The organism is Spiroplasma endosymbiont of Cantharis lateralis (genome assembly GCF_964030855.1).
Lineage (GTDB): Bacteria > Bacillota_I > Bacilli_A > Mycoplasmatales > Mycoplasmataceae > Spiroplasma_A.
On the sequence record NZ_CAXIQF010000006.1, the window covers coordinates 1 to 52,278 of the forward strand.

A 52,278-nucleotide genomic window follows, 5' to 3' on the forward strand; every position below is an offset into this window, starting at 1 on the left:
TTTATTTTCATAATGGTATTTATTATAATGCTTTTAACAAAAAGGATATGATAGATCTTCAATCAAAAATGCATAAAGGATACTACTATGATGCATTTAAAACAAAATATGATGCAGATGGCTTAATGTATGAAGAAAAAAATGGTCCATTAAAAAATACTATGAATCAAAGTCCTTTGGAAGATTCTTTCAGATATAAGGAAGACTATTTTAATGATTATTTTTATGATAATTTCTGGTCTTATTTTTCTAGTAATATAAATAATATTATCTCAAATCAATTTAAATATAAAATTACTCTAACTGCTCCAAGTGGTCAATGATTTGAACTAATTCAAAATACTCTTAAAGGAATAGACATTAAAGTATTAAACTCAGGAAAAAAATTAGAAATTAATGTTAGTGATGAAGGAAGGGGCCAAATAGTACTTACAGAATTTATAAATAGTTTAAAGACTAGAGGAAGTTGAAGTGAGCATTTGGTGTCTGATTATTGTAGTTTAGTTAAAAATAATAGAAGAAAATGACATGATTTTAAATATTATGACTCGTTAGATGGTAACAATTATCTTATGCTTAGACTTGACACAAATAATGATCGATGTGCACAGAGGGGGTTTAATGATACAAACCCAGAAAAAATAATAGTTGATGAAAGTGAAATAAGTCAAAAAAATTATGAAATTAAATTTTTAAGTAATCAATTTATTAATAAACTTGATGATGTTTTTAATATTAAAGGCAATTTATTTAATGTAAATGAAATTATTGAGACTATAGCAAATAAAAATGGTAATTCAGTTGAAGAAATTCTACAAAAAATTGCAAATTTTACTAAATTTTCACAATTTAATGAAGTTCAAAAAAAAGTAATATTCAATTCTATTTATGATGAACTTTTTAAAAATTTATATAATACAGATATAAAAAACTCTCCAATATATGAAGATTGATTGTATGGAAAAACTTTAGATAATAAAAAAACAAAGTATCAATTCTCTTTCCATGAAAGTCAGGTATTTTTTCAAAGTGAAATATTAAAGAATGTACAAAATAAAAATAGCAAGAATGTGACTTTGGATATTGGAGATATAGAATTTACTACAACTTTTGAAAATTGAAAGAATAATTTTTATTATTTAGACAATGATAAAAATAATAATGGAATAAGAATTAAAAGAATGTATTATGTTGACAATAACGATAAAAAAGATATATCTGATTTTTCAGATCAATTAAATGAGAATATAGCATCAAATCCTAATGCGGCAAAAGAAATAATGTTTCAAAATTCATTACAAATTTTAAGAAAGGCTTATGAAATTTATGATATAAATGGAAAAGTCTACTTTTCAAGAAAAAATGAAGAAGAGGTCATTATAGAATTACAAAAACAAATAGAATTGAGTTATAAGTATATTCATAAAAATGAGTCAGTTAATTTAAAAGATCAAGAAAAAGATTGAGAAAATATTATTAGTGCTGGTAAATATACTGTCTTTAAATTTAAACTTAATACTGGGAAATGAGTTTATTATAAGGACTATCAAAGTGCCTTGGAATTATATAAAAATCAATTATCAATTATCAATTCAATATCTGAAGAGTTTATTATTTATAAAATGTATTCAACCATTATAAATAATAAATTAGTAACTTATGAGTGGAATTCTAAAACAAATACTGGAAATCTAGCAGAAAATATTTATAATGATATTATAAGAAATGGAGAAAATTAAAAATGAAAAAATTATTAGCAGTACTTGGTTCAATAACATTGGTAACTTCAAGTTCGTTTACAGTAGTATCTTGTTTTGGAGGGACAACTGACCCAGAAAAAGAGAAAACTAAGTGATCAGATGAAGAAATTTTAGAAAGATTTGGTTCATTAGAAATTAATGAATTAGATAATGGTGACTTACAGTTATTATCAAAAGATGATCACTTCAAGATTTGATCAGGTTCAAGTAATGGAAATAAGTATGAAAGAATTGTTAAAAAAAATGATATAGATAATAATAATGTTAATTTTTTATATGATAGTTTACTTCCAATGGATGCAAGTTTAGAAAAACCATTTGGAATGGAATTGATGTCAGGGTTTTATGTTGGTAAAAGTGAAGATGAAGTAAGAAAAGCTTTTTCAAATGTTTATAATAATATTCAAATTGAATTTGGCTCAGAAATGACAAATGATAATCATTGGAATCTAAAAAAGAAAAATGCATTCTCAATATTTTTGGGATCAGGACATATATCAGGTAATACATTTTCATGTACAAGGATATGAGAGGATGTACTAAAAATCAAAACAGATCAAGGAGAAGATATTTATATTGGTTTAATTTCATTATATGTAGATTACTTTGTGGGGTATGTTGCAAATAATTTAAGCACTTGAATGAAAGAATTTTTTGAAGAATATAGTAGCCAACTTGATTCTCCAAATTTGGAAATTGAAGAAGTCGTAAATGAAAAAGATAAGATTATTGCAAATAGCAATAATCAACATTTAAAATTAATATTTAGAAATGCCGATTTTACATTTAGTCAAAAAATTAATTATAAGCGTGATGAAGAATCAAATGTGGAAAATATAAAAATACAAGAAGCTTTGGATTCATATATAACAAATAAAGTTTGATCTCATACATCTGCTTTTAATTATAAGTATGAAAACTCAAATTATAAAGATTTTAAATTTACTTATAAATTTGATTTAGATGACTCTAATAAAGATAAAGAAAAACATTATAATAGTGGATGTAGTGTAACCTTTTTTCGGACACATTTTAAAAATACTTTATATATTGATATAAAATATTTGTGAACGAAGAGAGGTTTTATTTTGACTAAGTATTCAATCGATCAAAAAATTGAATTAGTATTAAATTTTTATAAATCAAATTTGTTATTATCACAATATTCAAAAGCAGTAGGAATTGATAAATCAAGATTAAAAAACTGAATAAAAACCTATGATGAAAATGGAAGAAGTGGCTTCAAAAAGTCCTTTAAAGCAAATAATGAGGAGATTATAAATTTAAAAAAAGGGCTTAAAAAATCAAAAAGAGAAAGTGAAGATTTAAAATTAAGAGATGAAATGTTTAAAGAATTAAGAGAATTGATTGATAGAAAGAAGTAAATAAGTGAGAGTTAAACACATTTAAATCAAAAGTAGTTTATAACTTTGCAATTAAAAACCCAAATATTGCAATTAGAAGACTTTGTAGACTAATTGATCTAGCAAAAAGTACTTACTATGATTGAATATCAAAAGGTAAACCAAAAATTAAGGCTATTAATTGAGATTTGGTTTTGAGAATTAATGATGTTTATAAAAATGAAGTTAAAATCTATGGATCTAGAAGATTATTGAAGTATTTAAATTTAAATTGTAGTCATAAAAAAGTTCTGCGAATAATGAAGTTTCTAAAGTTAAAACCTAATAACTATAAAATACAAAAGAATAAATCAGTTACTCCAGAAAAAATTGGTAAGTATCCTAGATTATTTAAATATCAAACAGATTTGAAAAATTATGGAGATATTTTCTCTGTAGATATTACAGAGAAAATAATAGCAGGATGCAAACTATATACTTGCGCTTTTTATCATGTAAACACTAAAAAAGTTTATGGTTTGGTAACTAAAAATATTAAAGGTATGAAATTAGTATTAGAGTCATTTTTTAATATGGTTAATGAGTTTGGAACATTTAAACCAAACTCAATTATTCACTCTGATAACGGTTCAGAATTTAAATCTTATCAATATCGTTTAGCTACAATGTGATTTGATTTTGGTTTAAGTATGTCTAGAATAGGCAGATCAACGGACAATGGATATATTGAAGGTTTTTGAAGCACTCTTAAAAGAGAAGCAATCAAGGAAGGTTATAAATACAATGTTGTAAATGAATATATTTATAATTTGAAAATGTATCAATATTTTTATAATACTAATAGAGTTAGTTATAAAATATAGGTGTCCGAAAAAAAGGAACAGTACACATTATAATAGTGGACTTGAAATATGAGGACCAAATAGAAAAAGATGAGATTATAACAGTATAATATATACAAAAATAGATATTTTATAGTTAATTCAATAAAGAGGGATAAAAATGAAAAAATTATTAGCAGTACTTGGTTCAATAACATTGGTAACTTCAAGTTCATTTACAGTGGTATCTTGTTTTGGAGGAAAAACTGATCCAGAAGAAGAGAAGACTAACTGATGAGATGAAGAAATTTTAGAAAGATTTGGTTCATTAGAAATTAATGAATTAGAAAATGGTGACTTAGAGTTATCATCAAAAGATGATCATTTTAAGATTTGATCAGGTTCAAGTAATGGAAATAAATATGAAAGAATCGTTAAAAAAGATGATGTAGAAAATAATAATGTTAATTTTTTATATGATAGTTTACTTCCAACGGATGCAAGTTTAGAAAAACCTTTTGGTATGGAATTGATGTCAGGGTTTTATGTAGGTAAAAGTGAAGATGAAATAAAAAAAGCTTTTTTACCTGGCCATAATAAAATTGTTTTGGAATTTGGTTCAGAAATGACAAATGATAATCATTGAAATATAAAAAAGAAAAATGCGTTTTCAATATTTTTGGGATCAGAGATTAGACCAATATCAAGTAATACATTTTCATGTACTAGATTATGAAAAAATATACTAAAAGTAAAAACAAATCAAGGAGAAGATATTTATATTGGTTTAATTTCATTATATGTAGATTATTTTGTGGGGTATGTAACAAATAATTTAAGCACTTGAATGAAAGAATTTTTTGAAGAATACAGTAGTCAACTAAATTCTCCAGATTTGGAAATTGAAGAAGTGGTAAATGAAAAAGATAAGATTATTGCAAATAGCAAAAATCAGCATTTAAATTTAAAATTATATAATGCTAATTTTAAATTTGACGATGAAATCGAATATACTATTGAGGGAGAAATTCAAAAAGGAAAAATCTCATATGAACTTAATTCATTTATTTATAAAAAAATTACGACTCATTATAAGGAGTTTAACAGTAAATATGAAAATTCAATTTATAATAATTTTATATTTGGCGAAACTTATGACTCTGATGACACAATAAAAGATAGGAAAAACCATTATAATAAAGGTTTTGAAATATGAGGACCAGATAAAAAAAGATGAGATTATAACAGTATAATATATACAAAAATAGATATTATAAATAGTTAATTTATTTAAAAATATTAGATATAATTTTATTATTAACTTCAACTATTAAAAGTTGAAGTTTTTTATTTTTAAATTAAATTCTCTTATATAATTGTCATTAGTATAAAGCAATTAAATAGATAATTATTGAAACTTTTTTATATTAATGGACTTTTTTGTTAGATAATTAAATAAATAAGGAGAACTATAAAATGACAGAAGTACAAGCAAATAGTATAAGTGAATATATTGATAATTTACCAGATGAAATAGCAGATAAGATGTTTGAAGAATTAATAGCTGGAATGAGTTTATATTTTGCTATTGTTTTATTTGGAGAAGAAATTGAAAAAAATTATGAACCATTAAAATTAGATGGAAAACCCCTTGAAGAAATAGCAAGAGTTGTTAAAGAAAATGAAATAGGTGAAGAAGAGGTTTATTCTGCTCTAATGGGTTCATTGCAAGAGGAATCAGATGCTGAATTATTTGCAGAAGATTGTGTACAATCAATTGCTTTTAGTCCTGATTTTCCTAAAGAAGTTTTAGAAAAATTAAAAGAATTAGATATTGAATTAAATGACTTTTCAATGAACTTAATTGTTACTTTAAAGGATGAATTTATTGACTTTTTTGTTAATGATTTAGATATTCAAGAGTGAAAAAATGATATTATTGACGCTTTAGTGGCAAGTTGAGACTAAAAAAAATGATAAAACTAGATTAAAAAAATCTAGTTTTTTTAATAAATATGTTATTATAATTAAGATTGTAGATAGGGTAATTTACAGTTGGGCTAAAAAGGTGATTGTTATGAAAACACTATTAATGAGTAAAACAAATTTTAAAGTATTAGACTTTAGTCTTCCTTTATGAGTTGTATTGCTAGTTTTTACAATAATTGCATCTATTTCTTTCACTATATATTTTTTAATACTTTTTAGAAAAAATTCAAAATTTTACTTTGAAAAAGAACAAGTATCAGCAGATGAATTTAAAAGACTTGAAAAATTTGAAAATCAAAGAAATAATTTTGAGCTAGAAATAGCTAAAATTAAAAAAATTCAAAGAGATAGAAGAAAAAAATAAAACCTTTTTATGCTCATAAAAAAAGGGGCGTTTTTTTATGAGTGGATTAGTAAATCCAATTAAAAATGAAGAATTAAATGAAAATCAAAACCAACAAACTGTTGGAACTTTTGCGTTAAATTCAAACCCTCAAAATAATCCTAATTACTTTAACGAAACAGCAATATATCAAAAAAATTTAATTGAAAATAAGAACTCTGGGTATATAAGACCAAGACAATTAAATTTTGATAATAGTTATCAACAAAATAGAATGCCTGATTATAAGAGAAGTGAAGTAAGAGATCCAAATGAAAAATTCTATCTTCAAAATAATCAAAGAGATTTAATTCAATATCAACAACCAAGATATCAACCAACTCAAATGCAGTCATATGTAAATTATCAAAATCAATATAGTAATAATTTAAAACAAGAGCGTTTAGATTTTGAAAATATGTCAAGAATTAATTATGGAAATTATAGAGATGAAAATCAATATAATAGAATGGTTTATCCTCCAAACAATCAAATCAATAATCTTCAAAGAAATGAAATTTATAATAATAAGCCTTTATATGAAAATTATCATATGCCAAATAATAATATGCAATATGGCTATAATGATTTCTCTAATAATAATCAATTTTATAATCCAAATCCAAATTTTGGATATAATCCAGAAGTTGACTATGCACCAGTTAGTTCAAATAATTATAATCCTTATGAGCATAATTCATATGGAGAAAGAATGAAAAAGGCAAATATCATTCCAAAAGAAATAGCTAAAGAAATAAGAAGTGAAAAATTAAGAATATTTTTAATTTTCTTAATAGGAGTAGTTGGTATAATTACGACTTCAATTATGTTAGCAATTTATTATAAAGCTGGAGATAATGGAACTTACATGGGAGTAGAAAGAGCAAAAGTAATGTATCCTTTCTTCTCAATAACATTATTAATTGTATCAGCAGGATTTTTTATAACTAGTTTAACTGACTTTGCCTTTATTTATTCAAATGTCAAAAAATATGAAAAGGATCTTTTATTTGGAAAAGAGCTCGTACCTTATTTTATTACTAGAAATTATAGAACTTTAATATCAAGAGGAGTTTATTTAAACTGAGTATCATTTTGTATTTATATTTTTGGAGCAATTTCATTAGCAATAATGTATGGTTTACAAAGTAAATATTTAAATGGAAATCCAGATATTTATTTCTTATTTTGAAAAGTTGGGAGTCTGAAATCACTAGATTCAGAAATTAAAACAAATATAGTTATTTTATTTATTACTTTAATAGTTCACGTATTAAACATAGTAACAACTAGAACAAGAAAAAATAATTTAATTGGGTATTATGGATATGAAATAATACCACAACAAGAAATAAAAGAAATTAGAAAAAAAGCAAATAAAGTTTGTATGATTATATTCTTTACTTCAATGGCAATTCTTTTATTTTTAATTGTTATACCTTGATTAATTATTAGAAAAAAAAGAGGTCTTTCACTAAAACCATGAGGAGTAATAAATCAATAGATAGAAAAATTAATAGTTTATATGTTCACATTCCATTTTGTGAACATATTTGTTTTTATTGTGATTTTGTAAAAGTAAAAAAACCACAAGATCCAAAAATAATTGAAAAGTATTTAGACAAAATTGAGCTTGAATTAGAGGGCTATGAAAATAGATTAGAAGATATTCAAAGTATTTATATTGGGGGAGGAACTCCAAGTTGTTTAAACGAAGAGCAAACAAGAAGGATGTGCAATATTCTTTTAAAGTTTACTAATAAACCAAACTTTGAATATTCAATAGAGTTAAACCCTGAATCAGTTACACTAGAAAAATTAAATATTTATAAGGAGTTTAATATTAATAGAGTTAGTATGGGAATTCAAACTTTTGACAATGAATTATTAAAAAAAATTGGAAGAATTCACGATAATTCATTAGCAATAAAAGCTTTCAAACTAATTCGAAAAGCGGGATTTAAAAATGTAAGTATAGATTTAATGTATAACTTATATGATCAAACTAAAGAAAATATTGCAACAGATTTAAAGTATCTTAAGGAATTAAAACCAGATCATATTTCATGATATTCATTAATAATGAAAGAAAAATCAATTTGGGGAAGAAAAAATATGAAACTACCCGAAAATGACGAGTTATTTGATGAAATAGTTAATCAAGGTCTTAAAGATTTAGGTTATATTAGATATGAAATATCAAATTATGCTTTAGGAGAAAATAATAAATCATTTCATAATATTAGTTATTGAAATAATTCCACATTTGCTGGTGTAGGTATTGGTGCTACAGGATTTGAACAAATTGATAATAAATATTATCTGACTAAAAATGAAGGTAATATTTTAAATTATAAAAAAGAGTTTGAGTTGCTTTCACAAGAAGATTATTATTTTCAAATTATAATGATGGGTTTAAGAATGGTAGAAGGAATTGATGTGTCTTTAGAAAAAAATAAAGAGATAGTTACTTTTTATCAACAAAAAATTGAACAAAAAATTGAACAAAATTTATTAGAAATAGTTAATAATAATCTTAGATGTACAGAAAGGGGATTTAATATCTTAAATGAGATATTAATAGATTTTTTATAATATGAAAAAAGCTTTAATTGTAGTAGATTATCAATATGATTTTGCAAATCCTTTGGGAAAACTTTATGTGCCTCAGGGTGAATTAATTCAAAAGAAAATTGAAAATAAAATTAGTGAATATAAAAAGAATGGAAATTATGTTATTTTTTCCGGAGATTTTCATCCCCAAAATCACATTTCTTTTATTGAATGACCAGAACATTGCGTAGTTAATTCACAAGGTGCAGAGTTTCTTATTGATTCATCAAATGCTGACTTAATAATAAGAAAAGGAACTAAATTAGATTATGATAGTTATTCTGCTTTTTATATTTCTAAAGATAAAGAAAATGAGAAGTTAAATGTTGAATCTGAATTAGACTTTTGATTAAAAACTAAAAAAGTAGAGGATTTAGAGATATGTGGCTTAGCTTTAGAAGTTTGTGTGCAAGCTACATATGATGATGCTATTAAAAAAGGATATAATTCTGTAATTAATTATGATCTTTCTAAAAAAATAAATTAAAAAGAGCGATTAATTGTTTGGAGGAACACATGCTTAAACAATTAAAAACTATTGATAATAACAATTTATCTTTTTTAAAAGTAACTAATGATGATAATTTTATAGATTTTAAAGATATTATATATAACTTTTCAAATCAACCTCAGGTAAAAATAGAGCAAAAGTACGATATACTTTTTTCTGAGGCAATTAAAAGTAATTCTTTCATAAAAATAGTAAAAGAGTTGGAAAGAGAATTTAATAAGACTTATATTTTGTGAAAACTAACAGAGAATATATCTTATTGAACAACAATGTTTTTTTCTAGTAAGTTTACAATTGGCAATGGATTTAAAATATTGCAAAGAGTATTTATTTTAAAACAAATCTTTTTAACTCAATTAAGATATAACTCAAATATTTGATTGAAGTTAACTAAAAAACAAACTGAAAAAATTAAAAACTCTAAGGATTCAAATGCTATTAATTATAAGTTAATTTTACTATTTTATGATTTTAATGAAAATGAAGATTTAAAAAGTCTAATTAATGAAGAACAAAAACTGCTTTTAAATTTAGTTTTGAGATCAGATAAAACTGAAGATTTTATTGAGCTAAATAAAAATATAAATTTGGATGTATTTAAATATTTGCCAATAAATATGAAACTCTTTCAAGGAGAAGTAATTAGGTCGACTTCAAATTTAAATTTAAAAGAAAAGGCAAAATTAGCTTATTCCACTTTTATGCAACTATATTGTATTTTTATTGAGGAAAATTATTCTAATAAAATTTAATACTTAAAAGCACTGGTCTAAACTAGTGCTTTTAATTTGTGTTTTTATTTTTAGTTGGGATGTATATTTACTAGATAGATTTCTAATTGATAAGTAAGCAATTAACACCTTATTCTTAAATTCAAATTATTTTATAAAAATTTCAAAAAATTAGCACTTAAACATTGACATTGCTAAAACAAAATGTAATATATTATTGATTAGCAATTAGACACATAGAGTGCTAATCAAGAGGAGGAATGTTTATGGATTTTACACAAAAACCAGATCCTTTAAATGATCCAGAAATCCTAAATAAATATACAAGGGATTTAACAAAGGATGCAAAAGAAGGAAAAATTGATCCAATCATTGGAAGAGATGATGAGATTATGAGAGTAATTAGAATATTAAGTAGAAAGACTAAAAATAATCCGGTTTTAATTGGTGAGCCTGGTGTTGGTAAAACAGCTATTGCAGAAGGTTTAGCTCAACGAATAAATAAAGGTGATGTTCCAAGTGTTTTAAAAGATAAAAAAATTCTAGAGTTAGACATGGGAAGTGTTATGGCTGGAGCTAGTTTTTTAGGAGATTATGAAGCAAGAATCAAGGGAATTGTAAATGCAATTCAAAAAGAAAATGGTCAAATAATATTATTTATTGATGAATTACATTTAATTGTGGGAGCAGGTAAAACTGGAAACGGGGGAGGAATGGATGTTTCAAACCTATTAAAACCTTCTCTTGCTAGAGGTGGTATTAAAGTTATTGGAGCAACAACTCTAAAAGAATACAGAGAATATATAGAAAAAGATGCGGCACTTGAAAGAAGATTTCAAAAAGTTATTGTAAGTGAACCCACTATTGAAGAAACAATTTCAATTTTAAGAGGATTAAAGGAGCGTTTTGAAACATACCATGGAGTAAGAATTCATGATAATGCTTTAGTTGCAGCTGCACAATTAAGTGATAGATATATCTCCGATAGATTTTTACCAGATAAGGCAATTGACTTGGTAGACGAGGCAAGTGCAACAATTAAAACAGAGTTAGCATCAGTTCCTACAGAGTTATATCAAATTGATAGAAAAGTTATGCAATTAGAAATTGAAAAAGCAGCACTTTCTAAGGAGCAAGATGAAAAATCTAAAGATAGATTACAACAAGCAGAAAAAGAACTAAAAAATTTAAAAACAAAACAAGCCGAATTTAATAATAAATGAAATTCTGAAAAAAAAGCATTAGAAAAAATTAATCAGTTTAGGTCTACTATTGATAGTTTAAAAATTGAACTAGAGCAAGTTCAAGCACAAGCTAATTATCAAAGAGCTGGAGAAATTCAATATTCATTATTACCAGCCTTAGAAAAACAATTAAGTTCTGCACTTGATAATAATAAGGAAAAATTAATTTCAGAGGAGGTTACTGAAATTGAAATTGCTTCAATTGTATCTAAATGAACTGGAATAGAAATGGAAAATCTAATTGAAAGTGAGAAACAAAAACTTTTAGGTTTAAGTACAACACTTAAAAAAATGGTAAAAGGTCAAAATCAAGCATTAGAACTTGTATCTGATGCAATTATTCGAAGTAGAAGTGGAATTAAAGACCCAAATAAGCCAATAGGTAGTTTCTTATTTTTAGGTCCAACTGGTGTTGGTAAAACAGAAGTTGCAAAATCACTTGCAAAAAATTTATTTGGAAGTGAGAAAAAAATGCTTAGATTTGATATGTCTGAATATATGGAAAAACATTCAGTATCTAAATTATTAGGTTCTCCTCCTGGTTATGTTGGTTATGAAGAGGGAGGTAAACTTACTGAGGCTGTAAGAAGAGCCCCATATTCAATACTATTATTTGATGAAGTAGAAAAAGCTCATCCAGATGTTTTTAATATATTTTTACAAATTTTAGATGATGGTAGAGTTACTGATTCTCTTGGAAAGACAATTGATTTTAAAAATACAATCATAATTATGACTTCAAATATTGGTTCTGAATATCTAATTTCAACACCACCAGAGTTAATTGACCAAGATGTTCTAAATGAGAATTTAAGAAAATTCTTTAGACCTGAATTTTTAAATAGAATTGATAATATTGTGACTTTCAATGCTTTATCTAAAGATGTTATTAAAGAAGTTATTATAAAAACTTTAGATGAATTAAAAGAGAGAGTTTTATTATCAAATGAATATATTATAAATTTTACAGATTCATCTATAAAAAAAATTTTAGAAGAAGGTTATGATCAACAATATGGTGCTCGACCAATTAAAAGATATATTGAAAGAAATATTGAGACTTTAATTGCAAGGGCAATAGTTTCGAGTGAGATAGAACCTAAGAGAAATTATGTAATTGATGTTAATAATAACAATTTTGTACTATCAACTTCAAATAAATTAAATTAGCACTTGATTATTAAGAGTGCTATTGATAAACTAGAAATGTATTGTTATGGAGGTGTTTTTAATTGTTAACAAAACGTCAAAACCTAATTTTAAAATCCATCATAGAAGAATATATTAAAACTGCATTACCAGTTGGTTCTAAAAGGATTCAAGAGGTATTAACAATGGAAGTATCATCTGCAACAATTAGAAATGAATCAGCATTTCTAGAGGAACAAGGCTTTTTAGAAAAAGCTCATACTTCTTCTGGAAAAGTTCCTTCAACAAAAGGTTATAGATACTATGTTGATAATCTTATGGAATCGAATAACATTGAAGATATCAAAGTTCAGATTAATGAGATCTTTAAAAAAAGAGGAGCCACTATTGATGAGATTTTAGAAAAAACTTCATCAATCTTAAGCGAAATGACAAAATTAGCAACAGTTGTTGCGACTTCAGAAGTAAATGGTGAATTACTCTTATCAAAAATTGAATTAATACCTATTTCAAATAAATCTGCAGTTGTAATATTTGTTCTTTCAAATGGAGCAATTGAAAATAAAAATATAAATCTTGATTCAATAACTTTAGAAGAACTAAGATTATCAATTGATTTATTTAATGAAAGATTAGTAAATTCTAAAATTTCTGAAATTGAAACAAAATCACAAGCAATGATTCCTGTATTAAGACAGCAAGTTAAAAAATATGAGTTTGTATTACAAACTTTAATAGGAGCTTTAATACATACAGATTCAAATAAATCAAGAACAAGTGGTGTTAAATATTTATTAGAAAACCCAGAGTTTAATGATGCAAATAAGATAAAAGATATTATTCAATTTATTGAAAATGCTTCTCCCTTTGTTTGATTTAATTACCAAAGTAAAACAAACAAAACTACTGTAGCTATTGGTTTAGAAACAGGTAATGAAAATGATGATATTGCAGTTATTGGGACAAACTTTCCCACAAAAGGTGGGGGCAAAGGTGCTTTAGCTCTAGTTGGGCCTAAAAGAATTGAATATGATAAAGTGTCAAAACTTTTAGAATGAATAAGCAATAAAATTGAAGAAAAGTTTTTGTTGGAAGGAGAATAAAAATGGAAAAAGAAAAAATGAAAAAAATTTTGGATCTATTTGAAAATATTAAAAAAGAATTAAATATAAATCCAAAAGTAAAAGAAATTAAAGATGAAAAATCTGATAAAGATCATAAAGATATAAAAACTGATGACAAAAAAAATAAGGAAGTTAAAGTTGAAGAACTTTCTAATATTGAAAAATTGGAATTAGAGTTTGTAGCTTTGAATGATGAAATTGCAAAACTAGAAGAAGCAAAATTAATTGCGGTAGCTGATAATCAAAATACAGTTAGAAGATTTCAAAATGAAAGTGTTTTGGTTAGAAAGTATGGCGGTGAAAAATTAGCTTCAGAGCTGATTCCAGCAATAGATATGTTTAGAGGAGTTTTAAAATCAACTCCTGATAATGCTGAAATTAAAAATTATTTAATGGGATTTGAAATGATTATTAATCAAATTGACCAAGCATTAACAAATGCTGGTGTAGCAATGGTTGTTGTAAAACCAGGAGATGATTTCAATCCAGAATTGCATTCTGCAATTGAGCAAGTAAAAAGTGAAGAATTTAAATCAGGGAAAATAGCAATCGTTGTTTCGAATGGTTATAAATTACATGATAGAGTTATTAAACATGCAGCTGTAAAAGTTGCAGAGTAATTTAGAAAAATATTAAAGGAGAGATTAATTATGGCAAAAGAAAGAATTATAGGAATAGACTTAGGTACAACAAATTCATGTGTAGCTATTATGGAGGGTGGACAACCAATGGTTCTTGAAAACCCTGAAGGTCAAAGAACAACACCATCTGTTGTTGCATTTAAAAATAGTGACATTATTATTGGGGGAGCTGCAAAAAGACAAGCAGTAACAAACCCAAATACAGCAATATCAATTAAACGTGATATGGGAACAAATAAAAAAAGAAATTTAGAAGGAAAAGATTATTCTCCAGAACAAATTTCTGCAGAAATTTTAAGATATTTAAAAAAATATGCTGAAGATAAAATTGGTACAAAAGTTACAAAAGCTGTTATTACAGTACCAGCTTACTTCAATGATGCTCAAAGAAAAGCTACAAAAGATGCAGGGAAAATTGCAGGTTTAGATGTTGAAAGAATTATTAATGAACCTACTGCAGCTGCATTGGCATATGGAATTGACAAACAAGATAAAGAAATGAAAGTTTTAGTTTATGACTTGGGTGGAGGAACATTTGACGTTTCATTATTAGAATTAGCAGAAGGAACATATGATGTTTTATCAACTTCAGGAGATAATGAATTGGGTGGAGATGACTTCGACCAAAAAATTATGGATTGAATCGGTCAAGAAATTAAAAAAGAACACAATATTGATTTATCAAAAGATAAAATGGCTTTACAAAGATTTAAAGATGAAGCGGAAAAAGCAAAAATTAACTTATCAAGTCAAGTTGAAACAGAAATTAACTTACCATTTATTGCAATGAATGAAAGTGGACCAGTTAACTTTTCAACTAAATTATCAAGAGCAGAGTTTCAAAAAATGTCAAAAGATTTAGTTGAAAGAACTAGAAAACCAGTTGAAGATGCTTTAAAAGAAGCAAAATTAAAAGCTAGTGATATTGATCAAGTTCTTTTAGTTGGTGGATCAACAAGAATTCCAGCAGTTCAAGAATTAGTAAAATCATTACTTGGAAAAGAACCAAATAGAACTATTAATCCAGATGAAGTTGTTGCTATGGGTGCAGCTATTCAAGGTGGAGTTTTAGCTGGGGACGTAACTGATGTTCTTTTATTAGATGTTACTCCTCTAACATTAGGGATTGAAACAATGGGTGGAGTTATGACACCTTTAATTCAAAGAAATACAACAATTCCTACTGAAAAATCACAAGTATTCTCAACGGCAGTTGATAATCAACCAGCAGTTGATATTAATGTATTACAAGGTGAAAGACCAATGGCTGGAGATAATAAATCATTAGGACAATTCCAATTAACAGGAATAAAACCAGCTCCAAAAGGAACTCCTCAAATTGAAGTTACATTTAAAATTGACGTAAATGGTATTGTATCTGTAACTGCAAAAGATAAAGCTACTAATGAAGAAAAAACTATTACAATCTCAAACTCAGGTAGTTTATCTGATAAAGAAATTGAGAGAATGGTTAAAGAAGCTGAAGAAAATCAAGAGTCAGATAATAAAAAACGTAAAAATATTGAACTAAAAAATAAGGCTGAAAGTTACTTGAATATAATTGAATCTTCAATTAGTGAAACTGGAGATCAAGTAAATGAAGAGCAAAAAAAACAATCTGAAGAAATGGCAAAAGAAATTCGTGAATTAATTTCAAAAGAAGATTATGAAACTTTAGAGAAAAAAATGAATGACTTAGAGCAAGCAATGAAAATGGCTTCAGAAATGGCAGCTCAACAAACACAAGCTGGTGCAACTGAACAACCAAAAGAAGATATTGAAGATAAAAAAGACAAAAAAGATAAAAAAGACAAAAGTAAAGATGAAGAATCTAAATAATTTTAAAAAACAACTAATTTGTAGTTGTTTTTTAAAGATAAGAAAGAAGGTATATTATGGCTAAAAGAGATTACTATGAAATTTTGGGTATTGCCAAATCTTCATCTGAAGATGATATCAAAAAAGCATATCGTAAGTTAGCTAAAAAATACCACCCAGATATTTGTAAAGAACCAGATGCGGAAGAAAAGTTTAAAGAAGCTACAGAAGCAGCTGAAGTACTATTGGATGCAAATAAACGTCAAGCTTATGATCAGTTTGGTCACGATGGATTAAGTGGAATGGGTTCTGACTTTGGTGGTGGATTTGGACAAGGATTCGGAGACTTCTTCTCAAATATGGGAGGAGCAGGAGACTTTTTCTCAGACATCTTTTCTAATTTTTTTGGAGGAAGAGGTAATTCTTCTTCAAGAGCAAGATCTTCAAGAGGAAAAGATGTTGTAATAGATGTTAATTTAACTCTAAAAGAATTATTATTTGGAGTTGACAAAGAAATTAAAATGGATTTAATTTCAAAATGTGATGATTGTGATGGAACTGGTGCAAAATCAAAATCAGATATTGTTGAGTGTGAAGTATGTAATGGACATGGTGTTGTTACTGTACTTCAAGATATGGGTATTGCTAAATTTCAAACACAACAATCTTGTCCAAAATGTAAGGGAAATGGAAAAGAAAATAAGAATCCATGTAAAACTTGTAGAGGAAATGCAACTGTTCTTAAAAAGGAAACTGTCATGATGCCAATACCAAAAGGCTTAGTTCCAGGTCAGCAAATTGTTTTAAGAAATGCAGGAAACTATTCTCCAAATGGTGGAGAACGTGGGCATTTATATGCAGATATACATCTGAATGGTTCTAAAAAATTAGCAATAGTAAATGAGTTTGATATTAAATTTAAATTTGATATTAGTTATCTAGATGCTATTCTTGCAAATGAAATTTCTATAAAAACATTAGATGGAAATATTAATGTAAAAATACCAAAAGGTATTAAAAATGGAGATATTATTACTGTTAAAAATTATGGACTATATAGAGGTGTTAAATCATCTCACAGAGGTAATTTATTATTAGAAGTTAATTTTGTAATTCCAAAAGATCTTGAAAAAAACGAGAGAGAAAAATTGCAAAGTATATTAAATTCAACTGATTTTAAAGTTACAAATAATTTAGAAGAATAACCTATAAGGTTATTTTTTTTACATAAAGTATTATTTTTCAAAGCCACTAATTATTGTATAATTAGTTAGTGAGGTTTATTATGTCTGATAAAATAAAAGTTTTAAAAATTAATAAAAATTTAACAAATACCTTTGATGAAAACTCAGGGGATTTTTATACAAATAAACTATGATTTGATGAAAACTCTGGAGAGACAATTTTAACAGAATTGGATAAAACAATGGAATTTAAAACAAAAAACATATCAAAAATTGATCTTGTTCAAAATGCTAATTCTCATTTTTTTGCTCCAGAAAATTCAAATAATTTGGCTTTTCAAAAAACTGATATTGGTAATAAAACATATGAGTCAATTAATTTAGTTGATAAGATGATTATGCCAAGAAGATCTGATATAAGAAAAGAAATTATTGATTTAAGAGTTAGAAGTTATGAAAATGAACAAAATGATAAAGATTATCTTCTTAATAAATTAAATATTGATTTAAAACCAAATAATAAATTTAAAAACTATAATTTAGCTAGAAATGAGAAGTTAGTGCCTAAAACAAATTCTTATCAACAAGAACTAAAAGAGTTAGAAGTTTCATTAAATAAAAAAATTGATGAGATTAAAAAAACTGTGGAAATGACTTCAGAACAAATAACTGATATTTTTAATAATAAAGAAGAAGTTGTAAAGAACAAAGAAAATAATGAAAAAGATATTGTTTTAGTTCAAAAATCAAATGAAGTAAATTTAGATAAAAATGAGAATGAAAATGTATTTTTTTCTAAAATTATTAAAGAAGAAGAGAAAAATGATATTAAAAATGATGTAAAAGATAAAATAAATTTTGATAATAAAAAAGAATTCTTTGAAAATCAGTTAGATGATGAAAAATTATTATCTGCAAATATGTTATTAGTAGAAAATAAGTTGTTAACAGAAAATAAAAGATTAATGGAAGAAAAATTATTAGTAGAAAATAAACTTTTAGCTGAAAAAAAATTAATTGAAGTAGAATTAGAAGAAGAAAATAGATTAGCAGAAATAAAACTATTAGAAGAAAAAAGAAAAATGACAGAAGAACAATGATTAACTAATAGAAAATTAATAATTCAAAAAAAACTAGTAGAAAAAAGACTGCTTGATGAACAATCAAAAGCACTTGAAGAGCAGAAAAAAGGAATTGAAGAACAAAATCTTAAAGAACAAAAAAATTTTCAAGATCTGCAAGAAATTGAAGATGACAAAAAACTTCAAAAAATGGAAATTAAAAGAGATGAAATGAACGTCAAACAAAATTTAGAAACTAAAGCCGTTGCTGAACAAAAAATAGATAAAATTGTGCATGTTAATTTTGAAGATGAAAATGTGAAAAAGAATAATGATAAATCTTTAAACATTAGTAATACACTTCCAAGTGCTGATTTAGATACAAAGGAGTTAAATTTATTCTTTAAAGAGGATAATAATTACTCATTGCCGGTAATAAATAATTCTGATTACACTATTGCAAATACAGTTGATGATCTACAAAAAGCTTTTAATAGTCTTGAAAATAGAAATAAAAAAAATAAGGTGAAAACTGATTTTTTTGAAAAAGATGGTGGCACAACTCAACTTGTAGAAAGACTACAAGTAAAATCAAAATTAACTAAGAATCAAAACTTAAATTCTTTTAATTTTGATTCATTTGAGGATTGATATAATGACTCAAAAGTAGATAAAAAAATTAGTAAACTATCAAAAAAGGAACAGAAAAAAAAGAAATAAAATAAGGCGAAAATTATGGAAAAAAAGAAAGTTATTGTTGGTCTAAGTGGAGGTGTAGATTCCTCTGTTACTGCAGCAATATTATTAGAACAAGGTTATGAAGTTGAAGCTCTTTTTATGAGAAATTGAGATAGTAACTTAAATAATGATATTCTTGGAAATAAATTAGATGAAGAAGTATGCCCACAAGAAAAGGATTACTTAGATGCTTTAGAAGTAGCTAAAAAATTGAATATAAAAATTCATAGAGTTGATTTCATTAAAGAATATTGAGACTATGTTTTTGAGCATTTTGTAAGTGAATACAAAAAGGGAAGAACACCAAATCCAGATATTCTTTGTAATAAATACATTAAGTTTGATAAGTTTTTAGATTATGCAATCAATGATCTTAAAGCAGACTATATTGCAATGGGTCATTATGCAGGAGTAAGATTTGATAAAGATAAAAATACTTATGAATTAATAAGAGGACTTGATAAGGAAAAAGACCAAAGCTATTTTCTTTGTCAGTTAAATCAAAAACAGTTATCAAAAACGCTTTTTCCACTTCAAAAATTTCAAAAGAGTGAAATTAGAAAAATTGCAAAAAAATATGATTTAATAACAGCTGAAAAAAAAGATTCTACAGGTATTTGTTTTATTGGAGAGAGAGATTTTACTAATTTTTTACAAAATTATATTTCAAATCAACCAGGAGATATTATAGATATAAAATCTAATAAAAAAATAGGAACACATATTGGTGTAATGTATTATACAATTGGCCAAAGAAAAGGACTAAATCTTGGTGGTCAAAAAGAACCATATTATGTTGCTAAAAAGGATATTATAAATAAAATTATTTATGTAGCTCCAGCAAGCGACGAAACTTTTTTAGAATCAAAAAGTTGCATAGTTGAGGAATTTAATTTTATATCTAATTACGAAATATATTTTAAATCAAATAAGTTTCAATGTAGTGCAAAATTTAGATATAGACAAAAAGACATTAAAGTAGAAGTAGAAGTAATCTCAAATAATAAAATTAAAATTACTTATCAAGAACCAGTTAGGGCTGTTACAGAGGGTCAAGAAGCAGTATTATATATTAATGAGATTTGTCTTGGTGGTGGAGTTATTGATAAAGTTTTAAAAATTTAAAAAAATGAGTTAAAATAAAAAAGAATTAGAAGAAGGTGTAGAGTTACATGTTATTAAGCAGTTCAACAAGTACTATTGTAATTGGAGTTGTTGTTTTAGTTGTTTTAATATTTGTTATAGTTTCATCAATAACAAGTAAAAAGGCTCAAAAAGTTGAACAACAAAAAAGAAAAAAAGTAGTTAAAGAAGAAATTAAAAACTATCTGGCAAAAACACAAAATATTAAAAACATTAAAGTTGAATATGAAAAGGTTTATGCTAGAAAAGGCGTAGAGTACAAATATAGAGATGTTTTTGATGTTGTTGTTCAAATGTTTGAACCAAAAACAAATAAGTTAATTTCAACTAATGCATATGAAGTAGAAGGAATTACTACAAAATCAGGAAAAAATAACTATGTAACTGCTTGACAAGTTAATGGTGAAATTGACCTTGAAAATACAAAAAGAAGGATAGCTATTGCAGAAAAAAAAGTTAAATTAACAAAACAAGAAAAAGTTGTACTTAAAAAAGAAGAAAAATTAAAAACTATTGAACATAAAACTCAAGTTAAAGAGGAACTTAAAAATATTAAAGTTGAGAAAAAAACTCAAAAAAGTAATAAAGATATTTCTCTTCAAATGGATAAAGCTATTAAAGCAACAACAGTTAAATTTATACCAAGAAGAAATAAGTAACATATTTTATAATATGTTTTTTGTTTAGGGGATTATAAGATGAAAGTAGTTACAAAAGAAGATTTTAAAAGATATATGGGTGTATGCCCAAAAATAGCTTGAATTTTTCACAATTTAGAAAATTTTAAAACAATTATTAATTTGAAAAAAAATAAGATTCTTGAAACTCATTACAAAGTTGAAATGAACACGGAAGATGATTTTAATTCTTCTTCTGGATTTAATGCAATTGATTTATATTCTGATTTATTAACAAAAGAAGAAAGTCTTTTATCAAAAGAGGAGCTGAATCAAAAAGAATTATTAATTAAACAATTAAATGATCTTAATGGTTTTGAAATATCAGGTCTTCCTGCAGAAACAATTGTTGATGGATTGGCAGTTGGTGAAGCTGCTAGGGAGTATTTTATTGAAAAATTATATGAAGAGAATTCAGTGGAGAAAACAAATTTTGAATATTTTGATTTTCAGGAAATGGAATATAGTCAAACAATTCAAAAAACACGTGAGATTTTAGATAATAATAATATAAAGTATTTGTTTGAGCCCACTTTTGAAGCTAATGACTCTATGTTAAGAGTTAGATGTGATGTTTTAATTAACAATGGTAATAAGCACGTTACTATTGTTGAATTTAAGGCATCAACCTCTTCAAAGACTGAGCATTTTTTTGATATTATGTATCAAAAAAAAGTTTTAGAAAAAAATGGTTACATTGTTGATGATGTAAAAATAGGTCTAATAAATAGAGACTATATTAGAGGAATTGGTATTAAAGAAGAAAGACGAGATTTTGAAGTATCAGATCTATATGATATAGATTATGAAAAGGACGTAAAACCTAAAACTAAGGATTTAAAACTTCCAATTAGTGGCGAATCTGATTTAATATATTCACAATTAATAAGAGTTACAGATAAATTGGAGAATTCAATAAAGCTTCCAAAAATTAATAGTTTAATTGAAGGAATGGAAGCAAATGATTTCTATTTTGATGGTTGTATAGCGGAAATATCAGCTTTTTTTGAAACAAAAGAGAATTTATTTAATGAAAAGTGTAAAAAAATTAAATTAGAATATGCAAAATTAAGCTATAAACTTGATGAAAAATATTGTCAACATGTTGTTCCATATTATGATAAAAGTAAATTTAATCTTTACGAATTATCAGGTTTTAAAGCTTCTGCAGCAGTTATACATTCCTTATTTCCAAAAGATATTTATATTGAAAATATCAAGGACTTAGATGATAATAAATATATTTATAATTCTAAAAATTTGTTTAAGCAAGATCAAAAAAGAGTAATTAATGTTGTTTCCAATTTTATAAAAAATAATAAAATTACATCCAATGATATTATCAAAGCTGGTTCATATGAAACAATCTTAAAAGATTTAAAACAATATTATGATTATCCAGTTTATATGTACGACTTTGAAACAGTAAAATGAGCAATTCCTAAGTATGATAATTCTTGAGCTTACCAACAAATTCCATTTCAATATTCAATTCATGTTATTGATAATCCAAATTATGATTTTAATGACCCAATAAATACAATGAAACATTTAAACTTTATTGCAAGTAATCAAGATGATCCAAGACCAGAATTTTTATTAAATTTTATTAGAGATTGTTTTAAATATGGTCCAGGCATTTATGTGGCATATAATAAATCTTTTGAAAAGGGAGTTTTAAAAAATCTTATTTATTGTTATCCTCAATTCACAATTCCTTTAACTTACATTTATATGAATACTATTGACTTAATGGAATTTTTCAGAAAAAGAGGAGACAATTGATTAATTTATCATCCAGAGTTTAGAGGTTCATATTCAATTAAAAAAACTCAACCTGCTTTGGATAGTAGTTTGAGTTACAAGGACCTAAAAATTAATAAAGGTGATAAAGCAAGCCAAACTTTCAGACAATTTTTAGATAATGTAATCAGTCAAGAAGAATATGAAGTAATTTTAAAAGAAGATATGCTTAAATATTGTGACAGAGATACATTAGCCATGATTGTAGTTTTACAAAAAGTTGTAGATATTGTTAAGGAATATAATCCTAATTTTTTAAAAGATCTTATGAAATTAAGAGAGGATGAGAAATAATGTTTAAAGTAATATTTTGTGGTACTCCTGATATATCTGTTGAGATTTTAAAAGGTATAGAAAAAACTGGTCTAACAATTGTTGGTGTTATTACTCAACCTGACAAACAAATTGGTAGAAAAAAAGAGATTAAGTTTTCACCAGTAAAAGAATATAGTCTAAGTAAAAATTATAGGTTATTTCAACCTTTTAAGATTTCAAAAATTTATGATGAATTAAAAAGTTTAAAAGCAGATTTTATGATTACTTGCGCTTATGGTCAATTTATTACTCAATCAATTTTAGATCTCTTTAAAAATTGTATTAATGTTCATGCAAGTCTTTTACCAAAATACAGAGGTGGAAGCCCGATACAATATGCAATTATGAATGGAGAAAGTAAAACTGGTATTTCATTAATGAAAATGATTAAAAAGATGGATGCTGGTGATGTGTATTGCCAAGCAGAAATTTTAATTACACAAGAAGATAATGCTGATTCAGTTTTTAAAAAAATGGCTGTTTTAGGTAAAAAAATGATAGAAGAAAGTCTATTACAAATATTAAAAGGGCAATTAATTGGAGTTCAACAAGATGAATCTAAAGTTAGTTTTGCATATAATTTAAAAAATGAAGAAGAAAAAATAGATTGAAATAAATCAGCTGAGCAAATTTGCAATTTTATTAGAGCTTTGAGTCCTCAGCCAATTGCTTTTACATATATTGACAAAGAAAGAATTAAAATAAAATCAGCAAGAGTTATAAAAGATGAAGAGAAATTAATGACATTAGATAAATTATTTGCTAATGGAGAAATAATTGCCATTGATAAAGAGGGAATAATTGTAAATACAACTAATGGATTTTTAAAAATTATTGAACTTCAAAGAGAAGGAAAAAAAATGGTTAGTGCATCTACTTTTAAAGATCCAAATTCACCTATAAAAGTTGGTTTAATTTTTAACTAATTTTTAACTAATTTTTATTTATAAATAATTCCTTTCAAATTAGCACAAGAGAGGATTTTTTATATATAATTTAATTAGATACATTAAAGGGAGATTATTTTATGTCAGTAAACGATTTAAGACCTGGAAGTACATTCTTATATGATGGGAATATTTTTGTTGTTTTGGAAAACTCATTTTCTAAAACAGGTAGACAACAGGGAAAAGTTACAGTTAAAGTTAAAAACTTGAGAACTGCAGCAAGAGTTGAAATTACTTTTACAGGGGGAGAAAAAGTAGATAAGGCTTTAATTGAGAAAAAGGATATGCAATTTTTATATAATGATGGTTCAAATTGTGTTTTAATGAATACTGAAACTTATGAACAAGTGGAAATTGCTTCAGCAAAATTAGAATGAGAATTAAAATTTATAACAGATGGTATTATGGTAAAAATGACAGAGTATGATGGTGAAATTCTGGGAATAACTATTCCTGAAAAAATAGAATTAACAATAGTTGAAGCTGAACCTGCTGTTAAAGGTGATACAACTAGTGGAGCTCAAAAAAAGGCAAAAGTTGAAACAGGGTTAGAAATAACTGTTCCTTTATTTATTAAAGAAGGAGAAAAAGTGTTAATTAATACTACTGATGGAAAATATGCAGGAAGAGCAAACTAAAAGAAATTAGAGGTGAATAATATGTACATATCTATTGAAAGAAACTCTAGAGGTAATCTAGAAATAGATGAAAAAATACTAAGTAAAATAATTGAATTTGATGTTACTTCAATTGCAGTTGGCTATAAAAGTATAAATGTAAGTGTAACTATTCATCAGGAAACTGATCTATTTATTTTGGTAAGAGTATATGCACTTGGCAAAGGAAAATTTTTTATGGATGGAATTAAAGCAACATCAGTTATTAACGATTCTATTTATAAAACTTTAAAAGTAAAACCAAAAAAATATATCTTTTGCATTTATTAAATAGATGCTTGTCTATTTAATTTTTATTTTATAAACTAAAAATTATTTATCTTTTATTATAACTGTTCTAGGCAAGATAACCTTTAAAAATAGGGTTAAATAGTGTATAATAAATCTATATTTAAATGGAGGAACTAGGCATGGCGGCTAATAATAAATCATTAGGAAAAAAAATAAGTACTACAAGGACAAAAACAGTTATTGTAAAGAAGCCTGGCTCAAATGAATATTTATATCAAAAGTTTGGTCCCAAAGCATTAGCTTTAATTAATAAATATAATCTACAAATTGATGAAAGTTATAAAAAATTAATTTCTTCATATGAAAGAATAAACTCATTACCTAAGAATGACCCAAGAAGACCTAATTTAATTGACTTATGAGAAGGTGAATTTAATAGGATTTTTAAACATTTTTGAGAAAATTTTGCTAATGGACAAAATTCTACTAATGAAAGAGCGATTTCTGGTTGAAAAGATAGATTAGATGTTAAACCAGTATCAGTATTACCAGATGAAAAAAGAAAAGATTTAATATCAAGACTTTCTCCTACTGCATCAAGCTTTAAAGGTAGCAAGACAACTAAGGAAGAAATTTTATCTAGAGCTGGTTATTCAAATCAAATTAAAGCAGAAAAATTTAATTTTACTGCAACAGCTAAAACTGGACAAAGCTTATTTGAAATTGAAAACTTATTAAGTGCGGCAGAAGAAAAGGGAGTTGGAGAACCAGAAAGCATTCTAAAAAATAGCTTTGCAGCTCTTCAATCTAGTGAAAATGAAGTTGCTTCAACTAAATCAGTTATTAGAATAGACGAAGAAACTGAATTGATGACTTCATCTGCAGTTCCAGATCCTAATTTGTTAGATTTTATTAATGATGGAAATGTTTCAAATAATTTAATTAAAGAGGAAAATGTCAATGTTGCAGATCAAGAGTTAACAAAAGAAACTAAAATTTCTGAAAGTGAATCTCAAGAAAATAATTCAGAAAGTATTGGATATATTGCAAGAGAAAATATGTCTAGAGAGGATTTTAATAAAACAAACAATATTGAAGTACAAGAAAGTAACTTAGTAAAAGAAGATGAAAATCTTGCAGCTTTAGAATTAGGAACAGAATTTTTCCAAAAACACTTAACTGAAGAATTTGACATCAATACTAATATTTATGTTACAGATAAAATGGGTAAAATTGAATATAGTATAAAAGATGAAATGATAATTCCAGAAAAAAGAAATATCCTTTCAAAAGAAGGATTTGAAATTAATTTAAATCCTGAAAAAACTAACTTATTAATCACAAACAATGAAAGAACTGAAAAAAAAGAGCAATCAAAACCTTATCATGAAGAAAGACCAGTAGGATACTATCCAATAAATTATGATGCTGCAAAAAGACCAATGATTCATGATTTAATTGCTTCAAATGAAAGAGAAAGTTTAGCACTTGATGAAATGACTCATAAAGTTGAGTATTTGAGACAATTAAGAAATGATCGTCGTCATAGAGTTAATATGATGAAAATCGAAAGAGCTAACAGTTATATTGTTACTCGTGCAAGAAGATTGGCCGAATCACGTGAATTAAGAAGACTTAAAAGACGTGAGGATGTAAACTTAAAAGCAATCGAAAAAGCAGAGAGATTAAGAAGATTACATGAAAGACAAAAATTAATTGAATTAATGAAAGAACGTCAATTAAAAAGAACTGAAGAAAAACGTGTTGCTTCAGTTTTAAGACTTGAACGTGAGAGACGTTATGAAAGAGATGCTAAATATAGAGCTGAAATAGCAACTATTGACGCACAAATTAGACAAGAGCAAGAATTAATAAAAGGTACTGAATTAAAAATGAAAGCATACTTTACAAAAGTTAATGATAATGAAATGTTTGATGAGTCATTAAAAGTTGCTAAAGAAATAGTTCCAAATTACAAAGCAATTCAACAAAAAGCAGAAACTATTCAACAATTAGAAGAACAAAAACGTAAGGATAGAGTTGAAAAAATTAGTAGAAAATTTATAAAAAATATTAAATAATAAAAAGACAGTTTTTATGATAAAAATGTCTTTTTTTATTTTTTAATGATATTTAAAAAACTATTTTAAATTGAATAATATACTTTATTTTGTAAATAAAATATGATATTTATAGTAAAATATTTTTAACTAGTAAAAGTTTGCTTAAATTGTTTAAACAAACTATAGTAATCAATTTGATATTTATTTTTAATTGTTTCAAACAATTAAAAAAAGAAAAAGAGGTAATAAATAACAATGGCAGTTAAGAACAAAAGTAGAGTAAGAACAGAAAGTGATTTTTCATTACTATCTGGAAAAGTTAGAGCTAGAGTTAAAAATTTAATTGAAAAGAGACTTAATAGTAAAACAATAGTATTATTTGCTCAAGAATATGAAGCATATGATATAAATTTTCGTATTCAATTAATTGACTATATTAATTATTTAATGGAAATTGAGAATTCAAATTTACCTGCTTATTTAAGCAACAGAAACCAAGCAGCTAATGAAGCTGTTTATCAAAGTTTAAAAAAAACTATTTTTAAAGATAAGGAACTTGATAAAAAAAATTTTAAATTCCAATTAAATGACTCTAAAGCAGCAACTAGTCAAAAATTAGTTAATAGTTCTATTCAAGCAGATCCAAGAAAAAAAGCTAAGGAAAATGATGTTCCTAAACTAAATTCTATTAATAGAAATTCAATTGAAAAATTATTATTGGAAGCAAAACAAAGAGAAGAACAAGAAACTAAACTTAGAGATGCAAAATTAAAAGAACAACAAAGATTAATTGAGCAACAAAAAAGAGAATTAGAAGAAAAAATGGCCTTAGAAAGAAAAAGAACTGAGGAACTAGCAGCTAAATTAAAAGAAGAAAAAAGAATACTTGAAGAGAAAAGACTTGCAGAAGAAAGAAAAAGAGAATTAGAAGAACAAAAAATTCTTGATAAAAAATTAAAAGAGGAAAAAGCAGCTAGATTAAGAGAAGAAAAAAGAATAGCTGAAGAACAAAGAATTGCTGAAGAAAAAAGAAAAGAATTAGAAAAACAAAAAGCTATTGAGAAGAAATTAAGACAAGAGAAAGCAGCTAAATTGCGAGAAGAGAAAAGAATAGCTGAGCAACAGAGAGCCGAAAAACAAAGATTAGAAGAGGAAAAAAGAGCAGCTGAACAAAAAAAACTAGCTGAAGAGCAAAGAATTGTTGCAGAAAAAAGAATAGCTGAAGAACAGAGAATTGCTGAAGAAAAAATAAAAGAATTAGAAAAACAAAAAGCTATTGAGAAGAAACTAAGACAAGAGAAAGCAGCTAAACTTAAAGCAGAGAAAGCTGAAAGAGAAGCAAAAATAAGTGAAGAAAATAAACTAGCTGAGAAAAAGCGCTTGGCTGAGCAAAGACAAATTGCTGAAGAAAAACGTATTGAAGAAGAACAGAAACGTTTAGAAGAAGAGAAAGCAGCTAGGGAAGAAGAAATGGTTTCTGTTGAAAGAGTTATTGAGACTAGATCTGTAAAAGAGAGAGATTACTTTAGAGAGCAAGCAGAAAAAGAAAAACTTTGAATGCAATTATATGGTAGATCAAGAGAAGATGCACAAAAATATAGACAGAGTCAAGAAGAGAAAAAAGTATCTAAAATTAGTGAACATAATAAAAAGGTATATATTGATTCTTCAATTGAAGCTCAAAAAACTTTTACTATTCTTGGATATGAGTTCTCAATGTCTGAAACGATAGACCCAAAAAGCAAGTTCTTTAGTTTTTGATATGATTTAAAAAAGAAATTAAACACTTCAAATATCTCTGTTTGATTAAATATTCACCCAGAAAAACAAAAATCAATACTTAAAAAAAGATTAAAACTTGAAGCAGGACTTTGAGAAAAAATAAGATATATATTTACAAGTGAACCAATTCAGAAAAAAAATCCACCAAAAAAAACTAAAAAAAATAAATAATAGCAATATAAATAGATTAAATAATAAATATTTTAATCTAGTATTTATCTTCCAAATAAAAAAATAATTTAGTTGCAATATATTAATTTAAATTACTGATGGGAGAGAAAATTATGAAATGTTGTGATTGTAAAAATAAAATAGATAATTGCAGTTGTTCAATAATTGAATGTAATTGCAATGAAATCATTAATTGTTTGTGCTGTTTATTTAAGTTTTGGGAAGAAAGAGATAAACAATTAAGTATTCATGAAACTTTTATAAATTTTTGAAAAGAGACAATAAAAATTAAAACCATCCCTAGTGTTATAAAAAAAGATATTGAAAGTAGTTTTAAGAAACTTTCAAAAGTAGAAAATTGTTTAAATAAGCTAAATAAGGCCAATTATATAAAATATCTTGATTTAAAATATGATCCAGAATATATTGCAAAATTAATGCAGAAAAATAATATGTCTAAATTAAGTTATTTTATTACTAAACTTGAATCATATATTGAATTTTCTAATATTTTAATAGATGTAAGTGAATATTTAAATTCTAAAAATATTTACTTAAAATTAAATGTAAATATTAATGAAATAGTTAAATTACTGCCTATAATTGTTGAAATATTTGTTTGTTTTGAACCATCAATTGAGAATTCTCTAGAGTATGAAACTTTAAAAGAAAAAATGTATATTTTTGACTCAAATTTAATTAATTTAGAAAATAAGTTAGATATTAAAATTACTTTATAATAGTCAAATATTTGTTATAATAAAAAAAGTTATGTATAAAAGAGGAGAAATTTATATGAAATTTAGTACAAAAAAAATTGCACAAAAAGGACAAGGAATTTGGATAGTTACAATTGAAGGTAAAGAATGAGAAGAAGCAGTAAAAAAAGGTAAATCAAAAGCAGCAGCTAACATTGAAATACCAGGTTTTAGAAAAGGTAAAGCGCCAAAAGAAAAAATTGAACAATATTTAACACCAGTTAAATATTTAAATGCAGCAGTTCAATCAATTATGGATAAAGCTTGGACTTTTGCAAGAGATCAAAAGTCTGATATTGAACCATTTACTTCACCAGTACCAACGCCTGTTAAAATTAGTGAAAAAGAATGTGAGTTACACTTTATTTTTGATTTAAAACCAGAAATAAAAATTGGAACTTACAAAGGACTAAAAGATAAAGAGTTATTGAAAGAAGAGTTAAAAGTTACAAAAGAGGAATTGGATAAAGCAATTGATCAATATAGAGAAAGATTTGTAATGGAAAAACTAAAAGAAAAAGGTGCTAAAATTGCTAAGGGCGATTCAGTATCATTTGATTTTGAAGGATTTATTGATGGTAAATCTTTCAAAGGTGGAAAAGGACTAGATTTCAAATTAATTATTGGAAGTGGCCAAATGATTCCTGGTTTTGAAGATGCAATGATTGGTAAAGGACTAGGAGAATCTTCAATTAATGTAGAGTTTCCCAAAGACTATACTGAGGAATTAAAAGGTAAAAAAGCTGAGTTTAAATTAGATGTAAAAGAAATTAAAGAGAGAATTTTACCTGCAAAAGATGATGAATTAGTAAAGGATTTAAATCTACCGGGAATTACTACTTTTAAAGAGTTAGAAAGTAGTTTAAAAACTCAAATTTTAGATCAAAAAACATTACAATCAAAAAACATTTTTGTAAACAAAGTGATAGATTTAATTAGATTGAACTCAACTATAGAAATTCCAAAATCAGCTATTAATAAAGAAATTGAAACTTTATACAAAGAATTTGAAGCAAAGGTTCAAAGTCAAAAAATAACAATCAAAGATTATAAAAAACAAACAGGGTTAACTGATAGTGATATTAGAAACGAACTATTTGGTGATGCAAAAAAACGTATTGAAAGTTATTTAATAACAGATCAAGTTAGAAATACTGAAAAATTTGAAGTATCAAAAGATGAATTGAAACAAAAGTATGAAACTTTAGCTAAAACATTTGGTGTAGAAATTGACTTTATTAAGAATTCTTTCTTACCAGAAGCACAGATAAAAGAAGAAATAATTAAAGAAAAAATCGTTGATTTCTTATATACAAATAACGGTTAAAAATGCAAAATTTCTTGTATTTTTTTTTTTTTTTTAGCACTTAACACTTGCAAGTGCTAATAATTATGATATTATATTTTTGTACCTAAGGAGGAATATTATGAATAAAAAATTACCTATGTTAATTACTCGTGGTAGTTATATTTACCCAACTTTTGAACAAGTTTTAGAAATTGGTAGAGATAAAACAACACTTGCAGTTAAAGAAGCTGTTGAGAAATATGAGGGAAAAATTCTAATGGTTTCACAAAAAAAACCATTAGAAGATGATCCAAAATTAAATGATTTATTCACATTTGGTGTATTGGCTGAAGTAAAAATTAAAAAAGAATGAAAAGATGGTACATTAACTGTAAATATAAAATCAATATCACGTATAGAAATTAGTGATATTGAGTTGAAAGAATTTTATATTGCAAATTATAAAGTAAAAGATAGCTTAAAGAGCTCAAATAAAGAAGCATTAGATAAGATAACAAAATATATTAAGGCAATGATAAGTTCACAAGATGAATTCCCATCAGAAGTTGGTGATATTATTAAAACTTCTGCTGCAAATGTTGACCCTAATTTTATTGTAGATAGTGCTGCTAATTTGATGCCGTTTATGCCAATTGAAAAGAAACAAGCAATGCTTGAAGAATTAGATCCTGTTAAAAGAATTGAAATAATTAATGACTTTTTAGATGAAAAACGTCAATCAGCAGATATTGAATCATCAATTAGTAAAAAAATTAAATCAAGAGTTGATGAACAACAAAGAGAATTTTATTTAAGAGAAAAATTAAAAGCTATTAAAGAAGAATTAGGGGATATGGATGGAGAAGGAGATGATTTGGCTAAATATAAAAAACGCCTTGAATCAGAACCTTTCCCAGAAAACATAAAAAAAAGAATTTTATCAGAAATTGATAAATGTGAGGGAATGCCTGCTTCTTCTTCAGAGGCAAATATTACAAGAACATATATTGATTGAATGATGCAAACACCATGATGACAAAAAACTGAGGAAAAAACAAATCTAACTTTTGCAAAAAATGTTTTAGATAAGCATCACTATGGATTAGAAAAAGTTAAAGAAAGAATTATTGAGTATTTAGCTGTCAAACAAAATACTAACAAAGTGAAAGGGCAAATAATTACATTAGTAGGTCCTCCAGGAGTTGGTAAAACAAGTTTAGCAAAATCAATTGCTGAATCAATGGGAAGAGAATTTGTAAAAATGGCTCTTGGTGGTGTTAAAGATGAATCAGAAATTAGAGGTCATAGAAAAACTTATATAGGAGCAATGCCAGGTAGAGTGATTCAAGGAATGAAGAAGGCAGCAGTTAAAAACCCAGTTTTCTTACTTGATGAAATTGATAAAATGGCAAGTGACTATAGAGGAGATCCAGCTTCAGCAATGTTAGAAGTATTAGATCCAGAACAAAACTCAAAATTCTCAGATCATTATTTAGAAGAAGAATATGATTTAAGCGATGTTGTATTTATTGCAACTGCAAATTATCCTGAAAATATTCCAGAAGCTTTATATGATAGAATGGAAATTATTGAATTATCAAGTTATACTGAAATCGAAAAAATGAAAATTGCAGAAGAGTATTTAATTCCTAAAGTTTTAGATGATCATGCTGTTACTAAAGAACAAGTAATCTTTAAAAAAGAAGCAATCAATGAAATTATCAAACACTATACTAGAGAAGCTGGTGTAAGACAATTAGAAAGATGAATTGCTTCAATCACAAGAAAATTTGTTGTAAAAATGTTAAAAAAAGAAATTGAAACATTAACAGTTACTCCTAAAGTAGTTAATGAATTACTTAAAAAAAGAATTTTTGAACATACTGAAAAAGAGAATGAAGCTCAAGTTGGAGTTGTTACAGGACTTGCTTATACTCAATTCGGGGGAGATATTTTACCAATTGAAGTTAACCACTTTCCTGGTAAAGGGGGATTAATTCTTACTGGTAAACTTGGAGATGTTATGAAAGAATCAGCAACTATTGCTTATGACTTTGTTAAATCAAATTATAAAGCGTTTGGTATTCCTAAAGAAGTATTCAATGAAAATGATATTCATATCCATGTTCCTGAAGGAGCTGTTCCCAAAGATGGTCCCAGTGCTGGTGTAACAATTACTACAGCAATTGTTTCAGCATTAACAAATAAACCTGTACCAAAAGAAATAGGTATGACAGGTGAAATTACATTAAGAGGATTAGTATTCCCAATTGGTGGATTAAGAGAAAAATCAATTTCTGCCCATAGAAGTGGTTTGAAAAAAATATTAATTCCTTTTAAAAATACTAAAGATATCGAAGACATTCCTGAAGAGGTAAGAAAAGAATTGGAAGTAGTTCCTGTTCAAAAATATTCAGAAGTTTATGAAAATGTATTTGGTATTAAATTAAATGATCTTGTTAGAGAATTGCCAATTGCAACTTCATCGAAAGAAGAAGGCAAAAAAACTCATTAAAATATAAAAACAACTTTCTAATAGTTAAGCATATTATGTCAAGTATAGAATAGCTTTTTTATTCTATTTAGAACACCATGTTTCTCATGGTGTTTTTTCATGCTTTACCATTATTCTTTTGAAATTATAAAATTGAATATACTCCAAAACATTATTGTATACTTCTTGAAAAGAGTTCAAGTTCTTTTGATATCACTCTGTTTTTAAAGAAGAAAAAAAAGTTTCACAAGCAGCATTATCTAGTGAGTTTCCAGGTCTACTTAAAGATATAGAGATTTTATTCATCTTACAATACATCTGACTAAAAATTGATGTATATTGAAAGCCATTATCTGAGTGAATTATTAAGTTCTTATTTTTTAGCATATAGCCTTCAGCCATTTTCAATGTTCTAAAATAAATTTTATTATCATTTCTCATAGATATATCATATCCAACTATAAAGCCAGTATTAACATCTTTCATAATACTCAAATATGCAAACTTATTATAACCATAAGGCAAATATGTAACGTCCGTTACAAATAATTCACCTTTATCAAAACTATTTCATTGCCTATTAACAATATTAGGGTATTTAGAATTTCTAACTTTGATCTCTTTTGGTTTTATATTTCTCTTTATTCTAATTTTTGATCTTATTCCCAAAAGTTTCATATATTTATAAACTAATTTATTTGAAACATTGATATTATAAAAGCGCTTTAAAACTATATTGATTCTAGGATAACCATAAATATGATTATAATAATTAAATATCTCTAAAATATAATCGGCTAAAACCTCATCAAACTTATAATTAAATGAGGGCCTTTCTTTTTTTACTCACCTGTAATAACTTGATTGTGTTGTTTTAAGTGCTTTACATAAAAAAATAATTGATCAATCAGATTTATTTTTCTCAATATAGTTATACTTTAATTGTTGTTTTTTTCTCAATCCTCCAGGAACTGATTGAACTTTTTTAGTATCTCATTCTCCATTTCTAAAAGTTTATTTTTCTTTTTAAGTTCCAGAATCTCTTTTCTAAATGGGTTATTTTTTAGCTCTATATCAATTTTTTTAATTCCTGCGGTTTGTCCCTTTCTTGAAGAAATCTTCTTGAGATATTCAATTCCATATTCTTCATATCCTAAAGCTCATTTTCTTGCAGCAGAATATGAAACATTATGTTTTTTTGCTAATTTCTTTCAACTTTGTTGATTAATTGCTCAATCCTTTGCAACTTCTATTTTAGTTTCCAAAGATACCATATTTGATTTATTTCCTTTAAAATTTGCCATATAAAAAATCCTCTTCTATATAGATTATATTAGAATTTTTTTATTCTAACTCTATACATAGAGGATTATATTCAACTTTCTAATAGTTGTTTTTATATTTTTATGATAATATATCAACAATATAAAATAGAGGGGAAAATTTATATGGATAATTCATATAATGCAACAAGTAATCCAATTGGAGATGCAATTGTTGCTGATAATAGAGAAGAATCTAAAAAATATATTCCAGATGATAAGGTTTATAAATTAGTTAAAGAAAAAAATAAACTTAAATTTTCATGAATAGTATTAATTTATGGATGAAAATATAAGGCATTGTTTTTAAACGTAGTTTTTGTTGTAACTTTTAGTGCATTTTTAGTAAGTTTAAATACTTTATTTCTAAGAAATGTTCTTAGTGCAGCACAAGCCCAAAATGGACAGTATTGAAATTTATCTTGAAAAGCATGAATGGCTATAACAGCTACAGATTTAATTTTGCTATATTTTTGTACATATATCAGGAACTCATGTTCAATTATGCTGGCAGTAAATATAGAAGTAGAGTTAAGAAATTTAACAATAAAAAGATTATTAGAGCAAGACATTAGTTATTATTCTGATAAAAAAATTGGAAAATTAATGACAAAATTAGTTGGAGATACTAATGTTATTGGAAATGAAATTTCAGGAATGATTGCTTGAGTAATTCAAGCACCATTAGTTATTGTAATGGGAACAGCTATGATGTTTGCAATTCATTGACAACTTGCTTTAGTTGCAAGTATTTGTGTTTATTCATTAACATTTATTGTAATAATGTTTTCACTTCAATATCAAAAAAAGGTTAAAAAAGTTAGAGATGTAATTTCTGATGTCAATGGTGATGTAATTGATCGAATTGGAGCAATTAAATTAGTAAAAGCAACAGGAACAAGAAGATATGAAGAATCAAGATTAGAAGAACTTCATAAGCCTTATATTAAGGCTTTTAAACCAATTTCAAAAATAGATGGTACTTTATTAGCAATTTTAATTGCTTCAGATGTTCTAATTAATTTAATTATGATAACTATTGCAATAGAATTTTTTAATGATAATAAGATGTTAACAACTACTTTACCATCATTTATTTCAGCTATGGTTGGTTTAACTCGTCCTTTATGACAAATAGCTGCAATTATTCCGGGTCTATCAAGAGCATCCGCATCTTCTGCACAAATATATGAAGTTATTGAAAAAGAACCAATTCTTGACGATAAAGATAAATCAGGGATTTTATTTGATGAAAATATTTCAAAAATTGAGTTTAGAAAAGTTAAATTTAATTATCCTGAGAAACCAGAAGTTAACATTGTTCCAAATTTAGATATTACTTTAGAAAAGGGAAAATCTTATGCTTTTGTTGGTGAAACTGGAAGTGGTAAATCTACAATTTCAAAATTATTGTTAAGATTTTATGATCCAACTGAGGGTTGCATTTTAGTTAATGATAAGAATTTAAAAGACTTTAACTTAAAAAGTTATTTAAGTCACGTTGGTTATGTTGAACAAGAACCATCAATAATTTTTGGTGATGTTTATGATAATGTTAGATATGGTCATTTTAATGCTACTGAAGAAGAAGTACATGAAGCTTGTAAAAAGGCCCAAATTGATCAAATTATTAATAGTTGACCTTATGGTTATCAAACTATTTTAGGAGAACGTGGTTTATTACTAAGTGGTGGTCAAAAACAAAGACTTGTAATTGCAAGGATTTTACTTAGAAATCCTGAGTTATTAATTTTAGATGAGGCTACAAGTGCGTTAGATAATATCGTTGAAAAAGAAATCCAAGTTCAATTAAATGAACTGATGAAAGAAAAAACATCAGTAATAATTGCACATAGATTAAGTACTATAAAAGATGTTGATAAAATATTTGTATTAGCTCCTGGTAAGGGAATTGTTCAACAAGGAACTTATAAAGAATTAATCAAGATTCCAGGAAAATTTAAAGATTTGCATGATGCAGGTAAGTCTTAAAAACTAGCCAAAAGGTTAGTTTTTTTATGCTATTATTCAATTAGGAGTTAAAAAAAATGAACAAACCTTTAAGTTTCTTATTAAGACCAGATACTTTAAAAAATATCATTGGTCAGTCACATTTAATTAATAATAAGTATGGTTTAATTTCAAAACTTGTTGAAAAAAAATTTCTTACTAATTTAATTTTTTATGGTCCTCCAGGAGTTGGTAAGACATCAATGGCTATTTCTATTGCAAATGATCTTAAAGCAAAATATGATTTTTTTAATGCCTCAAATGATAAAAAAGAGAAATTACAAAAGTTAATTGAATCATCAAATCATGATGAACAATTAATATTAATTGTTGATGAGATTCATAGAATGAATAGAAATATTCAAGATTATTTATTAGAGTTTATAGAGTCAAAAAAAGTTGTAGTTTTTTTGACTACAACTGAAAATCCTTATTTTGTAATTAATCCTGCTATTAGAAGTAGGTGTACAATTTTAAAGTTAAAAGAAATTACTATTGAAGAAATGAAAGAAGGCATAAAAAGAGTATTGAAAAATAATAAAATTAATCTAGATATTGAAAAGGATGCCTTTGTAAAACTTTGTGAGCTTTCTAATGGAGATTTAAGGGTTGCTATCAACTCAATAGAATTAATGCTCGAATTATATCCAGATATTAAAATTAATAATGAAATTATTGAGGCAATATTTGAACAAGCTGTTACTAAGGGAACAGGAGAAGGTGATGAATATCATGATCTAAAATCAGCATTACAAAAATCAATTAGAGGAAGTGATGTTGATGCTGCTTTACACTATTGAGCAAGATTAATGAAAATAGGTGATTTTGAAGTTTTGATGAGAAGAATGATTATTATGGCTTATGAGGATATTGGACTAGCCAATCCAACAATTCCAATAAGAGTTTATCAAGCGTGCCAAACTTTTAGACAAATAGGAATGCCAGAGGGAAGAATTATCTTGGGCTTAGCTATTATAGAAATGTCTTTAAGTGAGAAATCAAACTCATCTTATTTAGCTTTAGAAAAGGCAATAGAAGATGTTAATAACGGTTTAGCACCTCCAATTCCACCATATCTTAGAGATAATCATTATCGAAATGCTCATAAATTAGGCCATGGGATTGGTTATAAATATGCTCATAACTATGAAAACGATTGAGTTGAACAGCAGTATTTACCAGATGAAATTAAAGATATAAACTATTTTACTTTTAAACCTCATAGCAGTTATGAAAAAAAATTAATGGAAATATACATAAAATTTACAAAAGGAAATAAGATAAAATAATAGATAGAGAGTAGGTAATTTAAAAATGAAAACTAGTGCCAAAATAAAAGAAGAATTAGCTCAACAAGGTTATATTTGATTGCCTACATACAAAAATATCTTAGAGAAAGTTTGACAACACAGTGAAACTTATATTGATGAAGATGAAATAGTTTTATCAGCACTTTGAGCAAGTTTTAAAAGATATGATGAAAATATGATTGGAATTGTTTTTATTACATCTAAAAGAACTTTTACTTTAGAAATTGGTGATGATGATTCAAGTACTCAAATAAGATATTTACCATTTGACTCGTATTCATTGCAAAAAATTCAATTGCAATTTTCAAAAAATGATGGAGGCTTACATTATGTCTCACTTCAAAATGATAGTTTTGGAAATGGTATTACATTTGGAACTACAAATAGAGATGTAGCACAGCACTTTGTAGATACATTAAGTGGAAGAACAAATGGAGAGATTGAAATGCTTCCAGATTCTGATGAACCGTTACTTGCAGAAAATGAAAAGGAGCAGTTCATTGATGAGGATTTAAAGAAAGCAAAAGAAAAGAAACCTCATAAATTTGAAGAAAAACATGAAGAAATAAAACCAATTAAAGAATTTGAACAATGAAGAAAAGCTCCTCCAGAAGCAAAAGATAAAAATGTAGAGATTAAAATAGTTCCTCCTAAAAAAGAGAAACCTAAAAAAGATAAAAAGAAGGGTTATGGAGTAAAGTGAAAATCAAAAACATGATTGTTATGATTTTTGTTACCAACTTTAACTTTAGGAACTATTATAGCAATTATATTTACAATGTAATATTTAAAAAACTCGTATTTTAAACGAGTTTTTATTTTCTTTCAATTGAGCTGATTTTTCATTCATCAGTGCCATTTAATAATAAAAGTTCTATTTCATATGTAAATGTAGCTTTTGAATAAGGTATTGTATATAAGGTTCTATATTTTATAATAGCATCAGTGTTTTGTTCATCAATACCATTATAACTTAAAATTTTTGTCTTAAAATTATCATTATGAATTAAAGGCTTATAATAATATGTTGTAAGATTACTTTTTATTTTATTAACTTCCTTAAAGCCAAGTAGTATTTGATCTAAGAGGTCATTAATATCAGAGTCATCTAATATTTTTTCCATACCACTTAATATTGTTTTTTCTCTAAATATATTCTTTTGTCTACCATCTTCATCATAGTCATTTCCAAGAGCAAACATAGCAGATCTCATACCTTTAACATTTTTATTATTTTTGTCATCAAATTTTATATATAATCCATTTTTATTATTTGTCATCATTAATGTTTGAAGAGAAGTATATTTATTATTACCTTCCTTATATGGAGTATCTTGACCATAAAAAATAGAATACTTATCATCAACCAACGCTGAAGAAATATCTCTAATTCCATCAGTTAGTCCTATTGATGATTCTTTTAAATCTTTTATTTTTCTATAATTTGGATTTGTTGAGCTAATTGAATAATAAATAAAATCTAATATTTCAGAAATAGTTTTTCCTTCATATATTTGAGAACTTAGTATAGTTTGCAATGAGATATTTTTTTCTCCTCCAATGATAGTTTTCAAAAAAGTTGATTCAGAGCTTCATAAAGTTTTTCAAGATTTTTTCATCATTTCATCTTGATTAAATCTAAGTGGAATATTAACACCAAAAGTTTTTAAAAAATCAAATAGAGAGTCTAAACCATTAATACTTCTGTTTTCAATAAAAGCATCGATCATAGCTTTTACAAGATTACCTATTTGATTAGGCCCAACCTCTGCAATTACATTAATTTTAATATTTTTTCATTGTGCAAAACCATTACCCATTGCATAAAGAAGTGGTGAAAAACCCTCAACACCTTTATAATCTCCTGATAAAGTCGCTAATTTACGTGGTAAATTTATTGTCCAGCCAGCTGCACCAATAAGAGGTTTTGCCATATCAAAACTATTACTACTTCCACTTTGAAATAATAATCCCAATAGTTTTGCAAAATTTAAACCATCATTATCTTTTGCATTTAATGCAATAGAAAGGTTTTTGATTAGTGTTTTAGTACTAAATTGACTATTTTCAAATTCAGTATTAGCAAGTTCTTTTAAGAATTTTAAATTCCTTTTTTCTCTTCTTCCAACTTCTCCTTTATATGAATAAAGATCATCATGACTTTGTGGAGTATCTTGTGAGAAGTCAATACTTGTAATTCTTTGCAAAATAGCTGAAATAACAAATAGGGCATCAAAAATAATAGAGAAAATATTTGATGTGTCTAATTTATTTAAATTATTTAAAAATCCTGCAAAGACATCGCCAAATTTATTTTCAAAATCAAAATCAATATCTTGATATAACTCATCTGTATTTTTTATAACTTTATCTTTTTGGCCTGAAAGTTTTGCAAATATATTATTTGATCTTTTTATAGCAGCGTTCATTATTTTTTTATTTGTTAGATTTTCAATATTATCTACTCTTAAAATACTGTTTACTAATAGGTCTAATATTGATACAAAGTCTATATTTAAAAGAGTTTTAATAATTGATTCCTTAACGAACTTTCAGTCATTTTCTCTTAAAGCTGTTAAAAAATTAACATTTAATAAATTCGAAATTAAAGTATATGGTAATTTTGCACTAACAGCTATTTTTATTATTATGGCAATTATATCAGCTCATTTATCTAAAGTATTTGAAATTGATGCCATTTTTTCGCTACTAAATTTATCTACATTATCTTCACTAAGATTTAATTGAGGCAAAAAAGATTGTATTAGTCCTGAAGAATTTGGATGAATTCCTCCATTTGACTTTATAATTCCTATAAAAACTGTTAAAAGACTTCCAATTGAATCTGCAGCTCCAACAGGAGATTTTACATTATCTGTAAGAAAAGGACCGTTATCATTAGACTCATTAACCTTAGCTATTTTATTTATTTCTTCTCTTGTCAAACTTTGATTAAAATAACTACTATTTAAAGAACTCATATCTGTTTGATAATTTGTATTAAAACCTGGCATAAGTTCTTTTGCTCTGCTTGAGTTTATTAAATCTAGTAAATAATTTGCATCATATGCAAGTTCATAATTTACTTTTTGACTAGCATTTTGCACCATTGCACCTCTTAAAAGAGTTGATGATATTTGAGTTAAATTATTTACTTTATTAATAACTGACTTTTTTTTGTTATTAATTGTACTGCAGCTTGTGACACTTGCTGTAGATGCTGTTATTGAAACTATTCCTAAAAGTGAAATAATTCTTTTCATTTTCCCCGACTACTCCCTCTAATTATAATTATTATATATTAAAAAAGTTTCTTTACTTAAAGAAACTTTTTATAACCAAAATCAAATTTATACTCTTTTTATATTATTTATTTTTCATGAAACTTGATCAGGTTTAAGAATTAGATTAATTTCATAGTTAAAACTTTTATTATTAAAGGGATCAAAGTAGGTAGTTTGATAAGTTATTGATTGTACTAAATCTGCTTTATCGATATTAACATAACTTAAATTTTTTGTTTTAAAATTTTTGCTTTGAATTAATTTTTTATAGATATTATTTGAAACCTCAGTATCAATCATATTTATATCATTAAATGCTTTTACAATATCTTCTAAAATATAATTAGTTACTTTATCATCAAAAATATATTCCAATCCTTGCATAATAGAAGATTGTCTAAAATTACTAAATACTTGATTTCCATTTGAATCAAAATCAGTTCCCAAAGCATACATCGAAGCCTTAGAACCTTTAACTTTTTCATTTACTATTATTGGGTTTTCATTAATTTTTAAGTAAAGCCCATTTCTTGTTGAAGATAAAATTAAGGCTTGTAGGGGGTTATAGTCTCCAGTTAGACTATTTTCTATGAATTGCTTTTCACTATTTTTGCTTTTATATCATAGTTGATATTTATCATTTACAATTTCTTTACTAATAATATCTAACCCAATAGCTAATTTTTCTGCCTTTTTATCAATACTTTTTTTAATCTCCATTTTATTATTTGGATCAGCTTGAGCTATATTTTTATAAATTAAATCAATAAGTTTTGATATTGTAATACCACTTGCAATTTCATTTTTAAAAATAGAGTATAAACTAATTTTTTGTCCAGTTAAATCTTCAATTAAAGTAGAATCCTCATCTCAAATAGCGCTAAATAGATGTTTTAGTTGACTTGTTGTCTTTTCACTAACTTTTAAATCTATTGTAATACCAATACCATTTAATATTTCAATAACTTTATTTAGACCACTAAAGTCTGAATTAAATCCAAGACCATCACCAATTACTCATCTAAGCACATTTCCAACTTGATCGGGTCCAATTCCACCAAACGATCATCCTTTTCAAATTGCAACTCCATTGCCAATTCCATAAAGAAGAGACGAGTAGTTATTTTTTTTATTTTGTCCTAGTATTGGAGAACTTAATTTTGATATTAAACCTATTAATCCAACATTTTGATCAATATTTGTTACTTTTTCACCAGAGTTAAAAAGTAAATAAAATAGTTTTTGCATTTGTTTACCATCTAAATTTTTTTCAATGCTTGTAATTGTAGAAAGATTTTTTAAAAGTTTCTCTGTACTATAAGGATTTTCTTTTAAGCTTAAATTATTTAACTCCTTTAAAAAATCATTGTTTAATTTTTTACTATCAAATAAATAATCATTTGATAGTGGAATATAACTTGCAAAATCTATTGAAGAAATATATTTAAGCAGTCCAGAAATTATAAATAAGATATCTGTAATATTTTCAGTTTTTTCAAAAACTAATTTTAGTATTGTTTCAATATTTAAATTTAGATTATTTTTTTCTATTTGCTGAAAGAACTCCCCAATTATTTTTCCCAGGTTTTTATCAAAATTTTTATTTAAATCATATATATCTTCATTGCTGATAATTTTATCTTCTTGATTTAATACTCTGGCAAAAATATTATTAAACTTATTCAAGGAAGCATTTAGAATCATTTGTCCGTTTAGTTCTTCTGCTTTTTTATCTTCCATTAATATTGAGTTAATTAAGTTATCAAGTATTTTGGCTCCTCCTGATAAATTTACCTCATTTAAAAAATCTATTATTCATTTAAATATCTCTTCAATATTTTTTTCTTTTATAGCATTTTTAAATTCAGAATTAAAAAAATTCTTCAAAACTCCATAAATAACATTTGACTCTTGCAAAAAACCTATTGTTTTTGATAAAGGTTCATTAATTTTTTGAATTAATTTTGCAATTGGTTGAATATTTTTACTGTTTAAAGAATTAACTAAGTCATCATTTAAACCAAGTTGAGGTATAGCACCTTGAATCAAACCAGAAATACTTGGATGAATTCCTCCATTTGATTGAAGAGTAGTTATTGCAAATATAAGAGTTCCTGCAATATTTTTAACTGAGGTTATTGGAGCTTTAACTTCATCATTTAAAAAATTTTCTTGTAGTTGATTAATTGCAGCTCTATTTAAATCTTGACTATCAAAATAAAGATCTCTAAGGTTATTTAAAGTTGTTTCTTGACCTGTATTAAAAAGAGGTATTAAAGAATTTACTTTTGAACTATAGACAAGATTATTTAAATAATTTGAATCATATGCAAATCCAGTATTTGTTTCTTGACTTGCATTTTGAATCATTGAACCTCGTAATAAAGTTTCAGATATTTGAGTTAAATTATTAACTTTATTTATAATTGATGCTTTTTTTAAATTTATCATGCTACAAGAAGTAACACTTAGAGTAGAAGTTGTCACACTCATTACTGCTAATATTGATATTATTTTTTTCATTTTATCCCCCGATATTTAAATTATATTTTTAAATTATGATAAAATATTTTTGAAATAATATAATATTTCAAAAATAACTAATGAAGTCGGGAAAGATAAAATGAAAAAGACATTATTTTTATATTTAAAACAAGGTATAAAAGGTGTAATGAAATTTAAAATACAATTTATTGTAATTGTAATTTTAAGTTTTTTGGCTACCTTTATTTTAAGCGTCTCTTTTTCTACAACTAAAAGAATTAGTGAAGATTATGAAAAAACTATGTCTAAAATGGACCCATTTGATTTTGTTAGCCAACAAGTAGTAGGGGTTAATTCATCAGAAGGAAAAGGTTCAAATATAATTGCTCCTATGGATATTCTTAACAATCAGTTTTTGTATGTTAAAGATTCAAATGATTTAACTAGTCAAAGAAGTAATAAAGCAATTGATTTAAATTATAATATTTCTCACTTTGAAAATTTTTCAAGTGAGGGTTATGAAGAAACTTTTTTAACTAAAACTTTTAAAGATTCAACTATTCAAGAAAAATTTTTAGAAATGTTAGCTCATAGAGATTATTGATATAGTATTTTTCAATATACCTATGATCCAATTAGAGATGAAGTTAAGTGAAATCCAAACTTAGATGTTAATTATTATCCAGGTGCAACTTCAAACTCATATTTAACAAAAACCGCTGCAAATCAAAATAATCAGATAATTTCATCTTTTTATTTACCAACAATTGAACTGCTAAAAAAGAATTATTTAGAAGATTTATTTAGTGAAAATCCTCCAAGTTATGTCAAAAACACTTTGTTTTATGAGTTAAAAACTAAAGAACTGATTAGCAATAAAAATTTTGGTGCAGACTTAAGAGATAATAGTGATTTTGATATTTATAATCGATATCTATACTTTTCATTAGAAACTTTTATTAGACAATTAATAAGTTCAACAACTGAATATCCTTCATATTGAATTAATCAAGCAATAGCAAAGTCTAATTCAAAAGAAAGAGAAGATATAATTAAAGAATTTAATGAATTAAATGAAAATAATGAAATAGGCTTTAACTTCTTGTTAGAAAAACCAGAAGAAGAAAATAAAACTGAAAATAGAAAATTTGCACTATCAATATTTGGGTGAATTTTTGGATTTAATCCCACTTTACCCGAGGATTGAAATGAAGAAGAATTAAGGATTAATGATAAGTTTCTTGTTGATGATAATTCTAAAAGACCATGAAAAAACAATATTGATTTAGGTTCAGAAGATCCTGATTTAGATAGATATCCAAACTCAAAAGAGGAGATATTTAAAAATGGAATGAGAGGTAGTTTAAATCAAATTATTGTTAAAAGAAGCGAAAGTGGACAAATTTATAATTATGATAGTAGTTTTAGTAGTAAATATTTAAGACATTATGAGAATAATAGTATTGAATATTTAGCTGGTTATAATAGAGATTTTGAAGAGTTTGATAATTATAATAAAGAATATAATTATGAGGAAATATCGGCTTTAAAAGCATTCTATCTTAAAAATGAAATTTTATCTAAGGCAATGGGTTTTAAATATGAAGCAAGAGCTGAGATGGAATTTACAGATGTAATCTCAGAAGTTAATTATAGAATTATTGATATTAATAATGATTTAAAAAATAGACTAACTTTATATGAAGGAAATTTACCAAGAACCAAAAATGAAATTTTAATAAATCCTCAATTTGCAACGGCAAATAAATATCGACTAGGGGATAATATAGTCTTAGGTGAAAGCAACTTTGTTATATCAGGGTTTGCTGTAGAACCATTAAGTTATTTCCCAATGGGGAATACACAAGACCCACTTCCAAATAATAAGAAGAATGCTATAATTTTTGCTACAAAAGACAACTTTAATAAAATAATATCTACTCAATTAGAAAAAATTGCTACAAAATCTGTTTATTCAATGTTAACTGTTGAGAATAAAGAAGATATATCAGAGAGCAAAAAAAATCTAGAAAAATATAGAGCTTATTCATTTAATAATATTGTTGAAATATACAATTCATATAATTTTATAACTGGAAATAATGATAAATTAAATGATGTGTCATTTATAAATACTTATTCAACATTTGATTCAAGTAATCTTAAATTGAATTGAATTGTTGCACCAATGTTAATTTTAGGGTTTAAAATATTCTCCTATGCTTTTTCAATTTTAGTTTTTATAATTACAATAATAGCAACTGTTGTAGCGGTTAAAAAGACAGTTGAACTAAATTCTGGAGAGATTGCTATCTTAAAAGCAATGGGAGCTGGGAATTTTGAAATTTCATCTTCATATATATCTTATGGAATAATTGTAACTATGTTTGTGGCTCCCATTGCTTGACTATTAGGTTCCTTTATTCAAGAATTTGTTGCAAAAGTATTCTTGCAATTTTCTTCAGGAAAATCAAATTTAATTGTTTTTAGTCCTGTAGCTTTACTAATATCTATATTAATTTTTGGATTACTCTTATGTTTAATTTCATTTTTTACAGCGTTTTTATTAGTTAAAAAACCGACTTTAGAAATTATGCATAAAATGGAAAAAGTTAAAAGAATTAAATGAGTCGATAAAATTAATAATAAAATTTTTAGAAAAAGGTCATTCTCTACTAGATTTAGTATAGAGTTAGCAACCTCTGGTTTCTCTAAAACAATTCTTTCAGCTACAACGGTATTCTTTGCTGGTTTTTTAGTATCGTTTGGTCTAACAATTCCAGGTTTAGTTCAAAATGTGGTAGGAAGTTATTATAAAAATGTTTATTATTCTAATTATTTTGAAAATAGAGAATTAATAGGGAATGCACCTTTAGCAAAAACTTCTTTATCACCGACAAGAGAAATTGACTATTATGAGAAATCATTATTTGACAGCAATAATATTTTTGGAAGCGGAATAACAAAAATATCTAAAAGTGTATCTGATTTTGCACCACCTCCAGATAACTCAGCAATACCTCAAATCTTGTTAACTCAGGAAGGAAATAATCAAATAAAGGCAAATTGACTTTATGGTTTTATGAATGGAACTAGTTCTGATGAAATTAATTCAAGAGAACAAAACTCTTTAATTGCAATAATTGCAAGTTTATTGGGTAATAATATTAATCAGCTTGTTGGTAAAGGAATCTCAATTTCAGATATTCAAAAAATATTAGAATGAACAATTCACTCTAATTCACCTGATTTAGAAAACTTTGATGATAGATTACAAAAAATAAAAGATCTATCTGGATTATTAACTGATGGATTACCACAATTATTGATAAACTTTATTGATGGTTCATCAATAACAGATGGAGATTGAAAAGAGCAAATTGTAAATATTATAATTGCTCAAACACCTTCGTATATAAAACAATATGTAACTAGATCAGAAAATAGACTTAATAATTTTGCTTTTGGTTGACAAATAAATAAATATATTCCAGGAGTTGATAACTTTTATACAAGACTAAATGTTACGACAAATAATAATAGGAACTTAGACTTAACTGGTTTACAATCAACTCAAAATGCATATAACATGACTATGAATGATAGAGAAAATTTATTTATTAGTGATTATCAAATTCAAATCTTGCAACAATTGATAAAAGGCGAAACAATTGAACCAAATGAACTAAAAGAAATTAGTAGATTTTATGATGGAAAAAATTTAACTATTCCTGTTATTTCAAATGAGCAAACAGATTTTGAATTAGATAAAAATTGAGATAATCTTGAAAGTCCAAAAATTCAAAAGGATAGACTTATATTAAGAGAAAACGCTTTGAATATTCCAAATGAGGCATGAATGTATGACGATGGCGATTGATTAAAATATAAAAACTCATCTAGTTCTAAACATTTTATTGATATGGATGGACTATCTGCAAGTAAATTTACACATGCTCCAATATTTGATCAAACTGGATTTGATTTATTTAACAGTGAGAAAGAAATGAAACTTAAAGATAATGCTTATGGATTTTTCAATTTAAATTCAACTCCAACACCAGAAGGGGAAAAATTAGATTTTGAAATAAGACCGTACTATTCTTTTGACAATATAATAATGTTTATTCCATCAATCTATAAAGAAAATTTTATGAAGCTAAAACAGAGTGGAAATAGAGATAGTAGTAAATGATGACAAGATAATGCTTCAGATTTTGTTCCAGAAGAAACTAAAAAAGCTTGAGCAAAAATTAACCCGAATTTAGAAAAAAATAGTGAGTATTTTGCATTCAAACCTTATTCTCTATATTATGATGCATCAGGAAGTTTTGAACGTGAGCAAGAGAATTTATCAGGAGTTCCAGTTGAATATATGTCAAAAGGGTATGAAAACCTTTTTGCAAGAACTCTAAGAGAAATTGATGGTCCAATAACTTTAGGAAACGTTGAAATGAATTGAATATCAAATAATAAAAATATTGAAAAAATAAAATTTAAAAAAATTGGTTCAATTGGAGTGTATGGAAAACCTATAGTAATTGCAGATCAAAGTATTGTAAATATTTTAAGTGGATATGGTATTTCAAAATATATTCCATTCAATCTAAAATATGAAGACACTTCAAAACCTGTTGGCTCTTATAATGTTAATGGAGTTGACATCAAAACATATGATTATATAAATCCAAATGACTTTAGTGAAAAAGCTGATAATAATATTGAAGATTTAATTTATGGTGATAATGACTTTCAAAAAAGTGTTAGACCAAGTATGTGGTATAGTGGTATATTATCAAATGCAGAAGAACCATACTTTATTACAACTCAAGCATCTTTTTCAAGAGACTATAAAGCAGGTCAAGATACTATCAATGGAAATAATTATGGATCAAGTACACTTGAAATGAAATCAACAGTTTTATTAGGTCAGCAAAAAGCTCTAATAAACCAATTATCTTCTATAATTTTAAGTGTGGCCACTGTAGCAATATGCTTATTAATAATAATTATGGTTTTAACAATTACCTTAATAAATGATTTATACGTTAATCAATATAAAAAATTTATGATTGTTATGAAATCATTGGGATATTCAAATTGAAAAATTATTAAATATACATTTGGTAGTGTTACTATATTATCTGCATTATTCTATGCATTAGGAGTGTTTGCAAACTTCACAATAATATCAATATTATTTAATGTAATTAGTAAACAACTTGGTTCAATACCATTTGGTTTAACTTGATGAAGTCCATTATTGGCAATTATTCTTGTTTTTGGTTCATTCTTTGTTTCAATTGTTATAACAACTAAAAATATTAGAAAAAAATCTCCCTCAGTTCTTATGAAATAAAAGAAAACTAATGAGAAGTAAGAAAAATTTATAATTATGATATAATTTTATAAATTAAAGGAGTTTAAATATGAGTGAAAAAGTTTATCAATTAAGTTCAGATCAATTAGGTGTAGTTAAATTTCCAGATTCATGACTTTTAATTCATTTTGAACTTGAAGAAGAATTGGAGCCAAGTCAATATTTTTTCCCCACTTTAGATGAGGGGATTAAGAAATTTGCATTGATTTTTGAAAAGAAAATAATTAATTATTGACTATCAAAAGGAAATGAAGGAAAATTAAAAATTGCTAAATTAAAAGAATACTTATTAACATCATGAAATAATCCTGGAGTTGAGACAATGAAAGAATTATTGATTAAAAATTATGACTACTTGGAATTTAAGCAAAAATCCTCAAAAGAACTAATTGACGAAAATCACAGGTTTTTAGCATTAACAATTATTCATATTTGCTTAAATCATAATAAAAATCACTTTTATTTTAATGGATTGCATGTTTCTACTAAATTTGTTGATAAAATGTTAGCAGTGGATTTTTGGTCAAAAGTTGAACAAGAATCTTTGCAAGATAACAATAAAATATAATTAAAAAATAAAATTGACTACCTAGGTAGTCAATTTTATTTTAAAATTTTCAATAAATCATTTTGTTTGATATTAAGATATTGATTCATATTATTTGCTAGAACATATATTGATGCTGCCTTATCGTAGTATTTTGTCATTTTGTTAGGGCCAAAATTTGAATAAGTTTCAATAACCTTATTTTTAACATCACAAATAACTAAGTCTATATTTTCTTTAAAACCAAAAGAATTGAATCCTTTCGAATAAATTAGTCTAAAACCATTTTCTGGAGAAAATTTATCTTTAAAAATTAATGAACTAAATTTTTTAGAAACATTTCTAATAGTTCTTATATTTATTTCTAATAGTTCTTGATTGTGGATTAGTTTTGAAGAACTATTTTCTTTAAATAAATCTTTATTTTTATCTTTTTTAAATATTTTTGTTACTAGTATTAAATTTTTAATAGTTCCCATAGAAATCACCTATAAATATTATATATAAAAAATAGTAGTATAATATTAAAAGAAAAGAGGAATAAAAAATGGCAAAAGTAGCTATCTTTGTTGCTAATGGTTTTGAAGATACAGAAGTTGTTGCGACAGTAGATGTTTTAAGAAGAGCAGAAAAATTATTTCCTAAAAGTTTTCCTGTTGTTGATATAGTATCAATTAACGATTCAAAACAAGTAAAGGGTGCTTGAAATATTGAAATTATGGCAGATAAATTAATTAATGATATTAATTTTTCTGAATATGATTGTTTAATTTTACCTGGTGGAAGAATTGGTGTTGATCATTTAAAAGAAAGTGAAATTTTAATGAGTGCACTTGAAAAACATGCAAAGGCGAATAAAGTTATTGCAGCTATTTGTGCTGCTCCAGAGATATTGGGTAAATTAGGATTAGTTGATGGGATTGAAGTTACACATTATCCTGGGTGCACCTCTAATTTAGAAAAAGCAATTAAGAAACCTCATATATCTGCAATTGCTGATAAAAACTTCATTACTGGAAGTTCAATTGGTGGGGCTTTACAATTTGCTTTACAGATAGTTGATCACTTTACTTCAACTGAAAAAATGTTGGAGCTACATAAGACTTTAGTATTTAATTATTAGAAGAACACATTTATGTGCTCTTTTACTATATAATAAATTATGAAATGAAATTTTAAGGGAATTTATGAGAAGAAATAATAGTAATCTACAATTGGTTAAATATTTAATGGCTTTTTTAATTATTTTGTACCATGATTGAACTGCTTTCGGTTATCAAAATATTATTTTTTTAGAGCCAATTATTGGAGCTTCTATGAGCGTTTTCATACTTATTACTGGATATTTTAAAGTTGATAGTAAAAATTATAACTTTTTATAACTTTTTATGATTGTAATGTGTTGTTTAATAATAAATACAATAGTTTGTCTTTCAATTAATAATTTTACAAATATACTTGGTCATGTAAATAATTTATTTCTTGGTGGTAGAGATTGATGATATATTTGATGTTTTCTATTATTACAACCATTTATTAAATATCTAAATGACTTTGTGAACAAAACTACATCAACTTTTTTATTTATATCAATATGTTTATTATTTATTTTTTCTTCTGCAACAACTTCTCTATATAGATTTGGACAAGTATTTACAATGTTTAATTTATTCTATATGTTTACTTTTTATTTAATTGGAGCCTGAATTAAGAGATATTATAATTTAGAGGGTATTAAAAAATTCCTTATTCCAATGTTCTTATTTCTTCTAATTTACATTCCTATTATGTATTACAACATGAATGTAATAAATTATAAAATTTCAATGAGTACATCAAATATTATTACATTTCTTATGTCTATTCCATTATTTTTAATTTTCTTATCTATTCCATCATATAGTAATAAGTTTATTGATTATCTTGGAAAATTATCATTATATGTTTATTTATTTCATTATCTTATTCAGATAATATTTATGGAGAAATTATTTAATAACAACTTCTTAAATTTTAGTCCAGTACTTATAAGAAATATAGTATACGCCTTAATAATTTTAATTGGCACAACACTTATTTCAGTTCCTATTTGTTATTCTTCTGAGAAATTTTCAAAATATACAACAAGTCTCATTTTCAAAATTTGAGATAAATATAAAATTTATTAAATAAGTTAATAATAGAAAATTATTTTTTATGTTTTTAGAAAGCAAGGCCCTGTCAATAACAAATGAAAATGTCTCAAAATCGTAGATTTATTAAACTGTAAATCTACGATTTTTATATTGTTCCTTTCATGTTTTAGAAAAGTAAATATAATTTGTATATCTAAAGTGATTAGATGGAACACTAGGTTTTTTAATTTTAGACTCAGTTTTTTTAACTTCATTAACCTGACCAACTGGTGTATTTTTAGTTTTGACTTCCACTAATCTATAGAACTTATCTGTATAATTTGCATA

General features: G+C 25.6%; 40 protein-coding genes and 1 pseudogene. 34 read left to right on the forward strand and 7 right to left on the reverse strand.

What is annotated here, in order from left to right:
* The 27 genes from AAHM99_RS01770 to lon form a co-directional block, all read left to right on the forward strand.
* A partial coding sequence (locus AAHM99_RS01770) for a hypothetical protein (protein WP_342275065.1) occupies nt 1-1,739 on the forward strand: 1,739 nt, incomplete at its 5' end.
* Nucleotides 1,740-1,741: 2 nt separating this feature from the next.
* The gene (locus AAHM99_RS01775; protein WP_342275066.1) at nt 1,742-3,145 is read left to right on the forward strand and encodes a lipoprotein; all 1,404 of its coding nucleotides are present in this window, start codon (nt 1,742-1,744) and stop codon (nt 3,143-3,145) included.
* Nucleotides 3,146-3,423: 278 nt separating this feature from the next.
* Nucleotides 3,424-3,987 (forward strand): DDE-type integrase/transposase/recombinase, encoded by a 564-nt coding sequence (locus AAHM99_RS01780; protein WP_342274807.1) that lies wholly within the window; start codon nt 3,424-3,426, stop codon nt 3,985-3,987.
* Nucleotides 3,988-4,126: 139 nt separating this feature from the next.
* Complete coding sequence (locus AAHM99_RS01785) at nt 4,127-5,230, forward strand: lipoprotein (protein WP_342275067.1); 1,104 nt, start codon at nt 4,127-4,129, stop codon at nt 5,228-5,230.
* A gap of 191 nt (nt 5,231-5,421) precedes the next feature.
* Nucleotides 5,422-5,913, forward strand: coding sequence for a hypothetical protein (locus AAHM99_RS01790; RefSeq protein ID WP_339029427.1), 492 nt, complete (start codon nt 5,422-5,424; stop codon nt 5,911-5,913).
* Nucleotides 5,914-6,022: 109 nt separating this feature from the next.
* Nucleotides 6,023-6,298 (forward strand): TIGR04561 family membrane protein, encoded by a 276-nt coding sequence (locus AAHM99_RS01795; protein ID WP_342275068.1) that lies wholly within the window; start codon nt 6,023-6,025, stop codon nt 6,296-6,298.
* A 37-nt stretch (nt 6,299-6,335) separates the two neighbouring features.
* Nucleotides 6,336-7,820: an MSC_0882 family membrane protein gene (locus tag AAHM99_RS01800; protein WP_339029423.1), complete on the forward strand. Its 1,485-nt coding sequence runs from the start codon at nt 6,336-6,338 to the stop codon at nt 7,818-7,820.
* The gene (gene hemW, locus AAHM99_RS01805) at nt 7,799-8,911 is read left to right on the forward strand and encodes a radical SAM family heme chaperone HemW (protein WP_342275069.1); all 1,113 of its coding nucleotides are present in this window, start codon (nt 7,799-7,801) and stop codon (nt 8,909-8,911) included. Before AAHM99_RS01800 ends, hemW begins: the two co-directional genes overlap by 22 nt.
* 1 nt (nt 8,912) lies before the next feature.
* The gene (locus tag AAHM99_RS01810) at nt 8,913-9,416 is read left to right on the forward strand and encodes an isochorismatase family protein (RefSeq protein ID WP_342275070.1); all 504 of its coding nucleotides are present in this window, start codon (nt 8,913-8,915) and stop codon (nt 9,414-9,416) included.
* 29 nt (nt 9,417-9,445) lie between these two features.
* Nucleotides 9,446-10,192 (forward strand): hypothetical protein, encoded by a 747-nt coding sequence (locus AAHM99_RS01815; protein ID WP_339029417.1) that lies wholly within the window; start codon nt 9,446-9,448, stop codon nt 10,190-10,192.
* A gap of 245 nt (nt 10,193-10,437) precedes the next feature.
* Nucleotides 10,438-12,585 (forward strand): ATP-dependent Clp protease ATP-binding subunit, encoded by a 2,148-nt coding sequence (locus tag AAHM99_RS01820; RefSeq protein ID WP_342275071.1) that lies wholly within the window; start codon nt 10,438-10,440, stop codon nt 12,583-12,585.
* A gap of 62 nt (nt 12,586-12,647) precedes the next feature.
* Nucleotides 12,648-13,667, forward strand: a complete 1,020-nt coding sequence (hrcA, locus tag AAHM99_RS01825; RefSeq protein ID WP_339029413.1) for a heat-inducible transcriptional repressor HrcA — start codon at nt 12,648-12,650, stop codon at nt 13,665-13,667.
* A gap of 2 nt (nt 13,668-13,669) precedes the next feature.
* On the forward strand, nt 13,670-14,308 hold the full coding sequence (locus AAHM99_RS01830) for a nucleotide exchange factor GrpE (RefSeq protein WP_342275072.1): 639 nt from the start codon (nt 13,670-13,672) through the stop codon (nt 14,306-14,308).
* Nucleotides 14,309-14,338: 30 nt separating this feature from the next.
* Nucleotides 14,339-16,168 carry a molecular chaperone DnaK gene (dnaK, locus tag AAHM99_RS01835; protein WP_342275073.1) on the forward strand — a complete coding sequence of 610 codons (1,830 nt, stop codon included), beginning with the start codon at nt 14,339-14,341 and terminating at the stop codon, nt 16,166-16,168.
* 56 nt (nt 16,169-16,224) lie between these two features.
* Nucleotides 16,225-17,352, forward strand: coding sequence for a DnaJ C-terminal domain-containing protein (locus AAHM99_RS01840; RefSeq protein ID WP_342275074.1), 1,128 nt, complete (start codon nt 16,225-16,227; stop codon nt 17,350-17,352).
* A gap of 80 nt (nt 17,353-17,432) precedes the next feature.
* A complete protein-coding gene (locus tag AAHM99_RS01845; RefSeq protein ID WP_342275075.1) occupies nt 17,433-19,112 on the forward strand; it encodes a hypothetical protein in 1,680 nt (559 codons plus the stop codon).
* 15 nt (nt 19,113-19,127) lie between these two features.
* Nucleotides 19,128-20,255 carry a tRNA 2-thiouridine(34) synthase MnmA gene (gene mnmA / locus AAHM99_RS01850; protein WP_342275076.1) on the forward strand — a complete coding sequence of 376 codons (1,128 nt, stop codon included), beginning with the start codon at nt 19,128-19,130 and terminating at the stop codon, nt 20,253-20,255.
* Between the two features lie 47 nt (nt 20,256-20,302).
* Nucleotides 20,303-20,932, forward strand: a complete 630-nt coding sequence (locus AAHM99_RS01855; protein WP_339029404.1) for a hypothetical protein — start codon at nt 20,303-20,305, stop codon at nt 20,930-20,932.
* 39 nt (nt 20,933-20,971) lie between these two features.
* Nucleotides 20,972-23,047, forward strand: coding sequence for a DUF2779 domain-containing protein (locus AAHM99_RS01860; RefSeq protein WP_342275077.1), 2,076 nt, complete (start codon nt 20,972-20,974; stop codon nt 23,045-23,047).
* Complete coding sequence (fmt, locus tag AAHM99_RS01865; RefSeq protein ID WP_342275078.1) at nt 23,047-23,994, forward strand: methionyl-tRNA formyltransferase; 948 nt, start codon at nt 23,047-23,049, stop codon at nt 23,992-23,994. The genes AAHM99_RS01860 and fmt overlap by 1 nt, the downstream gene beginning before the upstream one ends.
* Nucleotides 23,995-24,095: 101 nt before the next feature.
* The gene (efp, locus tag AAHM99_RS01870; protein WP_339029399.1) at nt 24,096-24,653 is read left to right on the forward strand and encodes an elongation factor P; all 558 of its coding nucleotides are present in this window, start codon (nt 24,096-24,098) and stop codon (nt 24,651-24,653) included.
* Nucleotides 24,654-24,674: 21 nt separating this feature from the next.
* Nucleotides 24,675-24,962, forward strand: coding sequence for a hypothetical protein (locus AAHM99_RS01875; protein ID WP_342275079.1), 288 nt, complete (start codon nt 24,675-24,677; stop codon nt 24,960-24,962).
* 140 nt (nt 24,963-25,102) lie between these two features.
* The gene (locus AAHM99_RS01880) at nt 25,103-27,004 is read left to right on the forward strand and encodes a hypothetical protein (RefSeq protein ID WP_342275080.1); all 1,902 of its coding nucleotides are present in this window, start codon (nt 25,103-25,105) and stop codon (nt 27,002-27,004) included.
* A 237-nt stretch (nt 27,005-27,241) separates the two neighbouring features.
* Nucleotides 27,242-28,939: a hypothetical protein gene (locus AAHM99_RS01885; protein ID WP_342275081.1), complete on the forward strand. Its 1,698-nt coding sequence runs from the start codon at nt 27,242-27,244 to the stop codon at nt 28,937-28,939.
* 113 nt (nt 28,940-29,052) lie between these two features.
* The gene (locus AAHM99_RS01890) at nt 29,053-29,679 is read left to right on the forward strand and encodes a hypothetical protein (RefSeq protein ID WP_342275082.1); all 627 of its coding nucleotides are present in this window, start codon (nt 29,053-29,055) and stop codon (nt 29,677-29,679) included.
* 55 nt (nt 29,680-29,734) lie between these two features.
* Nucleotides 29,735-31,024, forward strand: a complete 1,290-nt coding sequence (gene tig, locus AAHM99_RS01895) for a trigger factor (RefSeq protein WP_342275083.1) — start codon at nt 29,735-29,737, stop codon at nt 31,022-31,024.
* Nucleotides 31,025-31,124: 100 nt separating this feature from the next.
* Nucleotides 31,125-33,500 (forward strand): endopeptidase La, encoded by a 2,376-nt coding sequence (gene lon, locus AAHM99_RS01900; RefSeq protein WP_342275084.1) that lies wholly within the window; start codon nt 31,125-31,127, stop codon nt 33,498-33,500.
* Between the two features lie 63 nt (nt 33,501-33,563).
* Here lon and AAHM99_RS01905 read toward each other — a convergent pair whose 3' ends face one another.
* Complete coding sequence (locus tag AAHM99_RS01905) at nt 33,564-34,439, reverse strand: IS3 family transposase (protein WP_342274829.1); 876 nt, start codon at nt 34,437-34,439, stop codon at nt 33,564-33,566.
* Complete coding sequence (locus tag AAHM99_RS01910) at nt 34,418-34,783, reverse strand: helix-turn-helix domain-containing protein (protein ID WP_342274828.1); 366 nt, start codon at nt 34,781-34,783, stop codon at nt 34,418-34,420. The genes AAHM99_RS01905 and AAHM99_RS01910 overlap by 22 nt, the downstream gene beginning before the upstream one ends.
* 144 nt (nt 34,784-34,927) lie before the next feature.
* Between AAHM99_RS01910 and AAHM99_RS01915 the strand changes: the two genes are divergently transcribed.
* Genes AAHM99_RS01915 through AAHM99_RS01925 form a run of 3 tightly spaced genes read left to right on the forward strand, consistent with a single transcriptional unit; the run spans nt 34,928 to nt 38,905 of the window.
* Complete coding sequence (locus AAHM99_RS01915; protein WP_342275085.1) at nt 34,928-36,793, forward strand: ABC transporter ATP-binding protein; 1,866 nt, start codon at nt 34,928-34,930, stop codon at nt 36,791-36,793.
* A gap of 56 nt (nt 36,794-36,849) precedes the next feature.
* Nucleotides 36,850-38,100, forward strand: a complete 1,251-nt coding sequence (locus AAHM99_RS01920; RefSeq protein ID WP_342275086.1) for a replication-associated recombination protein A — start codon at nt 36,850-36,852, stop codon at nt 38,098-38,100.
* Nucleotides 38,101-38,125: 25 nt separating this feature from the next.
* Complete coding sequence (locus tag AAHM99_RS01925) at nt 38,126-38,905, forward strand: hypothetical protein (RefSeq protein ID WP_342275087.1); 780 nt, start codon at nt 38,126-38,128, stop codon at nt 38,903-38,905.
* A 31-nt stretch (nt 38,906-38,936) separates the two neighbouring features.
* On the opposite strand, the gene AAHM99_RS01930 is transcribed toward AAHM99_RS01925, so the two are convergent.
* Complete coding sequence (locus AAHM99_RS01930) at nt 38,937-41,384, reverse strand: hypothetical protein (RefSeq protein ID WP_342275088.1); 2,448 nt, start codon at nt 41,382-41,384, stop codon at nt 38,937-38,939.
* An 87-nt stretch (nt 41,385-41,471) separates the two neighbouring features.
* Nucleotides 41,472-43,928: a hypothetical protein gene (locus tag AAHM99_RS01935; RefSeq protein ID WP_342275089.1), complete on the reverse strand. Its 2,457-nt coding sequence runs from the start codon at nt 43,926-43,928 to the stop codon at nt 41,472-41,474.
* Between the two features lie 100 nt (nt 43,929-44,028).
* Here AAHM99_RS01935 and AAHM99_RS01940 point away from each other — a divergent pair, with 100 nt between their 5' ends.
* Together AAHM99_RS01940 and AAHM99_RS01945 are read left to right on the forward strand one after the other, a co-directional pair.
* Nucleotides 44,029-49,248, forward strand: coding sequence for an ABC transporter permease (locus AAHM99_RS01940; protein ID WP_342275090.1), 5,220 nt, complete (start codon nt 44,029-44,031; stop codon nt 49,246-49,248).
* Nucleotides 49,249-49,318: 70 nt separating this feature from the next.
* Nucleotides 49,319-49,837 carry a hypothetical protein gene (locus AAHM99_RS01945; RefSeq protein ID WP_342275091.1) on the forward strand — a complete coding sequence of 173 codons (519 nt, stop codon included), beginning with the start codon at nt 49,319-49,321 and terminating at the stop codon, nt 49,835-49,837.
* A 35-nt stretch (nt 49,838-49,872) separates the two neighbouring features.
* On the opposite strand, the gene AAHM99_RS01950 is transcribed toward AAHM99_RS01945, so the two are convergent.
* Nucleotides 49,873-50,295 (reverse strand): hypothetical protein, encoded by a 423-nt coding sequence (locus AAHM99_RS01950; protein WP_342275092.1) that lies wholly within the window; start codon nt 50,293-50,295, stop codon nt 49,873-49,875.
* Nucleotides 50,296-50,363: 68 nt separating this feature from the next.
* On the opposite strand from AAHM99_RS01950, the gene AAHM99_RS01955 reads away from it, so the two are divergent.
* A complete protein-coding gene (locus AAHM99_RS01955) occupies nt 50,364-50,939 on the forward strand; it encodes a DJ-1 family glyoxalase III (RefSeq protein WP_342275093.1) in 576 nt (191 codons plus the stop codon).
* A 64-nt stretch (nt 50,940-51,003) separates the two neighbouring features.
* Nucleotides 51,004-51,198 carry a hypothetical protein gene (locus AAHM99_RS01960; RefSeq protein ID WP_342275094.1) on the forward strand — a complete coding sequence of 65 codons (195 nt, stop codon included), beginning with the start codon at nt 51,004-51,006 and terminating at the stop codon, nt 51,196-51,198.
* Here the strand turns inward: AAHM99_RS01960 and AAHM99_RS01965 are convergent.
* Together AAHM99_RS01965 and AAHM99_RS01970 are read right to left on the reverse strand one after the other, a co-directional pair.
* On the reverse strand, nt 51,183-51,380 hold the full coding sequence (locus AAHM99_RS01965) for a hypothetical protein (RefSeq protein ID WP_342275095.1): 198 nt from the start codon (nt 51,378-51,380) through the stop codon (nt 51,183-51,185). The genes AAHM99_RS01960 and AAHM99_RS01965 overlap by 16 nt on opposite strands.
* Nucleotides 51,381-52,074: 694 nt before the next feature.
* Nucleotides 52,075-52,278, reverse strand: a pseudogene (locus tag AAHM99_RS01970) (ISNCY family transposase); the annotation flags it as partial.